The organism is Labrys sedimenti (genome assembly GCF_034424805.1).
GTDB classification, from domain to species: domain Bacteria; phylum Pseudomonadota; class Alphaproteobacteria; order Rhizobiales; family Labraceae; genus Labrys; species Labrys sedimenti.
Map to the genome: position 1 here is coordinate 109,099 of NZ_JAXOUF010000011.1, position 45,536 is coordinate 154,634.

Sequence of the window (45,536 nt, forward strand, 5' to 3'; positions counted from 1 at the left end):
CTGCTGGAGCTTGTCCTCGGGCAGGCGGCGCAGATCGGCCGGCAGATGGATAGTGTCGAGCAGCGGGGTTGCGGAGGTGTTTGCCAAATTGTTCACCCGGGGAGACTAGAGCAAAGCACGCATAAGTGGAAACATCATTTTGCTCTAACTCTTTGTTCCGACGCGCCTTTGTGATGACGGCCGTTCTGGTGGAGCGCTGGGCGCCTTCGAGGCTGTCGAATATCAGGCTTCAGGGAGAGGCTCGAGCCCGGCGGGCTTGCCCTCGGCATCGAGCCGGATCTTGTCGACCTTGGCCTCCGCGACCTTCAAAAGCTTGTCGCAATGAGCCTTGAGCTGCTCGCCACGCGCGAACAGCGTGATCGATTCCTCCAGCGGCACATTGCCGCCTTCGAGGCTGCGCACGATTTGCTCGAGCTCGGCAAGCGCCTTCTCGAAGCTGAGCGTTGCGATGTCGGACGGCTTGTCGGCCATTATCAACCTGTCAGATCTCGAGAGCAAAACGCGTCTAGATGGAAACGCTTGTTTGCTCTAACTCTTTGGTTCGACGCGTCTTTGCGATTCTGGGCGACTCCGCCAAATCGCAAAACGCTCTCGATTTCCCCCTCTATAGCGCCGAACCTTGCCGCATTGAAAGAAAAAGCCATGCAAGCCGCATGACCCAACCGTGCATAAGGCGCGGGAAAGCGACAGGTTGCGGCTCAGGCGCGCTTCCGGCAAAAGCGGCCCATGGATTTGCAGACCTTCCTCGCGCTCTCCGCCGGTTCCCTGTCCGCCGTGGCCATCGCCCAGGTGTTCGTCACCCGGACCTACCGCTTTCCAGGCATCGCGATCTATCTTATGGGGCACGCGGTCGTGATCGCCGTCGCAGTCGCCGGATACAGGTTTCTGCCTGACTATTACGGTTTCCTGGCGGCTCTCGCCTTGCTGGCGATCATTGCGCCGGGACCCTTGCTGAACCGGGCCAATCGCGAATTGCTGGCCGGCCGCAACGAACGCGCCGCCCTGCTCGCCCGCCTGGCCAGCCTTGTCCAGCCCACCAGCCAAATCCGCTTCACGGCCAATCTGTTCAAGGCTCTTTCCGAATCGACGCGCGAGGAACGGATCGGGGCCCTCGAAGCGCTGCGCCAGACCGGCAAGCCGGATCAGGAAGTGATCCTCGACCTGCAATTGCTGCGGCAGCGCCAGAACTGGCAGGGCATCGTCGAATACCTTGCCCGAAACCCCGTGCCGGCAGGCGCAGATGCGGTCGCCTTCCCGATTCGGGCCCTCGGGGAGACCGGCCAGCTGGAAGCCATGGTGGCGACAGCCATGCGTTATCGCGGCCTGCTGGGCGCCGGGCAATTGTCGACCCTGATGCTCCTCGCCTTCTGCGGACGCGTCCAGGCCACGGATTCGATGCTGGCCTCGTTCCATGCCATGCCGGTCTCCGTGAAGGCCTTCTGGCAGGCGACCGCCCTCCAGGCGGCGGCACGGGGCGAACTCGCCGAGCCCCTGCTGCGCGGCTTCGCCTCCGCCTCGCTGACACCCGCCCAGCATGAGGCGTTGATCGCTCGCCTGGACAAGCCGGCGAGCCAGGCCGAAGGCCAACTCTCGCCGCAGGCGACCGCCTTCCTCGACGATTTGGAGATGCATATCCGGCGCAACGCCCCCTTGCGCCGAACGGGCTGGCGCGCCGCCCCGGTGACCTATCTGCTGATCTTGGCCAATTGTGCCTTCTTCGGCGTCGAGCTGTGGCATGGCGACACCACCGATGCCGAAAACCTGTTCCGGCTCGGAGGGTTATGGCCCGACGCGGTGGTCCGGGATCATGAATGGTGGCGCCTGCTCAGCGCCATGTTCCTGCATGCCGGCCCCGAACATCTGATCAGCAACATGATCGGGCTCTTCCTGCTCGGCCGCATGGTCGAGGCGACGGTCGGAAGCCTGCGCATGGGCCTCGTCTATCTGATCGGCGGCCTGGTCTCCATGGCCGGGGTGCTCGCCCTCACCGAAGCCGGCCTGACCCAGCCCGATGTCCTGGTCGGGGCTTCCGGCGCCATCTTCGCCCTGATCGGGGCCATCGCCCTGCGTCGCCTCTCCGACTTCCTGGCGACGCGCCATATCGCCGACCGGCACAATCTCAGCCTGATCGTCATCGTGCTGCTGATCCAGGCGGCGATCGACCTTTCACTGCCTCAGATCAGTTTCACCGCGCACGGCATCGGCTTCATCGCCGGCATTGCCCTGGCCTGGATCTTTGGCACGGCGCACGCCAGCAGGCGGTAGAATGGAGCGCGGACATCCTGTCCACTCCTGGAACTGCTGCGCCTGGATGAGAGAAAGAGCGGATTGGAAGTCCGCGCTCCCAGTCTCACGCCGTCCAGAAGCGTGCGGCCTCGCCACGCGAATGTTCGTCCAGCGAGCCCTCCCACATCACCCTCGCGCCGCGCACGATGGTGCCGACCGGCCAGCCGGTGACCTCGACGCCGTCATAGGGCGTCCAGCCGCATTTGGAGGCGATCCACTCGTTGCGGATGGTTTCCTTGCGCTTGAGGTCGACGATGGTGAGGTCGGCGTCATAGCCCACCGCGATGCGGCCCTTGCCGGCCATGCCGAAGATCCGGCACGGGCCATGGCTGGTCAGGTCGACGAAACGCTCCAGCGACAGCCGGCCCTGGTTCACGTGGTCGAGCATCACCGGCACCAGCGTCTGCACGCCGGTCATGCCGGAGGGCGAATCGGGATAGGACTTGGCCTTTTCCTCCAGCGTATGGGGCGCATGGTCCGAGCCGAGCACGTCGACGATGCCTTGGCGGATGCCCTGCCAGATGCCGTCGCGATGGCCGGCGTCGCGCACCGGCGGGTTCATCTGCACCAGCGTGCCCAGCTTCTCATAGGCCTCCGGGCCGGCCAAAGTGAGATGGTGGGGCGTGGCCTCGCAGGTCACCAGGCGCTTATGCGCGCCGAGGAAAGGAATCTCGTCCGCCGTCGAGATATGCAGGACATGGATGGGCGCGCCGGTCTCCTCGGCGATGGCGACGAGCCGCCGCGTGCAGTTGAGCGCGGCCTCGACATCGCGCCAGACCGGATGGGAGGAGGCATCCCCCTCGACGCGCAGGTCACGCCTCTCGCGCAGGCGATATTCGTCCTCCGAATGGAAGGCGGCGCGCCGGCGCGTACGCTTGAGGATCTCGCGCACGCCCTCGTCGTCCTCGACCAGGAGCGAACCGGTGGAAGAGCCCATGAACACCTTGATGCCGGCTGCGCCCGGCAGGCGCTCCAGTTCCGCAACGTCAGGGGCATTCTCACGGGTGCCGCCAACCCAGAAGGCGAAGTCGCAATGCATGCGATGCGTGCCGCGGCGGACCTTGTCGGCCAAAGCCTCCGGCGAGGTGGTGAGCGGATCGGTGTTCGGCATTTCGAACACGGCGGTGACGCCGCCCATCACCGCCGCCCGCGAACCTGATTCGAGGTCTTCCTTGTGCGTCGGCCCCGGCTCACGGAAATGCACCTGGCTGTCGATCACGCCCGGCAGGATGGTGAGTCCCGTGCAATCGATCACCTCGCCGGCGCTGGCCTGCGACAGATCGCCCAGCGCCGCTATGCGCCCGTCCTTCACCCCGACGTCGCCGCCATGCCGGCCGTCCTGGTTGACGATTTCGCCATTGCGGAAGATGCGGTCGAAGGTCTGGTGCATGGCGCTCTCCTCGATGACGAAGCTGAAACCCTGCGCTTTTCTCCCAGAGAGCGCCAGCTTTCAACCGCCAATCCGTCGCCTCTTCACGCCGCGCACAGGGATTGCCATATAGGAGAGGCTGAAACGGGACTGCCTTGCCATGATCTATCTGCCCGACCGCGCCGTGCTACGCCTCAGCGGAGAGGATGCGCGATCCTGGTTCGCCAATCTCGTCACCTGCGACATCGCCCATCTCGAGCCCGGCCAGGGACGATGGGGAGCCTTGCTCACGCCGCAGGGCAAGATCTTGTTCGATTTCCTGGCGACGATCGGCCAGGACGGGCTCTATCTCGATACGGATGCCGCGCTGGCGGCGGACTTTGCCAAGCGGCTCGGTTTCTATCGGCTGCGCGCCAAGGTCTCGGTCGAGATCCTGTCACCGGCCTGGAGCGTCTACGCCGCCTTGCCTCCCGAAAGTGTCGATATCGAAGGCGCACTCGCCTTCCCGGATCCCAGGCGCCTCGAACTCGGGCTCCGTATCCTCGCGCCTGTCGCCGCCATGGCGGGCGATACGGCCTCTGCCTATCACCACCGCCGCATCGAGCTCGGCATTCCTGAAGGCGGCAAGGATTTTCGTTTCGGCGATGCCTTTCCCCATGAAGTGCTGATGGACATGCTCGCCGGGGTCGACTTCAAGAAGGGCTGCTTCGTTGGCCAGGAAGTCGTCAGCCGCATGCAGCATCGCGGTACCGCGCGCACCCGCATCGTACCGGTAACGGCCAGCGCCCCGCTGCCGGCCGCCGGCACCGAAATCCGCATCGGCGACCGGCCTGCAGGCACGCTCGGCTCCTCAACCGGCATCAGAGGGCTGGCTCTGCTTCGGCTCGACCGGGTGGAAGAGGGGCTGGCTGCCGGTGAAGCCCTGGCGGCCGAGGGCCTTGCCCTGGCGCTCGACAAGCCATCCTGGTGGATCGGGCCGAGCGAGGCGCACAAGGCGACGGCCTGAGCCTGGCACCCGCCTCAACCGGGATTGCAACCCCGCACGAATTGCAGGGTCGTCTCGGCAACGCGCCGGCCAAGATGCCGTGCGGTGGCGAGGTCCGCTTCGGGCGGTGCCACCTCCGGCCCCTCATCGGTGTTGGACTGGGCGGCAGCGCCGAGGAAGAAGCCGAACCGATTGAGGTCGCTTTCCCTGCCCGTCGAGGAGCAGTTGCCCGGCGGCAGGGCCAGATTGACCCAATGCATGCCGTGCTGGGCGGCAAACAGGGCCATCTGCATCAGGGTTGCGAGCTTGTCGCCCGACCGTGAGCCCGAATTGGTGAAACCCGCCGCGATCTTGTTCTTCCAGCCGAGGCCTTTCGACATCACCGCATTCGAACTGGCTTCCTGAAAGGCCTTGAACACGGCGGATGGCCCGCCGACATAGGTGGGCGCCCCGAAGATGATCGCCTCGACCAATGCCAGCCTGTGCCAATGCTCCGGCGCTTCCTGCGCCGTCAGCAGCAGCGTGGTGACGTCGGGCAGCTGTGTCGCCCCCTGTTCGACGGCGAGCGCCTGGCGGGCGGTATGGCCGTAGCCGCTGTGATAGACGATGGCAATGGTGGCTTTTGTCACTGGCGGGTCCCTTTCGATGCAGGCCGGATCTGGTTCGCGGCGGTGCGGTCGATCACGAGGTGACCGAGTTTTTCCGGATTGCGACAGACATAGACCGCAGCAATCCGATCTCCCCGGACATCCAAGGCCGTGGTCTGGAGTTCGCATCCCCGTTCGAGCGTGACGAACCCCGGCAAGCCATTGACACTGGCATAGCGCAGGAGTTGCGACATCTGGGCGGAGAACAGCCTTGCCAAGGCAGCCATCAGCTTCAATGCGGCTTCGATGCCCATGATCGGGTGCGGAGGAGCGGCAACCTTGCCGCCTCCATCCGCCTGGATCATCACATCCCGAGCGAGCAGGGCTCGAAGCCCGTCGATGTCGCCGGTGCGCGAGGCGGTGAAGAAAGCGGCAGCAATTTCCTGCCCCCTGGTACCCTGCGGAGGAAGCCGAGGCCTTTCCGCCCGGATACGAAGGCGGGCTCGCCGCGCCATCTGCCGGCAGGCCGCGGCATCCCGGCCGATCGTCAGCGCAATCTCGTCAAAGGCGACCCCAAAGACGTCATGCAGCAGGAATGCGGCTCGCTCGGATGGGGACAAGCGTTCCAGCACCAGCAGAAGCGGCAAGATGATGTCCTCAGAGGGCTCCTCCTGGAGCAGGGGCTCCGGCAGCCAGGAGCCGACATAGGCCTCCCGCCGTGCCCGCGCCGATTTCAGCTCGTCCAGGCACAGGCGGGTCACCACCTGCCTGAGATACGCTTCAGGCTCCCGGACGAGGCTGCGATCAGCCTGCAGCCAGCGAATGAACGCGTCCTGGAGGACATCCTCGGCATCCGCGATCGAACCGAGCATCTTGTAGGCCAGGCCCTTGAGACGAGGCCGGAATGCGTTGAACAGGTCGGTGTCCTGAATGGGCAGGTCGAGCACACCATCCTCTCCCGTTTGATCATCCTGCCCTCAAGACGAGATGGCGACCCAGGAATGTGACTCCCGCCCAAACTAAATCTCGGCCGGCACCGTATTCCCACGCCGCCAGGCGGTCTTCCCCAACCCCCTGCTCTGCCCGTCTTGCTCCCATGGTGATTCCGGGCAATGCTGAGAAAGTAGTTTCATACCCGCCCGAGCGCGGGACTCTTCGTGAGTATGCCGGGCGTCGTGGTTGCAATGGCATGCTGCCGCCCTCAAGCGCGAGGATGCCTCCGTGAACCAGCCCCACGCCTTCGACCCCACCGTCCTCAGCCATGTCCGCACGGTGATCAGCATCATCGTCGGTCTCAGCATGGGGCGACTGCTCACCGGCCTTGCCCGCTTCGTCCAGCATCCGCGCCAGCACAAGATCTATAGCGTCCACCTGGCGTGGACCTTCTTCATGCTGCTGCACGTCATCTCGTTCTGGTGGTGGGAATTCCATCTGGTCAATGTGCAGTGGACCTTCCCGCTCTATGGCTTCGTCGCCTTCTATGCGAGCGTGTTCTTCTTCATGTGCACGATGCTCTTTCCGGACACCATGTATGAATACAAGGGTTTCGAGGACTATTTCATGTCGCGCCGGAAATGGTTCTTCGGCATCCTGATCGGCACCTTCTTTCTCGACATCATCGACACCCTCATCAAGGGCGGCGACTATGTCCAATCGCTCGGCCCGGAATATTGGGTGCGCATCGCCTTCTTCGTCGTCACCAGTGCGGCTGCGATCATCGTCTCGAACCAGCGCTTCCAGCTCGCCTTCGCCATCATCGCGCTGGTCGCCGAGATCGGCTGGGCCCTCGGCCTCTACGACACGCTGACCTGAGCCGGCGCGGCGATCAGCTGCTCGGCAAGGATCTCATAGGAACGCTTGGTCTTCTCATGGTCGAAGATCATGTTGGTGGCGATGATCTCGTCGGCGCCGGTGCGCTCGACGAATGCCTCGATGCCCGCCTTGACGGTCGCCGGCGAGCCCACCACCGAGGCATGGTTCATATGCTGCAGCGTCGCCCGGCCGATGGCATCGAGGGTCTCCTCGTAATTCTCGACCGGCGGCTGGATCAGGCCCGGCCGCCCGGTGCGCAGGCTGACGAAGGCCTGCAGCCGCGAACTCTGGAGGAAGTGAGCCTCCTCGTCGGTGTCGGCGGCGACCACGTTCATGCCCAGCATGACATAAGGCTTGTCGAGATATTCGGAGGGCTCGAAGCGGCCGCGATAGATGGCGATCGCCCCTTCGAGATCGGCCGCCGCAAAATGCGAAGCGAACGCGAAAGGCAGGCCGAGCATGGCGGCGAGTTGCGCTCCGAACAGGCTGGAGCCGAGGATCCAGACCGGCACCTCAAGCCCCGCCCCCGGAACGGCCTGCACACGCTGGTCAGTGCTTGCCGGCTTGAAATAGTTCATCAGTTCGATGACGTCCCGCGGAAAGGCATCGATCTCGGCGTTGAGATTGCGGCGTAGCGCCTGCGCGGTGATCTGGTCGGTGCCCGGAGCCCTGCCCACCCCGAGATCGATGCGCCCGGGATGCAGGGCCGCCAGCGTGCCGAAGGCCTCGGCCACCATCAACGGCGCATGGTTGGGCAGCATGATGCCGCCGGCTCCCAGGCGGATTGTGGATGTGCCGGAGGCGACATGGGCAAGCGCCACTGCCGTGGCGGCGCTGGCAATGCCCGGCATGTTGTGATGCTCGGCCAGCCACAGCCTGTTATAGCCGAGCCGCTCGACATGGCGCGCGAGGTCCCGCGAATTGTGGAGAGCCTGTCCGGCATTGCTGCCAACAGCGATGGGCGAAAGGTCGAGGACTGAAATCGGGATCATGAAAAGGGCACGACAAAATTCGATGACGATCGAACTAATATAGGGGCCTTTGCCGCCCTGGCAAGGAAGGGCTCGGAGAGCCCTCTCTCCTTGTGGGAGAAGGCATTTCACCCCCGGCTCGATCACGAAATGTTCTTCCCTCTTCCCGAGTCGGCTTTCGCCATGGCAAGAAGGCGGCATGGAACGCACAGTCATTCTGCACGACGACGGCAAGTACCGTTGTCCCTGGCCGGGGCTGGACCCCTTCTACATCGCCTATCACGACGAGGAATGGGGGGTGCCGGAATATGACGGCCGCGCCCTCTATGAAAAGCTCATCCTCGACGGCTTCCAGGCGGGACTGTCCTGGATCACCATCCTGCGCAAGCGCGAGCATTTCCGCAAGGTATTCGACGATTTCGAACCGGCCAAGATCGCGCTTTACGGGCCGGACAAGGTCGAGGCCCTGATGGCCGATCCCGGTATCGTGCGCAACCGCGCCAAGGTGGAAGGCACCATCATCGGTGCCCGGCTCTGGCTGGAAATCGAGGAACACCAGGGCTTCTCCCGCTATCTATGGGATTTCCTCGACGGGCGCCCCCTGCAGAACACGCCGCGCGCCCATGGCGACGTCCCCGCGGAGACGGCGCTGTCGCAGAAGATCTCCAAGGACCTGAAGGCGCGGGGTTTCAAATTCGTCGGACCGACCATCGTCTACGCCTTCATGCAGGCGGTCGGCATGGTCAACGATCACCTCGTCGACTGCTTCCGCCATGCCGAATGCGCCGAGCTCGGCAAGGCGGGACATCCGGGGTGACCATGGCACGCATGAAGAAAGCCGCTCCTCACCGGGCCTGGCAACGCATGCTGTCGGGGCGACGGCTCGATTTACTCGACCCCTCCCCGCTCGACATAGAGATCGAGGATATCGCCCATGGCCTGGCCCGGGTCGCGCGCTGGAACGGCCAGACCCGCGGCGACGCCATCTTCTCGGTGGCCCAGCACAGCGTACTCGTGCTCGACGTGCTCGATGCGATGGAGCCTGCCCAGCCCGATACCGTGCGATTGATGGTGCTGCTGCACGATGCCCCCGAATATGTCATCGGCGACATGATCTCACCCTTCAAGGCGGTAATCGGCGAAAGCTATAAAAGCGTGGAGGCCCGCCTGCTCGGTGCCATCCATCTGCGCTTCGGCCTGCCGGCCGTTCCTCCGCCGGCGATCAAGGCGTTGACCAAGAAGGCCGACACCGTGGCAGCCTTCCTCGAAGCGACGCAGCTTGCCGGCTTCGGCATCGAGGAATCCTGCCGTATCTTCGGCGATCCACACCCCCTGCCCCGGCCGATGGACCAGGCACGGCTGGTGCCCCTGCCAGCAGCCGAGGCCCAGCAGGCCTTTCTCGACCGTTTCGCCCAGCTCTTCCGGTAACCGCCATGCAAATCAATGTCTGTTCGCTCTCCCGCCTCGAAGCCACCGTCGCCACCACGGGCGCCCGCCAGATCCTGACCCTGATCAATGCCGGCACCAAGGTGATCCGGCCTGATACGGTCGAGGAAGACCGCCACCTTTTCCTGAGCATGAATGATATCGTCGAGCTCGCGGAAGAAGGGCAGATCCTGCCTGGCGAGGACCATCTTTCCCAGCTACTCGCCTTTGCCCGGGCCTGGGACCAAGCGACGCCGCTGGTGGTGCATTGCTATGCCGGGGTCAGCCGTTCGACGGCAGCGGCCTTCACGGTCGCCTGCGCCCTCAACCCGACGCTCGACGAGCATGCGCTGGCGCAGACCATCCGCCGGCTGTCGCCGACGGCTACCCCCAACCGCCGCATCGTGGCCCTGGCGGATGTGCGGCTCGGCCGCAATGGCCGCATGCTGGCCGCCATCGACGCCATCGGCCGCGGCGAAGATTGCTTCGAAGGCGTGCCTTTCGCTTTGCAGTTGTAGGGCGTATCGACAGGAAAGCGCCGCTCGGCAGCCCGCCAAAAAAGAGGCCCGGCGTCGAGCCAGGCCAAAGGAAGGTCAAACATCGCAATGCCGTCGAGGAACGGACAGCTCGATAGCGGCGACCATGGCGCAGGCCGATGACGGCCCGATGACACGGAATGTGCGGCCTCCGCGACGGAGTGCCTCTGCCTTCAGGTTTCGCGCGGCCGGCTTGCCGGGGCCGCATAAGGCGAGCCGCCCACATCGGCATAGAGCTCGCGATTGCGCCGCCAATCAGGGTGGTAGTTGCGCAGCATGAAGATGCGGAAGCGTTCGGCGGCCGAAGCTCGCGCTTGGGGCGTGGCATACCCCGCATCCTCGGCGGCCAGCGCTTCCAAAGCGCCGAGATCATCGGCGGCGATGCGCAGGCGCAGCAGCGAGAACTCACCGCTGACATCGCTTTCATGGCCGAACGCCCAATCCACGCCAGCGCCCTGCAGCCGCCGGACGGCCGTAACGAAGGCGGGATCGGCCATCCAGGCCGCGCGCCTTGCCTCATGCGCGGCCTCAAACCGGGCGACCTCTCCGGACGGCGGGTTGCCCTGCGTCCGGTCGAGCCAGATGTCGTCGACCAGCCTGCCATGGTTTTGTGGCTGTCGGTCGAGCCGGTTCGCGGCAAAGTTCAACAGGACGATTTCCGGCCTGAGACGCTGCAGGACGCTGTCGGGACAGGGCTCGATTTCAGCCATTCACTGCTATTGCCGCGGTTCCTGTCCGGACCCGATTTTGGGTCCGAACAACAGGCGCTGATAGACGAGGCCGATGCCGATCAGGGCAACGCCGAGCCCCATGAAGGACAAGGCGCGCCAGATCCCCTCCAGCTCCGACATGTCGAACAGGAAGGCCTTGGCGACAGCCAGCATGATCACGATGGCCGAGCCCAGGCGGATGGCCCGCGCCTTTGCCCAGATACCGAGGGCAAGCAGCGCCAGGCCGTAAATCAGCCAGGCGATGGTATAGCCCCAGTTCTCGGCAGAGGAGATCGAGGCGAAATCGGGCACACCGTCGGCAAAGATCTTGCGCACTTCCAGCGTGACATAGACGAAGCCGAGCGCGAAGGCACAGATCCCGCTTAGCAGGGCGAAGGGGGCGTTCTCCATGCCCAGATTCTTCGGTTCGTTCTTGCCGGCGCCGCGGCCATACCAGTGCCAGAACAGCGCCGCTGTCCCCGCCAGCAGGGCCGGCAGGGCGTAGCCCGGCAGCAACGCGTTGAACAGGGCACCGCCGCCGATCATCTCGCCGCTGACCGCGGGATTGGCGGTGATCAGCGGCCCCGAGACTGTCAGGCAGAGCGCGATGATGACGCTGATCGGCGCCGCTGCCCGGTAGACCGCGCTGGTTGTCGCCCCGGAGCGATAGATCAACGCCATCGAGGCGGCAAAGGCGAGCGCCGTGTAGAGCCCGGCCTCGGCGAGGGACATGCCGGGATGAGCGGCTTCCTCGGCGCCGCGCAGGCCGAGGCGGATGGCAAAGACCACCGCCACGCAGGCCAGCAGAATGGCGCCGAGATCGAGGATCGCGGCGGGAATATCGATCTTGCGCCGGCGCAGGAGAATGCCGCCATAATAGAACGCCGCCGCCGGCACGGCATAGCGCAACACGATATCCTGCCAATCCGGGAAGCGTTCGAGGCTGGCACCGGCCAAGGTCCAGGCTCCTCCCATGCGCGCCAGCACCAGCAGGACGAATCCGGCAGCGCACCAGCGCAGGGCCGGCAGCGGCCGCAGGGTCGAGACCCAGGCCGCGCCGAGTGCCGACAGGCCGAAAGCCAGTGTGAGCGGGGAATCGGCAATCAGGAAGGTGAGCGTCAGCGCCACTGCCGAAGCGCTCGCGACGGCATGGAGGGAGGAACCCGCCCCCGGTGTCCCATCCTGCACCGCCTGCCTCTCCAGCCGCAGGAAACGCTCGGTCGTCGCGGCAAAAAGCACCGCCAGCCCGGCTGCCACCGCCCCGAAGGGCAGGCTGGCGCGCAGGCTCTCGATGCGCAGATAGGCGATGGCCAGCGCGAAGATCGGGGTTCCCGTCCCCGCCAGCGCCAGCGCCAATGCCGGCCATTGCGGCCTGGGATGGCGCATCAGGCTGATCGTGGTGGCCAGCAGCAGCACGGCAGCCGGAATGATCGCGATCTCAAGATAGGCCTGGAGCGCATCCGGCATCAGGAAGGGCAGATAGAGATGCCCCGGCACCACCACCAGCGGCTCGGCAGCGATCTGCCCACCGATCGGCCAGATCCACAGGCAGGCCAGGCCCGCCAGGCCGGCGATCCCCGCCGCCGGGGCGAGTGCATCGAAGGCGAGCGCGGCCGCCAGCGCCAGCGCCATCACGATCAGCAGCGTGGCAAGCGAGGCATGCCCGAACACATCGGCGCCGGCGAAGGAGACGGCCAGGACCGCAAGGCCCCCGACCGCACCAAGGCCGATGGGGTCGAAGCGTTGATAGGTCTTGCCGTGATGAGGCTCATAGATCAGCACCGCGCCGACCAAGGCCGACAAGGCAAGGATGTAGAACACCATGGCGCCGGTGTCCTCGCCCATGATGCTGCCCAGGACGAAGCCATAGCAGAAGGCACCGATACCAGCGGCGATGGCGAGCCAGCGCCAGAGCCGAATGCGCGCCAGCATGAAGGCGGCCGCCGTCACCACCACGACATAGAGGGCAAGAGCCCAGGGATTGGGCTGGTTCGAGGAAACCAGCAGCGGAGCGCCATAGGCGCCGACAAGGCCAAGCCCTGCAAGCCAGGGGCCATGCAGCGCTGCCGCATACATGGTGGCGATGCCGACCAGGCCGAGCAGCACGAAAGCCTGGGCCGGGCTGAGGAAATCATAGAGTGCATAGGCGGCATAGACGGTGGCGAAGAGGGCCACCGTGCCCGCGGCCGTGACCACGCCGGGAATATAGGCCGCCTGCGCCGTCGTAGGCGCCACGGGCCGGCGCCTCAGATATTCGCCGCCGGCGATGAGCGCCAGCGAGAAGACGAGGCCGGCCAGGATGCGCGCGCCAGGACCGAGGAGTTCCTCCTCGATGGCATATCGCACGAGGAAGGCACCGCCGAGTGCCAGCGCCAATCCGCCGACCCAGACGGCCCAGCGCGTTCCGAGCTTCTCCTCCAGGCTGACTTTGGGCTTGTCGGGTGCCTGTCGGCGCGCGGTCTGCGCGGAAACTGCCGGCACCGGCTCCGGCCTGGCTGGCGCCGGCTCGACGGCCGGTGACTTCTCGACAGGCACGGCAGCGGGAACCGGCGCAACCGCTTCCCGCACGGGTTCCGCGGCCTTTTTCTCTTCCGCCACCGCCGACGTAACCGCCCTGGCGGCGTCAACCGTCATCGAGCGCTGGCCCGCCAGCTGGCGAACCCTTTCCTCCAGCTCCTGCACCCTGCGCCTGAGGCCGAGTGTCATCACAAAGGCGACGATCGCCAGCACCGGAAAGGCGAGCACCAGCAGGCCGATGAGGAGGAAGGCGCTTTCTTCGGACATGCTCACCCGTGGCAGGTCATTACAGCGCGGGCTCCGCGCGGAGTCAGGTTATGATCGCCGACGATCGGCCCGGCAATCGAAGCTGCTTTGATTGTGGACAAGGTCTTTGCCGTCACGACAAGCGTAGCGCGCCAATGCAGCAGCAACAATTGCCGCACCGGTAAGCTTCCGTTTGCTTCACGACGCTCGCATCGACGATGCGATAATCATGCCGTCCACAAACGCAACTTCGATGCCAGCCATACGCGGGAATCCGGATCTTGGGTATCCCGCCGGATACAGGAGCTGTGGATGTCCTCTCCGGGAGACTTGCCAGTCACGCCCACCATTTGACGCGATAGAAGATGTGCTTGCCGATTTTGTCCTTCTCGCGCATGTCGCGCACCCAGCGCGGACGGACATAATTGGCGTGATAATGCGTGGCGTTGCCGACTTCGGGGATCCAGTCCTTGGCGTTCATCACCCGCTCGGCGAGGACCAGGGCCTGTTCCCAGGGCTCCTTCTCGGTCACCTTGTCAGCGACGAGATCGCAGGCGAAGGAAAACTGGCAACCGCCATAGCGCTTGTTGCTGGCGCCCTGATAGACCACGTCGCAGACATTCTTGGGATAGAAGGGGGAGCGCAGGCGGTTGATGATGACCTGGGCGACGGCCACCTGCCCTTCCCGGCTCTCGCCGCGCGCCTCGAAATAGATCGCCGTCGCCAGGCATGTCTGTGCCTTGGTGAACGCGGCCGGCGGCAAGTCGAGCGGGCGGGCCTTGCCATCGTCCAGCCCGGGCAGGCCGGCGATGCGCGATTTCTTCTGTGCATCGGTCAAGCCCTCGTCACTGCCGATTTCGGGCATGGTCTGGGCATCGTCCGGCGTCATCACCGGCTGCACGTTCGCCAGAGCCACTACCGGCTGCAGAGCACCCGGCTCGGCCATGGCGAGTTCGACCGGCAGCGCCTCGTCGGCACGGGTGGTGCTGCTGGTCAGGCTGGCAAGGTCGGGGCGGCTGGCCGCCGGCGACATGCCGCCAGCCGGGGCCAGCGAATGATCGAGAGGCACGGCTCCGTCATGTCCGCCGAGCTCGGCGTCGGCAATCGAGAGCCGCTCGGCAAGCTTGGTGACGACGATGGCGCTGAGCCGGGACGGCTGGAATTGCTGCAGGCCTTCGGCGGTCTCGGGCGGCTGGAGCTTGCGCGACAGGCGCCCCATCGGCCTGGCACCGACCTTGGGCATCAGCACATGCGGATCGCCCAATGCCATATAGGCAACATTCTCTCCGGCACCCCGGTCTGGCCGGCGATCACCCTTGGCGGTCCGGATCACCTCGGGCCAGATCGTCATGCCTTTCTTGGTGGCATCCCGGATCGGCGCGCTGGGCGGACCGACATCGTCGGGAAGAGGCATGAAATCGCTTCGGCTCGGCGTCAGCGTCAGGCTGGCGGGCATGGCCCGCAGCGTGAAGCCGTCTCCGAAGGCCGTCTGCGGCGCCGAACCGATATCGGCAAGGCTGAGCTGCGGCATCGCGAACAGCCCGGCCCGCATCACCGAAGCGCGACGTGCACCCAGCACACCCACACCGCCCTGCAGGGCGCCATGCATGCTGGCGGCAACGGCCGGGCTCGCCTGCACGGCGGTCGAGCGGCGATACATCATCGTGCTGGTGGCGCCAGCGCAGAGCAGAAGGGCGATGATGACGGGCCGGCGCAGCAGCATGGACGAGGCTCACAGGTTCAACCAACACGGCCTATGCAGGTTCTCCATGATCGCGCCCGTGGCGTGATCATGGAGAACCTGCAAGATTTCAAACATCTGCAGACAATCTCGATACTGCCCATTCGTGGGCAGTATCGAGATTGTCTGCCTGGCCGATGAGTTCATTGATGATGCATTAACCTTGATGGGGAGTTAACAGAGCGCGCCAGCCTGTTCCAACCATGGAAGGATTGCTCTATCCTCGCGCCATGATGTCCTCGCCAATGCCCCCCGAACAGATCGTCGCGCTGCTGCAATGGTATGCCGACATGGGCGTGGACATTGCGATCGGCGACGAGCCCGTCGACCGTTTCGCCGAAAGCGCCCTGCCGCCTGCCTCCCCCGCGCGCGCCCTTCCCGAACCGGAACCGGCACGTCGGACGCCCACCGCCACGGCTCAGCCCCGCATGGCCTCCCCCGCCCCTTCCATGTTGACCACCTCGCCGGACGCGGTGGAACTGGCGGCCCGCGAACAGGCACGCAGTGCCCGCACGCTGGACGAATTGCGGGACCTGCTCGAGCGCTTCGACGGCTGCGCCCTCAAGGCCACGGCGAACCGTCTCGTCTTTGCCGATGGCGCGCCCGACGCCGAGGTGATGTTCGTGGGCGAAGCGCCGGGACGCGACGAGGACATCCAAGGCAAGCCCTTCGTCGGCCGCTCCGGCCAGTTGCTCGACCGCATGCTCACCGCCATCGGGCTCGACCGCACCAAGGCCTATATCGCCAATGTCGTGCCCTGGCGCCCGCCCGGCAATCGCGATCCGACCCCGCAGGAGACCACGATCTGCCGTCCCTTCATCGAAAGGCAGATCGAACTGGTCGCGCCCAAGGTCCTGGTCTGCCTCGGCGCCCGCAGCGCCCAGGCGCTGCTCGGCGTTACCGACGGTATCCTGAAACTGCGCGGCCGCTGGCTGGACTACGATCTGGGCGGCAAGCGTATCCGGGCGATCGCCACGCTGCATCCGGCCTATCTGTTGCGCCAGCCGATGCAAAAACGCCTGGCCTGGCGTGATTTCCGCGCCATCCGCGCGGCACTCGAGCAAGACGCCCCCTGAATGCACACGAGGACGCAGCCCCTCTCCCTTGAAGATGGGGAGAGGGCAATCATGACGCATTTTGGTAAAACTGTATTTCCCTACGTAAGCACCGGCTAGAGCCCCTGTAACGGGCTTTGCGAAGACATATTTATTGGGTATGGCTTGAGCAGTTGAAATCACCATGCCGGCCCTCACAGCGATGGACGGCCGGCATTCGGGGAGCAGGAGACAGGGCGATGAAACTCGACGATATGCGCGCTTCCGACAATGTCGACGATCGTCGCGGTGAAGGCGGTGGTTTCGGCGGCGGTGGCGGCGGCGGCGGTGGTTTCCCGGGCGGACGAGGCGGCATCGGCCTGGGCGGCCTGGTGATCGTGGCCGCGCTCTATTTCCTCGTTGGCCCCGAAGCGGCCTTCAATGCCCTGCAGGGCCTCAGTGGCGGCGGTGAGCCGCAGATCCAGGAACAACAGCAGCCGCGTCCCTCCAGCCAGACAGGTGGAGCCACCGACGCTTCGGGCACCTTCGTGCGCAAGATCCTGGGTTCGACCGAGGATACCTGGACCAAGCTGTTTCAGGAACAGGTCAAAGGCAGAAGCTACCAGCCGACCGAGCTGGTGTTGTTCAGCGGCGTGACACGATCGGCCTGCGGCACGGCCCAATCGGCGATGGGTCCCTTCTATTGCCCGAACGACAAGAAGGTCTATCTCGACACCGCCTTCTTCGACGAGATGCGCAACCGCTTTAATGCCTGCCCGGCGGGCCAGGGTGCCTGCGCTTTCGCGCAGGCCTATGTGATCGCGCATGAAGTCGGCCACCACGTGCAGGACGAACTCGGCCTGCTGCGCGAAGGTGGCGCCGGTGCCGGCGGCGCCTCGGTGCGCCAGGAACTGCAGGCCGATTGCCTGGCCGGCGTTTGGGCCAACCGCACCCAGCAGGATTTCAAGTTCATCGAGCAGGGCGACATCGAAGGCGCGCTGCAGACGGCGCAGGCCATCGGCGACGACATGCTGCAGAAGAAGATGCAGGGCTATGTCGTGCCTGACAGCTTCACCCATGGCACGGCGGCCCAGCGCCAGCGCTGGTTCGTCACCGGCCTGAAGAGCGGCCAGATCCGCTCCTGCGACACCTCCGGCAATATCTGAGGGAATTGGGGCGCGGTTCGGCTGGACAAGCCTTTGACGGATCGCGACGTTCGGATAGGACATCACGACCCCTCAGCCGGCGCTTCGCGCCACCTTCTCCCGCAGGGGGAGAAGGGATCGGGTTAGCTCAGCGCCTTTCAAAATGGCCCCTTCTCCCCTTGCGGGGGTCGCCAACTCACTTGAGTTGGCTAGAGGTCCCGGCAGGGGGATGAGGGGTCGCAGCCCCCCTTCAGGCCGGCAGGCCGCCGAGTTCGGCCAGCCTGACCGGACGCCCCGATTTCATGCTGGCAACAGCCGCCGCCCCGCACAGCATCGACATCGCGCCTGCCAGTGCGCCGGCACGCTGGCCGAGCGGATCGGTCATGCCGGGGCGCAGCAGCATGTCGCGCAGGCGGTCGTCACCGCCGAAATGCCCGCCGCCGGCATGCGGCACGCTGATACGCTCGACATCGCCGAAATTGCGCATCAGCAGAATCTCGTCATGGTCGGGTGTCTCGAAGGCCTGTCGCTCATATTGGCGGACCTCGATGCGTCCCTTGGTCCCGTTGAAGGCCAGGTGGTAGCCCTCGATCGGCATGAAGGTATTGAGGGAATAGGACACGATCACCTCGTTCTCGAAGCGCAGCATCGCCGTCATGGTGTCGGCGATGTCGATGTCCTCACGATAAACGCAGCCGTCTCGCACATAGCCGTCCTCGCTCGACGGGTCCTCATAGAGCATGGTCAGCCAGGGATCCTTGCTCATGTCGAAATAGAAATCGCAATCCTGGGCATGGCTGCAGGTCTGGCAGCGTTCGCCGCGGAACGGCCCGTTGCGGCCGTAATTGCGCTGGGTACCGAAGGCCGAGACCTCGCGCGGCACCGAGTCCAGATACCAGTTGAGCAGGTCGAAATGATGGGTGGCCTTGTGCACGAACAGGCTGCCCGAATGGGCCTCCTTGGCGTGCCAGCGCCGGAAATAGTCGGCACCATGCTGGGTGTCGAGATACCAATGGAAGTCGACCGAGGTCACGGTACCCACCGCCTCCTCGCGCAGCAATTGCTTGATGCGGGCGGCCGTCGGCGCGAAGCGGTAGTTGAAGGTCACATCGACGGGCCGGCCGGTGCGCGCCTCGGCTTCGAGGATGCGGCGGCACTTTTCCGGCGTGGTGGTCATCGGCTTCTCGGTAATCACCCGGCAACCCGCCTCCAGTGCCTTGACGATGATCTCGTCATGGGTGTCGTCACGGCTGCAGACGATCACGATTTCCGGCTTCACGCTCGCAAGCATCTCGTCGACATCGGTATAGACGGGCGCGTTGGTGCCGATCGCGGTGCGCGCCGCCGTGGCCCGCATCTCGTTGATGTCGCAGATCGCCACGAACTCGGCCCGGTCCCGCCAGCCTTGCAGCAATTCCTTGCCCCACATGCCCGCGCCGCGATGGCCGGTGCCGACCAGGGCCACCCGATGCCGCTCGGCGCCCTCCTCATGTCTCGTCGCTTGCATCGTCATAGCGTTTCCTCATGCGGTTTTGGCTGTTGACGGCGCCCGGGAACGGGATCTTTCTCCAGGACGCTCAGACGAAATAATCGGGATACTGCACCCTCAGCCTGTCGATGTCGGGAACCACGGCGCTCAGATGCGCCTTCATGGCCTTGCTGGCCACCTCGACATCGCGGCGGGCGATGGCATCGCGGATGAAGCTGTGCTCGGCGATGACCTGATGCATGCGCCCCGCCACCGGCAGGGTCAGCCTCCGTGCCCGGTCCATCTGGACCTTGATCTGGCGCAGCAGGCGCGGAATGCTGGGATAGCCGGCGATCTGGGCAATGACCTGGTGAAAGGCTTCGTCCGCCTCGTGGAAGGCATCCTTGTCGCCAAGATCGGCCAGAAGGCGCTGGCGCGCCAGGATGGCATCGATGCTGGCGATGTCGGCAACCGTGGCGATCTCGATCAGGCGCCGCACCGCCGTATCCTCCAGGGACTGGCGGATCACCACCGCCTCGGGAATGGCAGCCACCGGCACGCGCGACACGAAGGTTCCCGATTGCGGGAAGATGTCGACCAGGCCATCCTCGGCCAGGCGGATCAGGGCCTCGCGCACCGGCGTCTTGCTCACGCCGAAGCGCTGGGTCAGTGCCTTTTCCTGCAAGGGCGTGCCGGGCACCAGGCGCATGCCGAGGATCGCCTCGCGCAGATCGTCATAGATCAGGGTTGCGGTGGTGACGCGCGGCCGTGTCGGACGAACGCCGGACTGCGCCGCCTTGCCTCGCGCCGTCAGGATTTCCAGCGAATGGCTCGTATCCTGGCTCTCCATGGCCCTGGCCCGATGTGCCTTGCGGCATCACGATGATCAGATTTTGACACACTAGTATCTTAGTGTTAAAGCCAACGTCAAGAGGAGACGCCAACCAGAACAGGGCCGAGCCCCGCATGGCACTTCATCCAGACAGGCTTTTGCCGATCGAACCGGACGCCAGGGCCATCGCGCGCCGCCTCTACGGGCAGGTGGCAGGCCTGCCGATCCTCTCCCCGCACGGCCATACCGATCCACGCTGGTATGCCGAGGACGCGCCGTTCCCCGACCCCGCCACACTGTTCGTCAAGCCGGATCACTACATCACCCGCATGCTCTACTCGCAGGGCGTGCGGCTGGAGGCACTCGGCATTCCCAGCCGGGACGGGACGGATGTCGAAACCGACGGCCGCAAGATCTGGCGGCTTTTCGCCGAACACTGGTATCTCTTCCGGGGGACGCCGAGCCGCCTGTGGTTCGAGCATTCGCTGGAAAGCGGCTTCGGCATCACCGAGCGTCTGGCGCCGGCCAATGCCGACCGTCTTTACGACGACATCGCCGCCGCCCTCGAAAGGCCTGAATTCCGCCCCCGCGCGCTCTATGACCGCTTCAACATCGAGGCGATTTCCACAACCGACGCCGCCACCGATGCCTTGAAAGCCCATCAGGCCATCCGCACGTCAGGCTGGAAGGGACGCGTCCTGCCGGCCTATCGCCCCGATGCGATCGTCGATGCCGACAGGGCCGATTTCCAAGTCGAGGTTCGCCGCCTCCTCGACATGACCGGGCAACCGACGAGCTGGGACGGTTATCTGACGGCGCATCGCGAGCGGCGCGCCTTCTTCAAGTCCCTGGGGGCGACCTCGACCGATCATGGCCACCCCAGCCCCCGCACGGCCAATCTCGACAGGGCCGATGCTGCAGCGCTGTTCGCCCGCCTGCTTGCCGGCCCCGCCACGCCGGCGGATGCCGAGCTGTTCCGGGCCCAGATGCTGACCGAAATGGCACGGATGAGCCTCATGGACGGGCTCACCATGCAGATCCATCCAGGCTCCCATCGCAACCACAATCCGGCGCTGTTCACCCGTTTCGGCCCGGATGTCGGCGCCGATATTCCCAGACCAACCGGCTATGTCGAGGCGCTGAAGCCGCTCCTGGACGCCGTCGGCAACGAGCCCGACCTAACCCTCGTGCTCTTCACCCTGGACGAGACGGCCTTCAGCCGCGAACTCGCCCCCCTCGCGGGCCATTATCCGGCGCTCAGGCTCGGGCCGCCCTGGTGGTTCCTCGACAGCCCGGAAGGCATGCGCCGTTTCCGCGAACTGGCGACGGAGACGGCGGGCTTCTACAACACGGTCGGCTTCAACGACGATACCCGGGCCTATCTTTCCATCCCGGCACGGCACGACATGGCCCGTCGCGTCGACTGCGCCTGCCTTGCCCGCCTGGTGGCCGACCATCGTCTCGAGGAGGAGGAGGCCGCCGAGATCGCCGTCGACCTCGCCTACAATCTCGCCAAGCGGGCCTACAAGCTCTGACATCGCCTACCGCCGCGGTGTGCAGTGTCACGTAACGTCATATCGATATCGAAACGCACGAGTATAAAGACAAGAACGCGCAAGAACCGGCCTTTCGACCAGCCAAACGGGCCGGAAAAGGGGGAAGCCATGAGTGCCCATCTCGTCAGTCGTCGTGCCCTGCTCGGAGCAGGCTGCGGGTTTGCCGCCTCCGCCATACTGGGCAACCCGGCCCGGGCGCAGGACAAGCAGCTCAGGGTATTCTGGTGGGGTTCGCAGGAGCGGGCCGACCGCACCAACAAGGCCGTGGACGCCTTCCGGGCCGCGAATGCCGGTATCGACACCAAGACCGAATTCACCGGATGGAGCGACTATTGGCCCCGTCTCGCCACGCGGGTCGCCGGACGCAATGCGCCCGACCTGGTGCAGATGGATTACCGCTATATGTTCGAATATGCCCGCCGCGGCGCGATCGTGCCGCTCGATCAATATCTGGGCAATCTTCTGGACATCGCCGATTTCGGCAAGACCAATCTGGGATCCTGCAGCGTCGACGGCAAGCTTTACGGCATCAATCTCGGCGTCAATTCCTCCGCCATGGCCCTTGACGGGGCCGCCTGGCAGCAGACGGGCGTGGAGCCACCGAAATTCGGGACGAGCTGGGAGGAATTCGCGAGCAAATGCGAGGCCTTCGGCAAAGCCAACAAGCGCAAGAAATTCTATGCCTCCGTCGACGCCAGCGGCCTCGAACCGGCCTTCGAGCTCTGGCTGCGGCAGCGCGGCAAGGCGCTCTACGACGACAAGGGGGCACTGGCCTTCGATGCCAAGGACGCGGCCGACTGGTTCAAGTTGTGGGGGACCCTGCGCGAGTCCGGCGGCTGCGTCACCGCCGACATCCAGGCTCTCGACAAGCTGACGCTGGAGACCTCGCCGCTGGCCCTCGGCTATGCCGCTGCCAGCTTCCTGCATTCCAACCAGTTCATCGGAGCCCAACAGCTCAGCAAGGCCAAGCTGTCGATTACGGCCTATCCCGTCCTGACCGGCGGCAAGCCCGGCCACTATCTCAAGCCTTCGCAGATGTGGTCGGTCTCCTCGGACGCCAAAGCGCCGGAGCTTACCGTCAAGCTTGCCAACTTCACCGTGCATGATCCCGCCGGCGTCAAGATCCTCGGCGTGGAACGCGGCGTGCCCGCCTCGCCCGCCATGCGCGACCTCGCGGCCGCCTCGCTCGACGACGTCAGCAAGCAGATGGTCGATTACGTCGGCAAGCTCGATCCCTATGTCGGGGCCCTGCCCCCCTCCCCGCCCAAGGGAGCCGGCGAGATCTCCTTCGTGCTGCAGCGCATCAGCCAGGAAGTCGCCTTCGGGTCGACGCCGGAGCAGGGAGGCGAACAGTTCCTCACAGAAGCCGAGTCGATCCTCAAACGGGGCTGAGCGCCATGGCCTCGACGACACTGGTCCGCCCCAGCGAGGTCACCGAAAGCCGCCTGCGGCAGGCCTTGCACCGCAATCTCGCCGGCTATCTGTTCCTCGCCCCCTGGCTGCTCGGTTTCCTCGGCCTCACCTTGGGGCCGGCCCTGGCCTCACTCTATCTGTCCTTCACCGATTACGATCTCCTGCAGAGCCCGCACTTCGTCGGCACCGCCAATTATGTGCGCATCGCCACCGCCGATCCGAAATTCGCGGCGGCGATGAAGGTCACCTTCACCTACGTCCTCCTGTCGGTGCCGCTCAAGCTGATCTTCGCCTTGGCCCTGGCCATGGCCTTCAATCGCGGCATTCGCGGATTGCCGTTCTATCGCGCCATCTTCTACCTACCCTCGCTGCTCGGCGCCTCCGTGGCGATCGCGGTGCTCTGGCGCCAGCTCTTCGCCGCCGACGGCCTCGTCAATTCGCTGCTTGCGCTCGTCGGCATCGATGGGCCGAGCTGGATCTCCAATCCACGCTATTCGCTCTACACGCTGGTGGCGCTCTCGGTCTGGCAGTTCGGCTCGCCCATGATCATCTTCCTAGCGGGCCTGCGCCAGATTCCGCAGGACATGTACGAGGCCGCAAGCCTGGACGGCGCCTCCAAGGCCCGGCAGTTCTTCAAGATCACCTTGCCGCTGCTCACCCCGGTGGTGTTCTTCAATTTCGTCATCCAGACCATCGAGGCCTTCAAGGCCTTCACGCCCGCCTTCATCATCTCCGAAGGCAATGGCGGCCCGATCAACTCGACCCTGTTCTACACGCTCTATCTCTACCAGGAAGCCTTCGGCTTCTTTCGCATGGGCTATGCCTCGGCGCTGGCCTGGATCCTGGTGCTGATCATCGCCTTCTTCACCGCCTTCTCCTTCCTCACCGCGCGCTACTGGGTGCATTACGATGACTGATGCCGCCGCCCTGCACGCACCGGAACGATCGGTCCTGCGCTCCGCCCTGATTCACGCCGCCCTGATCGCCGCCTCCTTCGTGATGCTCTATCCCCTGCTCTGGATGCTTGCGGGCTCGGTGCGGCCGGCCGACGACATCTTCGGCGGCCAGACCTCGCTGATCCCCTCCCAGGTCTCGATCCGGGCCTATGAAACCGGCTGGTTCGGGCTGCAGGTGAGCTTCGGCACCTTCTTCCTCAACTCGCTAGCCATTTCCGTGCTGGCGACCACCGGCAATGTCATGGCGGCCTCTCTGACGGCCTATGCCTTTGCGCGGCTCCAGTTCTTCGGCAAAAGCTTCTGGTTCGCGCTGATGCTGGGCACGCTGATGCTGCCCTATCACGTCACCCTCATTCCCCAATATGTGCTGTTCCTGAACATCGGCTGGGTCAACACCTGGCTGCCGCTGGTGGTGCCGAAATTCCTCGCAGTCGATGCCTTCTTCATCTTCCTGATGGTGCAGTTCTTCCGCGGTCTGCCGCGCGAACTCGACGAGGCCGCGATGATGGATGGCTGCAGCGCCTGGCGCATCTATTGGAAGATCGTGCTGCCGCTTTCCGTCCCGGTGCTCGCCACCGCCGCGATCTTCTCCTTCATCTGGACCTGGGAGGATTTCTTCGGGCCGCTGATCTATCTGGGCGACATCCACACCTACACCGTCCAGCTCGGCCTGAGGTCTCTGGTGGATGCCAGCGGCACCTCCGATTGGGGAGCCCTGTTCGCCATGTCCGTGCTCTCCCTGATCCCGATCTTCCTGGTCTTCCTGTTCTTCCAGCGCCTTCTGATCGAAGGCATCGCCACCACGGGCATGAAACGCTGACGGCACACTTTTTGCGGATAATTGATATGAGACCTCTGAAATTCGCCGTCATCGGCATCAATCACGACCATATCCATGGCCAGATCCGTGCGCTCCGGCAGGCCGGCGCCGTCTGCAGCGGCTTTCACGCGGCCGAGGAGGATCTCGCGACCGCCTTCGCCGCGGCCTACCCGGAAATCCCGCATGTCGCCGAGGCGGCGCGGCTCTATGAGGATCCCGCGATCGACGTCATCGTCAGCGCCGCCATTCCGGGCGATCGGGCCGACATCGCCATCACGGCCATGCGCCACGGCAAGGACGTGCTGCTCGACAAGCCGGGCATGACCAGCCTCGACCAGCTCGAAAGCGTGCGCCTGGTCCAGGCCGAGACCAAGCGTATCCTCTCCATCCTCTATTCGGAGCATTTCGAGGTTCCCGCCACCGTAAAGGCCGGCGAACTGGTGGCTTCCGGCGCCATCGGCGATGTCGTGACCATAGCCGGGCTCGGCCCGCATCGCCTGCGCAAGCCGCAGCGGCCGGGCTGGTTCTTCGAGCGCGAACGCTATGGCGGCATCCTCGTCGATATCGGCGCCCACCAGTTCGAGCAGTTCCTGTTCTTCACCGACGCGGAGGATGCCGACATTCTCTCGGCCTCCGTCGGCAATCGCGCCAATGCCGACAAGCCCGGCCTGCAGGATGTCGGCGATGTCCACCTGCGCACGCCCGGGGGCGTCACCGGCTATATCCGCGTCGACTGGTTCACGCCGGACGGCCTGCCGGTGTGGGGCGATGGGAGGCTCTTCATCACCGGCACGCGGGGCACGATCGAGCTGCGCAAATATGTCGACGTTGCCGGCCGCCCCGGTGGAGACCATCTCTTCCTCACCGACCACAGCGGCATGCAGCATATCGATTGTTCTTCGGTCGAGCTTCCCTTCGGGCGGCAGTTCATCGCCGATGTCTTCGAGCGGACCGAAACGGCCATGCCGCAGGCCCGTTGCTTCAAGGCGATGGAACTCGCACTCAAAGCCCAGCAGCGCGCCGAGGAGGCCGCGTGATGGACGAGATCAAATCCGTCGCCGTGGTCGGGCTGAACATCGGCCGCTCGCATATCGCCGAAGCCTATGCCCCGCGCGCCGAACGCTGGCGCCTCGCCGCCGTGTGCGACCGCAACCAAGAACGCCTCGATGCGGTGGCCGACGAATTCTCGGCCGAGAGCCGCACCCTTCATTTCGACGAACTGCTTGCCCGCGACGACATAGACGTGATCGACATCGCCACGCCGCCCGCAACCCATTTCGATCTGGTCAGCCGGGCCCTGGCGGCGGGCAAGCACGTCGTCTGTGAAAAGCCGCTGGTGGGGTCGCTGCACGAGGCCGACCTCCTGGCCAATGCCCAGGCCCAGAGCGGGCAGATGCTGATGCCGATCTTCCAGTATCGCTTCGGCGAGGGCGTGCAGAAAGCCAGGCGCATCATCGAGTCGGGTCTGGCCGGCAAGCCCTATCTCGGCACGGTCGAAACCCATTGGAAGCGCACGCCGGACTATTATGCCGTCTACTGGCGCGGCAAATGGGAGACCGAGCTCGGCGGCGTGCTGATGACCCACGCCATCCACCAGCACGACATGATGACCTATCTGATGGGGCCGGTACGGCGGTTGTTCGCGCGGGCGACGACCCGCGTCAACGCCATCGAGGTGGAAGACTGCGTCTCTTCCTCCTGGGAAATGGCCAATGGCGCGCTGGTGGCCGCCAGCGCCACACTGGGCTCGCAGAACGAGATCAGCCGGCTGCGCCTGTGCTTCGAGAACGTCACCTTCGAGAGCGGCGGCGAGGCCTATTCGCCGGGCGACGAGCCCTGGACGATCCTGCCGGCCAATGAGGACGTAGCCGCTGCCATCAGGCATCTCGTCGCCGACCTACCCCCGGTCGGCCGCCGCTTCCTCGGGCAGATGGATGCCTTCCACGAGGCCCTGCACAGCCGCGGGCCAGTGCCGGTCACGGTCGATGACGCACGCCGGGCGCTGGAACTGGCAACCGCCTTCTACCACTCGGCGCAGACCGGCAGCGACGTCAACCTGCCGATCGGGTCGGATCATCCGAAATATCGCGGTTGGCGGCCGTAAGGAGGACGACATGGCGACCAGCATCAGGCTCGACAAGGTGGTGAAGCGCTACGGATCGCTGGACGTCATTCATGGCGTGGATCTCGTCATCGAACCGGGCGAGTTCACGGTGTTCGTCGGTCCGTCTGGCTGCGGCAAGTCCACCCTTCTGCGCATGATCGCCGGGCTCGAGCCGATTTCGGCCGGCGACCTCACCATCGACGGCGAGCGCATGAACAACGTCCCCGCTTCGCGCCGCGGCATCGCCATGGTGTTCCAGTCCTATGCCCTCTATCCCCACATGACGGTGTACAAGAACCTGGCCTTCGGGTTGGAAACCGCCGGCTACAAGCGTGCCGAAATCGAGAAACGGGTGCGTCATGCCGCCAGCATCCTCAAGATCGAGGATTATCTGCAGCGCCGCCCCAAGGCCCTGTCCGGCGGTCAGCGCCAGCGCGTCGCCATCGGGCGGGCGATCGTGCGCGAACCGCGCATCTTCCTGTTCGACGAACCGCTTTCCAATCTCGATGCTGAATTGCGCGTGCAGATGCGCGTGGAGATCGCCAAGCTGCACCAGGACCTCGGCAACACCATGATCTATGTCACCCATGACCAGGTCGAGGCGATGACCATGGCCGACAAGATCGTGGTGCTGCGCGACGGCGTGGTGATGCAGGTCGGCGCGCCGCTCGACCTCTACAACGCTCCGGCCAACCAGTTCGTGGCCGGCTTCATCGGCTCGCCCAAGATGAATTTTCTCACCGGGCGCCTCTCCGGGACCGGCGACGCCGTCGAGGTCGCCGGCCAAACCGTACGCCTTGGCACGCCACTGCCGGGTGCCAATGCGGCGACCCCGGTCACCTTCGGCGTCCGCCCCGAGCATATCCTGGTTGGCGGCGAGGCCGGCGAGGCGCTCGGGGAGGTCAAGGTCCATCTGGTCGAGCATCTCGGCGGAGAAACCGTGCTCTACGCAACCACGACAGGCGGGGAGAACCTGACCATTTCGGCTCCCGGCCAGTTGCGGGTCCGCCATGGCGAAGCCGTGCCGCTACGCGCCGACCCCGCGCTGTGCCATGTCTTCGACGGGAAAGGTGCTTCGCTGCGGCGATAATTCCTCTGGGATCGCAGGCTTCCAGCCTGCTCTTGGAAACGCGAACCGCTCAAGAGCAGGCTGGAAGCCTGCGATCCCAGATTTCAGCTCCCCGCCCCGACCCCGCCCGTAAAAGCGCGTGCCCGCAAGGCGTGGGTTCCCAGGCGCTCGCCCGCCAGCAGCGCCTTGCGCGGTGCCAGCACGGCCTGCCTCCGCCTGCGCCCGCGCGACAGCTTGAGCACGATCTCGCGGAGCCTTGCCCGCCAGCCGTAATCGTCGACCGCGCCCCGAAACAACATCGCAACCGGCCGGTCACTGGCTCTTTGCAATCGCTGCATCATCGCGCCGGCTTCGCGGAACCAATCGCTTTCCAGCCGGACGCCTGGCGCCATCATCAGCACCCAGTCGCTGCGGGCAGCCTCGAGGCCGGCCCTGGCATCGCCCTCGACGATGACGCAACCGACCGCATCGGCCACCAGCCGCGTACCCTGCGACGGCCCGGCTTCCGCCACCACCACCTCGCGCACGAAACCGTCAGCCGCCGCCGGAACGAGGGCAGCCAGCGTTTCCGCCAGCGCGACTTCCTGGCCGTTTGCGGCAATGACGACACTGATCATGGCAGGTCTGGTCCGTCTGGAACGGTCACTTTTCTCAAGCGTCCGCATATCACGCGCCACCGCGCGGCGTGAGGGGCGCGAATGCGCGATCCTGCTCAAATGATTGGCATTTTCGTTTCCCTTGCCCAAATGTTCTCTTTTTGTTCTAATGAGAACAGAGAAATTTGATTCGCGGAGGCGGCCATGGGCGTGCCGATAAGCAAGGTCTCTCTTACCGATGCGGTGCCGGTGGGCACGACCGTGGTCGACATCGAGCGGCGACGGGGGCGCGGCGCCGGCTCCAATGCCAGCGGGCGCTTCGAGGGGCTCTCGCGCTTCATCGAGGATGACGGCTGGAACTCGATCGAGGAACTGCCGACCCTGCGCACCGAGATCCAGCAGGAGCAGGCTCGCAAGATCATCACCTTCAACGACTCGCCGGACATCTCCTTCGACCGCTCGATCAACCCCTATCGCGGTTGCGAGCATGGCTGCGTCTATTGCTTCGCCAGGCCGACCCATGCGCATATGGGCCTTTCGCCAGGGCTCGACTTCGAGACCAAACTGTTCGCCAAGCCGAATGCCGCTGCCCTGCTGGAAAAGGAATTGTCGGCGAAGAACTACCAGCCGCGCACCATCGCGATGGGCACCAACACCGATCCCTACCAGCCGATCGAGCGCCAGCGCGGCATCACCCGTTCCATTCTGGAGGTCCTTGATAGAACCAGCCATCCGGTCGGTATCGTCACCAAATCGGGCCTGATCACGCGCGACATCGACATTCTCGCACGCCTGGCCCGCCGCGGTCTCGTCAAAGTCGCCTTGTCGGTGACCACCCTCGACGCCAAGCTTTCGCGCTCGCTCGAACCGCGCGCGGCGACGCCGTCCCTGCGCCTGAAGGCCATGCGCCAGCTGGCCGATGCCGGCATTCCCGTGACGGTGATGGTGGCGCCGATCATCCCCAAGATCAACGATGCCGAAATCGAGCGCATCCTCGATGCGGCCCATGCGGCGGGCGCACGCGAGGCAGGTTACGTCATGCTGCGCCTGCCGCTGGAGATTTCCGGCCTGATGCGCGATTGGCTCAACGAGCATCGCCCCGATGCCATGAACCATGTCTTCTCGCTGATGCGCTCGAGCCGCGACGGCAAGGACTATGATTCACGCTGGGGCCTGCGCATGTCGGGAACCGGGCCCTATGCCTGGATGATCGGCCGGCGCTTCGAACTGGCCGCTGCGCGGCTCGGCATCAATGCAAGGCGGCTGAAGCTGCGCACCGACCTATTCACCCGCCCGGTGCGGATGGGCGAACAATTGGCGCTGTTCTGAGCGGGCGGATATTCCCTCCCTCAGTCAAATTGCCCAAGAAACGGTCCTCGTCCACTCCGCCATCTCAAGAACTGCCGGCAATCAACCCTTGCTACCGCTGAACCAGGACGAGCGTTGAGGCTTGGCCGGCGCCGAGGAAGGCTCGCTCACGGACGGGCCGGGCAATTCGCTCACCGGTGTGAGCGTCGCCGAGGCCCAGAAGGAATTGCCAGCCAAGGCGTGCTCGGCAAGCTTGCGATAGGTCGCCAGGCGACGATCGATCCGCTCGCCAATGTCATAGGCGGCAAGTTCCTGAGGCGTCGGGTCACGCCCGACCTCCTTCTTGAACGCCGCCAGCCAGTCACGCTTGTTCTGCATAGAAAGGGAGAAAGCGAGGAGGCCGACGACATCCTCCTCGTCATGCACCAGACGATCGAACACATTGTCGGAGTGCAGGCCGGCCTTGGCCGGAGCCGGGTTTGGGGCGGATGCCACTTCGCTCTTGGATTGATGGTCCTGAGAAGGCGCAACTGCCTCGATATCGGTCACGTTCTTTTGCATTCCACCCTGCCCTGCAACAAACGCTATCTGCCCAAACGCTAGCTACCGTTGTCGGCAACATGCCGTGAAATATTGCGACTCAACTTGACACGGCAGGGGCACAAAGCAAGTCACGATTTGTATCGGTACAGTTTCGGGCCATCTTCCACGCTGGACCTGTCGGCAGGAATCTTCTAACGCCAGTTCATGACAAAACTTCTTCTCGCTGGCGTCGACGAGGCTGGCCGGGGACCGCTGGCGGGCCCGGTTTCGGCAGCCGCCGTCATCCTTGATCCTGACAGAGTGCCCGTCGGCCTGGCCGATTCCAAGGTCATCACGGCGGCACGACGCGAAGAGCTCTATCAGGAGATCATGGCGTCGGCGCTTTCGGTGTCGGTTGCCTTTTCGAGCCCTGCCCTGATCGACCGGCTCAACATCCGCGGCGCCACGCTCGACGCCATGCGGCGGGCCGTCAGGGGCCTGTCCCTGCGCCCTTCGTCGGTGGAGATCGACGGCAAGGACGTGCCGCACGGCCTGCAGCTTCCGGCCCGCGCCATCATCGACGGCGATGCGCTGGTGCCGGCCATTTCCGCTGCCTCGATCATCGCCAAGGTCACCCGCGACCGCCTGATGATCAAGTTGGCGGTCACCTATCCGCTCTATGGCTTCGAGCGCCATATGGGCTACGGCACAGCCGAACATACCGCCGCCATCGACACGCATGGCCCCTGCCCGCACCACCGCCTGACATTCGGCAGGCTCAAGGCTTATCGGGTTTGATGAGGAGGGACAGCGCGTCCCCCTCATCCGGCTGCCGCCACCTTCTCCCGCACGGGGAGAAGGGATTTCATCGGGCTGGCTTTTGCCACATCCGGCCGCTTCAACATCGCGCGGCCTATCCCACAAAGGCTCCTTCTCCCCTTGCGGGTGCCGTCAACTCCCTTGAGTTGACGAGAGGTCCCGGCAGGGGGATGAGGGGTGAACACCTCCTACGGCGCGATCACGCCCTTGCGGAAGATGAAGCAGCCATAGAAGCGGCGCTCGCCGGTGGCGATGACGCAATAGGCCTTCTTGGCGTGTTCATAGAATTCCATGCGCTCGATCGAGGTCATCGGCCAGGACTTGCCTTCCGCCTTGTCGATGGCCGCCTGCACCTCCTGCTGCACCGGCGGGATCTCATCGGGTGAACCGACGATCTCCATGCGGCGGGCCGAGTCGTCGACGAAGGTGTCGAGCGGCACGACCGAAAGCACGGCCTCGACCGCCCGCGCGGCCGTTACGCCGTCGATACGCAGGAGATCGCCCAGCACCGTTTCGCGGGCAACCGAATCGGCCGGGAAATTGGTGTCGCAGATCACCAGCGTATCGCCATGGCCCATGGCCCGGAGGGCGTAGAGCACATCGGCATTCAGCAACGGATCGATGTTCTTGAGCATGATACTTTCCTATTTTGCGATCTGCGCAGGCTTGGTCTGCATGAGTTTGGCCTGCAGGATGACGACGACCAGCAGGAAGGCGCCGCGCACTACCGACTGCCAATAGGCCGAGAGCGAGATCCAGCCCATGCCGTTCTCGAAATTGAGAATGGTGTAGATCAGGCCGAGCAGCAAGGCGCCGGCCAGTGTGCCGCCAATGGAGCCCTTGCCGCCCGTCAGCAGCGTGCCGCCCACCACCACCGAGGCGATGGCGATCAGCTCCCAGCCAATGCCTTCGATCGGCTGCCCTGCACCGAATTGCGAGGCCAGGATCACGCCCGCCATGCCGGCCGTCACGCCGGAGATCACATAGACCGCGAAGATGGTGCGGTTGACCGGCAAGCCCATCAGCCGGGAGGCTTCCGCGCCGCCGCCGACCGCCAGCACATGGCGCCCGAAGGAGGTGGAGTTCAGGGTAATGGCGCCCACGATATACGCCACCAGGGCGATCCAGGCCGGCGTCGGGAAGCTCAGGATGAAGCCGAGAATGTTCGCGGCGGTGCCGGCATTTTCGGCATCCACCCATTCAGGTCGCATGAAGCTGAGAAGATCGCCCTGCCCGAGCGCGGTGAAGGCCGTGTCATAGGAAGCCGAGACCGACTGGTTGTTGGCCAGCAGCAGGGCCGTGCCTTGCGCCGCCAGCATGGTGGCGAGCGTGGCGATGAAAGGCAGGATCTTCAAACGGGTGATGATCAGCGCATTGATGATGCCGACGGCCGCTCCCGCCGCGAGCCCGCCGGCGGCGCCGGCGATGAGGCCATAGGAACTGAGATAGGCGGACACCACACTCGCCAGCGCGGCGGTGGTGCCGACCGACAAATCGATGCCGCCGGTCATGATCACGAAACACATGCCGAGGGCCACCAGCATGAACATCGAGTTGTAACGCAGCACGGTCTGGATGTTGTAGGTGCCGAGGAAACCGTCATAGCGCCAGGCACCGAAGGCCGCGAGCAGCACGAGGGCGAGCAGGACGCCGATCACCGGCGTGAACTGGAATTTCTTCATCACGCCGTTCCCTGCCGCTGGAGCCAGACGGCGAGCACGATCAGCACCGCCTTGGCAATAAGGGCCGCCGCATCCGGCACGCCGTTGGCAAGCAAGGTGTAGCGCACCAGCTGGATGATCAGGGCTCCGAACAAGGTGCCGACGATGGTGGCCCGGCCGCCCGAAAGCAGCGTGCCACCCACGGCCACCGCAGCGATGGCATCGAGTTCCTTGCCCATGCCGATCAGATTGGCATCGGCCGCCGAGTTCATGGCGATCTCGATGAGACCCGCAATGCCGGCGCACAACCCGCAGATGAAATAGACCAGCACCTTGACGCGTGCCGCCGGCACGCCGGCGAGCCGAGCAGCCGACTCATTGCCGCCGACTGCAAGGACCTGGCGGCCGAAGACGGTACCCTTGAGCACATAGGCGGCCGCGATCACCAAGACCGCCATGATCCAGACCTGGAACGGCAATCCCAGCACCTTGCCGAGCGCGATCGCCTGAAATTCGGGGACCTTGAAGACCTGCAGGTCGCCATTGGTGGAGACCTGAGCGAGACCCCTGCCCGCGATGAACAGGATCAGCGTCGCGATGATCGGCTGGATGTTGTAGCGCGTGATCAGCCAGCCGTTGAACAGGCCGAACAGACCGGCCACCAGCACCGGGATGACGATGCCGAAGGCGATCGCGACATAGAGGTTGGGAAAATCCACAAGCTTGCCGGTGAAGATCATCGGCGACAACGCACCGGCGATCGCCATCAAGGAACCGACCGACAGGTCGATGCCGCCGGTTGCGATCACCAGCGTCATGCCGATGCCGACAATCACGATGGTGCAGACCTGCGTGAGGTTGAGCAGCAGGGTCTGGGTGGTGGCGAAATTGGGTGTGACGACGAAATTGAAGCCGATCAGAAGCAGCAGCGCGATGAAGACACCGTAGCGCTGCAGGAACGCAGGAACGTCACGCATGGCCGGGTTTTCCGTGGGCTGGCGTTCCGGTCTCGTCGGCGACAGGGCTGGCGCCGTGGGCCATCGCGGCCATGATGCTGTCCTCGCTGATATCAGGCGGCCGCAGCTCCGCCACGCTCAAGCCGTCGCGCAGCACGAAGACGCGGGTCGCAGCCTCGATGATTTCCTCCAGTTCGGACGAAATCACCAGCACGCCGAGTCCCTCGGCGGAAAAGCGCCGGATCAGGTTGAGAATTTCCGCCTTGGCACCGACATCGATGCCACGCGTGGGTTCATCCAGGATGAGAAGTTTGGGATTCATGCACAGCCAGCGGGCGAGCAGGACCTTTTGCTGGTTGCCACCGGACAATTCGCGGATCTTCTGATCCGGGCTCGAGCATTTGATGCCGATTTCCTTGATGAAGCGCTCGACGATCCGCCTCTGCTCCGCGAGGTCGAAGCGGCCGGAACGCGAGAGGGCCGGCATCAGTGCAAGAGTGAGATTGTCGGCAACCGACATGTCGGGGATGATGCCTTCGACCTTACGGTCCTCGGAGCAGAACCCCATGCCGGCCTTGATCGCCTCGGCAGGTGAACGGAAATCCGTCCTGGCGCCACCAAAGGCGATCTCTCCCTTGGCCCGGCGATCGGCGGCAAAGATGGCGCGGGCGGTTTCGGTTCGGCCCGAACCGAGCAGGCCGGCAAGCCCGACGATCTCGCCCTTGTCGATCGAAAGCGTGGCGTCGCTGACCCGGCGACCGACTGCGAGCGAACGCACGCCGAGCAGTTCCTCCCGGCGTGACGGCGCTTCGTCACGCTCGGCGGCAGTGGGGCCTGCCATCACCTCGGCCAGGGCCTTGCCGAGCATGGCGGTGACCAAAGTGAGCTTGGGCATCTCCTGCATGGTCGAGACGGCGACCGTACGCCCGTCCCGCATGATGGTCACGCGGTCGCAGACCGCATAGAGCTCGTCGAGCTTGTGGGTGACGAACAGCACCGAGACCCCATCGCTCTTCAATTGCCGGATGGTGCGCAGCAGCACCGCCACCTCGGCCTCATCGAGGGAGGAGGTCGGCTCGTCCATGATCACCAGGCGGGCCTTGAAGGAGACCGCGCGGGCGATCGCCACCATCTGCTGGATGGCGGTGGGGAATCCTCCCAGGGGCTGGGTGACGTCGATATTCACGTCGAAACGGGCCAGGAGTTCCCGTGCACCGGCATTCATCGCCTTCCAGTCGATGAACAGACCGGCACGCTTGGGCTCGCGCCCGAGATAGATGTTCTCGGCGACCGAGCGATAGCCGATCAGATTGAGTTCCTGGAAGATGGTGCTCACCCCCAGGCGCTGGGCCTGCTGCGGAGAGCTCGCCTGCCAGGGCGCTCCCCCAAAGGTGATGGTGCCGCCATCATGCGAATGGGCACCGTTGAGGATCTTGATCATGGTCGACTTGCCGGCCCCGTTCTGGCCGACCAGGGCCATAACCTCGGCGGGGGCGATGTCGAGGGTCGCACCATGCAGGACTTTGACACCGCCAAAACTCTTGGTGATGCCGTCCATGGAAAGAAGCGGGGACGATGCTGCCATGCAGTCTCTGGCTCATAATGGCGGTAAAACCCGCCTCTATCCGGTGAACGATCGCCTGATAGGCTCGACCTTTGTCACGCCGGGGCTTGACCCCGGCATCCAGGCTCTCCGTTGGACCGGGAGAGCTGGACTGCCGGCGTCAAGCCCAGCAATGACAAAAGTCAGCGTTCTATGACTGCCGGATCAATAGGATTCCGGCAGATAGGCGGCGATGTTGTCCTTGTTGAACAACCGGTCCGTGTTGACGAGACGCGGCGCCACGGTTTCGCCGGCCGCATATTTGACGATGGCGTCGAAAGCGGCCGGACCGAATTTCGGATTGCATTCGATCAGGACGAGGATCTTGCCATCCGAAACAGCCTGGGCCGCATCACGCGTGCCGTCGATCGAAGCAAGGATCAGATCCTTGCCCGGCACCTTGCCGGCAGCCTCCATGGCAGCGATGGCACCCATGGTCATCTCGTCATTGTGCGAATAGAGGGCGGTGGCATCGGGATGGGCCTGGTAGAGCGTCTCGAAGACCTGCCGCCCTTTGTCGCGAGCGAAGTCGCCCGACTGGGAGGCGATGATCTTTATATCGGGGTAGGCCTTGATCGCCTTCTCGAAGCCCGTCTTGCGGTCATTGGCCGGAGAAGAGCCGACCGTACCCTGCAATTCGATGATCTTGGCCTTGCCATTGACCGCCTTGGCCAGATATTCGCCGGCCATCTCGCCTTCCTTGATGAAGTCCGAGCCGATGAAGGCGACATAGTCCTTGCCGCCCTTGGCGAGATTCACATCGACGCCGCGATCGATCAGGAAGAGCGGGATACCCGCCTTCTTGGCTTCCATCACCGCCGGCACCAGCGGCTTTTCCTCGCGCGGCGACAGCAGAATGACATCGACCTTCTGGGCGATCATCGAGCGTACGTCGGCGACCTGCTTGGCGGCCGAGCCGGCGGCGTCGGTATAGACGAGCTGCCAGCCCCGCTTCTGGGCCTCGTCCTTCATGCTGGCGGTCTGGGCCAGGCGCCAGGGATTGTTGCTCTCCGTTTGCGCAAAGCCGACCTTGTAGGTGTCCTTCTTCTTCAGCTTGGGCAGGTCGGCATAGGCCGGCACCAGCCCGAGGCCGGTGAACGCAGCACTGCCGGCCGCGATCTGCAGCAAGGAACGACGCGTGATCATTTCTCTCTCCCGTTTGGGCCCTTGTTACGACGGGCCCGGACCGATGGCAGCACAATTTGGGTGCCAAGGTCGGTGGCTAGAATGGTCGGACAATTTGAACCGCGTCAAGTCATCAATTTGAGCAGAATGCCGACAGTCACAGCAAGCTCGGCCACGGCACAGGCGTCCCGTTCCGGCACGAAATTTTTATCGCGGCGGCAACGCGGAATTTACCAAACCGGCCCAGGATCCAGCGTGTTGTCAGTAAGCGTTGCGTATGAGTACCCCATGAGTATCTCGCGTACCGGAGCCGCCCAAGCGCTTCGGATGAGCCCTGGGTTGAAGCGTGTAGAATCGCGTTCGTCGATCGTGACGGGCGCGGTTCTACCGCTCGATACCATCATCGAAGGCGATTGTATTGCCGCGTTGCAGCGCCTGCCTGCCGCCAGCGTGGATCTCGTCTTTGCCGATCCGCCCTATAACCTTCAGCTGGGCGGCGATCTTCAGCGGCCCGACAATTCCATGGTCGATGCCGTCGATGACGACTGGGACAAGTTCGCCTCCCTGCGCGAGTATGACGATTTCACCAGGGCCTGGCTCGCCGCCGTCAAGCGCGTGATGAAGCCGGACGCCACGCTGTGGGTGATCGGCTCCTACCACAACATCTTCCGGGTCGGCGCCAGCCTGCAGGATCTCGACTTCTGGATCCTCAACGATATCGTCTGGCGCAAATCCAATCCGATGCCGAATTTCCGCGGCAAGCGCTTCACCAATGCGCATGAGACCCTGATCTGGGCCTCGCGCGACCAGCGCTCGCGCTACACCTTCAACTACGAGGCGCTGAAGGCCGGCAACGAGGATGTGCAGATGCGGTCCGACTGGCTGATCCCGCTGTGCACCGGCTCCGAACGGCTCAAGGACGACGACGGTCGCAAGGCCCATCCGACCCAGAAGCCCGAAGCCCTGCTGGCGCGTATCCTGCTCGCTGCTTCCAAACCCGGCGACGTCGTGCTCGATCCCTTCTTCGGCTCGGGCACCACCGGCGCCGTCGCCAAGAAGCTCGGCCGCCATTTCGTCGGCATCGAACGCGACCAGGCCTATATCGCCCACGCCCGCGAGCGTATCGCCAACGCTGTTCTCGTTGACGATGCCGCCATGCTGGCACCGGCCGAGAAGCGTTCGGAGCCGCGCATTCCCTTCGCCAACGTGATCGAACGCCAGCTCCTGCAGCCCGGCGCGATCCTCAGCAGCGCCAATGGCCGCCACCAAGCCCGCGTGCGGGTCGATGGTTCGATCATGCTGGGCGACATCGTCGGCTCGATCCACAAGATCGGCGCCCTCGCCCAGGGCCTGCCCGCCTGCAATGGCTGGACCTACTGGCACTATGACGATGGCGGCAAGCCGGTGCTGATCGACGAATTGCGCGCCATCCTACGCAAGGAACTGGCGGCAGCGGGGTAGGAGATCAGCTCCTCGTCCGCAAGATGAGGCGCGATCAGCCTTCTCCACGAAGTGGGGAAGGTGGCCCGGCGAAGCCGGGTCGGATGGGGTGCGGCGAGCCACGCGACGCCCTATGGAAAACTGGCATGACGGTGGTGCAATCTCGCCGTGTTTAGCGGACTGCCCGCCACACCCCATCCGTCATTGCTTCGCAATGCCACCTTCCCCACTTCGTGGAGAAGGCTGATCGCGCCATTTCCAGTTGGTGTGGAGTTGAGAAACCTCACGCACTGATTGCCGGGCGCCTGCCCTTCCAGGGCATGGCCTGTTCGAGCTGGGTCGACACCGCCAGCACGGCTGCCTCGTCACCATAGCGCCCGACAAGCTGCACGCCGATCGGGATATCGTCCGGCGTCGAGCCGAGCGGCAGCGAGATCGCCGGCAGGCCCGACAGGTTGAACGGGAAGGCAAACCCCGCATCCGTCCATTTGGCGTTGTACCGGTCGAGATCGGTCATCGACATGTCGTAATAGCCCATCGGGCGCGGCAATTGCGTCAGGGTCGGCGTGATGAAGATGTCGTAGGGCGCAAGGTCCTCCGCGATGGCGCGGCTGAGTTCGCGCAATTTCCAGACATCGCGGGCATGCTCGACGCCGCTGATCGAACGACCACGCTCGATCACTGCCCAGGTCACGGGCTCGACATCGTCCCGGGTGACCGGACGCCCGATCACGCCGGCCAGGCCATCGAACATCGCAGCCGTCTCGACCGGAGACATATGGGTATAGGTCTTCCAGGCATCATTGCCGTCGAGAGCCATGTCGTGTTCCTCGACGATATGGCCGAGGCCTTCCAGCGTCTTCACCGTCGCCAGCACGGCCGCCTTCACCTGGGGATCGATCGGCGTGCCGTTGGCCGGCTTGACGGTGTAGCCGATACGCAGCCGAGCCGGCGCGCGCTTCGACAGTTCCAGCCAGGTTTCCGCCGGCCTCGGCGGCGTATAGGGATCGCCGGGCAAGGCGCCGGCGACCGCATCGAGATAGGCGGCCGTATCGCGCACACTGCGTGAATGGCAGAGAAAATAGGCGCCGCCATACCAGAAGTCTCCGGCCGGAGCGAGGGTGACCCGGCCGCGCGAGGGCTTCAGGCCGACGATGCCGCAGCAGGAGGCGGGTACGCGGATGGAGCCGGCGCCGTCGCTCGCCTCGCCGATCGGCACCATGCGCGAGGCGACGGCCGCCGCCGTGCCGCCACTGGAGCCGCCCGCTGTGATGCCCGCTTTCCAGGGATTGATGGTGGCGCCGTAGAGCCTGGGCTCGGTCGAGATCGACCAGCCATTCTCGGGCGCGTTGGACTTGCCAAGCAGCACCAGGCCTGCGGCCCGGATGCGGCTTACCGAAACCGAATCACTGTCGGCCACGAGATCCTTCAGGTAGCGCGACGAATTGGTGAGCGGGGCACCCTTCCAGGAGCTGGCGAGCTCCTTGGCAAGGAAGGGCACGCCGGCGAAGGGAGCCTTGCGATCGACCTTGGCCGCAGCCTCCCGGCCCATGTCATAGAGCCGGTGGACGACGGCGTTGAGCTTGGGATTGACCTGCTCGATCACCGTGATGGCGGTCTCGACCACCTCGAGCGGCGAGACCTCGCCCTTCTGCACCAGCCCGGCCAGGCCGAGCGCGTCGGATTCGACATAGGTCTCCAGCAATGACGTCATGACGATCTTTCCTTGGTGATGAAATAGCTAGGTGTCGCGTGCTAATGGCACGCGCCGGGCCGATCAGCCGAGCTCGATCGCCCGCTGTTCCCGGATGCTTTGTTCGGCGGCCAGCACGATGCGCAGGCTGTTCACCGCCGCCGCCATGGCTTCGGTGAGATCGAGGTCCTCGCGGATCGCCTTGAGGAAATAGGCCTGCTCGCGGTCGCACAATTCCTGGTGCCCCGGCTCGTCCTCCATGCTGAAGATCTCGTCCGGCTTGGCGAAATTCTTGTCGGCGTCGACCTTGGCGTAGTGGATCTTGATGGCATCGGTCTTGGTATGGCGATCGATGTCGGCGGAATCGGAGAGCTCCTCGCCCTGTTTGGCACTCTCATTCTGGCCGGCGACGATGGAGACCGCCCCCTCCGGCCCGATGACATCCTTCACGAAATAGGCGATCTCGCTCATCATCGGGCCCCAGCCGGCCTCGTACCAGCCGACCGAGCCATCGTCGAAGGTGACGTGCAGGTGGCCGTAATTCTGCTGGGCCGCCTCCTGCCAGAGCTTGGCGCCGATGCCGTGCACGCGCAGCGGCCTGGCGCCGGTGAGCTGGCACATCACATCGACATAATGCACGCCGCAATCGACGATCGGGATCAGGGAATCGATCAGGTTCTTGTGCCAGTGCCAGGCCGGGCCGCTGCTCTGCTGGTTGAGGTTGAGGCGCATCACCAAAGGCTTGCCCAAGGTGCGGCCCATCTCGATGAATTTCACCCAGGACGGATGCACGCGCAGGATATAGCCGAGCACCAGCTTGCGATTTTTCGCAACTGCGGCGGCAACCACCTTCTCCGCATCCTCGATAGTGGTGGCGATCGGCTTTTCCATGAAGACATGGCAGCCGGCCTCGATCGCCCTCAGCGCGTAGTCGGCATGGGTGTTCGGCCACGAATTGATCGAGACGGCATCGGGCCTGGTTTCCGCGAGGGCCGCCTCGTAATCCTCGAACAGCGGGTAGCCTTCGAGTTCTGCCGGCACGGGCTTCGACTTGATCGACCGGCTCATGATGCCGACGATCTCGAAACCATCATTGCGATGATAGGCGCTGGCATGGGAGGCCCCCATATTGCCGAGCCCCACCACGAGAATCCTGACCTTATCGGACATGCGTCCTCCCGATACCTAGATGTCTTGCGCCGATGCGAACCGCGGGTCATCCCGGACGCGCTGCAGCACGAAGTGATGCCGCGCAGATCCGGGACAGCTATCAGAATGATGCGAACCCTGGATGCGGTCCCGCACGCATTGCATCACTTCGCGCTGCTATGCGTGCGGGATGACTGAACTCCCCTTAAAGGGCCCCGTCGAAGAGATGTGCCTTGATCTTCTCGACATCGACCTTGGCAAAGCCGTCTGACAGTTTGACGGCATCCGCGTCGGCCTTGACCTTGGCCTTGTCGAAATCATTGGCCGGCTTGATCAGGTCGTTGGTGAGCACGTCCTCCGCCTTCACCGGTGCGGTGATCTGGCCGATCTTGTGGATCTGGTCGAAGAAGGCCTGCCAGCTCGCCATGTCGTGCCAGCCCCAGCCGCCGCGCTTGTCCATGTCGCCGCGGAAGACGTTGACCTGCTGCAGGATCGAGGTGGTGCCGAGTTCCGGACCGAGATTGCTGGCCAGCGTCGGGAACTGCTCGAACACCGCCTCCACGGCCGCCCGCGGGTTCTGGTAACCGAATTCGAGGCCCATGGCCCAGCCGCGCAGATATTTCTCCAGGAAGGCCTTGCGATCGGGATCCTCGAGGTCGGCGCTGCGCACCACGAAGGTATTGGCCGGGAATTTCGAATGCTGGACGCCGAGCCAGTAGTCGAAGCTGAGTCCCTTGGCGATCCATTCCGCCCTGAGCCCTTCCCAGGACAGCGCCGCATCGCCCTGGCCACCGGCCAGTGCCGTGCCCCAGGTCGGCCAGCCGGCCTCGACATATTTCACCTTCTTGACGTCGACGCCTTGGGCGGCGAGCAGCGGATCGGTGATCGCCTGCCAGGCGGCCGAGCCGAGCAGGATGGTCTTGCCTTCCAGCGTCTTGAGATCCTTGGTGCCCTCGCCCTTGCGGAAGGCGAAGCTGAACGTGTCGCGTGCCCCCATGTGGAACACGGATTTCAGCTTCATGCCGTTCTGGATGGCGAAGGAGAACACGCCCGGGGATGGGAAACCCATGTCGGCCTGGCCGACATCGACGAATTTCACCGTCGCCGTGCCGTCGGAGGGGCCCGGCTGCATGTCAGTGGCGAGATCGCCGAAATAGCCGGCCTTCTTCGCCGCCCAATAGGGATAGTCGTCGAGCACTTCCAGCGTGCCGCGCGGCGAGATCCAGGTGAACTTCTCATAGGCGGCGGCCCGCGCCGGCGTCAGCAGGCCGGAGGCGCCGAGGGCCGTCGCGGTCACCAGGCCGCCGGCCCCCACCTGCAGGAAATAGCGCCGGCTCATTTCTGGCATCATCGATGCGGTCTCGTTCTTCGTCACGGGTTTCCTCCAGTTGGCCCCTGCCTGTTTCCGGCAGTTCGAATGGTGTGTGGTCTTTTCGTTCTAACGCTTTGCTATCGTTGCTTTCCTGCTCAGGTTTCCCAGCTCGCCCACTTCTTACCGATCAGGAAGAACAGCACATAGATCAGGATGCCGAGGATGGAGAGCACCAGTACCACCGCGAAGAATTGCGGCATCTGGATCATCGAGGAATAGGTCGTCAGCCGGTTGCCGAGCCCGAAGCCGCCACCGACCATTTCGGCTCCGACCGCCGTCAGCAGGCCGAAGATGGCGCCGATCATCAGGCCGACGAGGATCATCGGCAGGGCCATCGGCGCCCGGATCTTCCAGAAGATCTGCAGCGTCGAGGCGCCATAGGAGCGAGCCAAAGCGATCTTGGCATTGTCGACCCGCCGGAAGCCGGTGGCGGCGTTGATCATCACCATCGGGCCGGCGGCAAGCGCCACCGCGATGATCCTCGGCGTATAGCCGAAGCCGAAGCGCAGGATGAGCAGCGGCACCAAGGCCAGCATCGGCGTGGTGACCAGCAGCAGGATATAGGGCGCGATGATCTTCTCGGCGAAAGGAAACTGGGTGATCAAGGCAGCAAGGATCAGGCCGATGCAAGCGCCGATGGCAAAGCCGCCGCCCAGTTCCACCAGCGTGTAGCCGAGATGCGGCAGGATCAGCGGGAACTCGGTGAACAGCGCCGCGGCGATCGCGCTCGGCGGCGGCATGATGTAGAGCGGCACCTTGAACAGCCTGAGCGCCAACTCGGCGCCCCCGATCAGGATCACGGCAACGGCGATGATCGCGGCGACCTCGAAGCCGGATTTGATGCCGGGACCTGATGAAAAGGCCGACAGATTGGTGAGGCTGACATCCCGGCCGTCGCCGGAACTTGCCTTGGAGAAGGACTTGGCCTTCGGGAATTGGGGAACGGCGTCACTCACGGCGATGTCCTCAGCTGGCGGCTACGGCGCTTCGCAGCGGCGCCTGCATCTGGCTGGTGCGGCCGCCGACGATGTCCAGCTTGATGGCGTTCTGCAGGTCGAAGACCTCCTTGGTGGCCATGATTTCCAGGGAGCGCGGGCGCGCGAAGGGCACCTGATATTCCCTTGCCACCCGCCCGGGCCTGGCGCTCATCACGATCACCCGGTCCGAGAGGAAGATGGCCTCCTCGATGCTGTGGGTGATGAAGACGATGGTGGTCGGCCGATCCAGCCAGATCTCCTCGACCAAGCGGTTCATCTCTTCGCGGGTGAAGCTATCGAGGGCGCCGAAGGGCTCGTCCATCAGCAAAACCGAAGGCTTGAGCGCTAGAGCGCGCACGATGGAGGCCCGCTGCTGCATGCCGCCGGAAAGCTCGCGCGGGAACTTGCCTCCGAAGCCGGCAAGACCGACGCGTTGCAGGAGATGCTCGATCCAGGCCCGGTCGGGACGGGTGCCCTTGATCTCGAAGGGAAAGGCGATATTGGCGTCGAGGTTGCGCCAGGGCAGCAGGTTGGCCTCCTGGAAGACGAGGCCGATATCGGGATGCGGGCCGGTGATCGCTTTCCCGTCCAGCCTGATCTCGCCGCTGGAGAGGTGGTGAAGACCCGACATCGACCACAGCAAGGTGGTCTTGCCGCAGCCAGATGGCCCGACGATGGAGACGATCTGGTTGGCCTGAATGTCGATGTTGCAGCGGTCCAGCGCAACGAGATTGCCCGAAGCGGTGTGATAGACCTTGCTCGCCTCCCGCACGGCAAGCTTCGGGTGTGATGCCAGCCCCGTTTTCATTCCATCCCTCGGAGAATGCGCCGCGGCCCTCAAGGGCCATCTCATCGCGGCCGGCACTGTGTAACTATCCTACTTTGGTGTCAAGCAGAGGACAGGACCATTACAAGACCAGTTGACCGCAAACTCTTCTATCTATCGGAATTATCTTGAATTATTGCTTCATGAATGTTGTGTTACTTTCCTACATGGATGGCGCCATCCTGCACAGGGGCGCTCGTTGAAGTGGAGGGAGAACGCCTCATGAGCCAGGGCAGGACGAAGGCGCCCAGGCGCGGCGCGGCCGGCAGCGAGCCTGGCCCCATTTCCGAAAGGCCAGCCCACATCCCCGACATCATTTCCCTGGTTAAGGACGCCTATGGCGATTTGCGTCCGGCCGAGCGGCGTGTCGCCGACGTGGTCCTCGAGGATGTCGAGGCCGCCGTCGCCGCCTCCAATGGCGAACTCGCCAGGCGTGCCGGGGTGAGCGAACCGACCGTGACGCGATTCTGCCGTGCCATCGGGTGCGAGGGCGTCAGGGACTTCAAGCTGCGCCTGGCCCAGAGCCTGGTGGTCGGCGCGCTCTATCTCGGCAAATCGGGCGCTCATGCCGATAACGGCCTGCCGTTCTGGAACGCCGTGTTCGGCGAGGCCCATCGCGCGATCGAGGCGACCGAGCGCCAGCTCGATCCAGCAGAACTGCAGAAAGCGGCCGACCTGATCGCCGGCGCTCGCCAGATCGCCGTTTTCGGCCTCGGCGGCAGCGCTTCCGCCCTGGCGCAGGAGACGCAATATCGCCTCTTTCGCTATGGCATCGCGGTATCAGCCCATATCGATCCCTATGTGATGCGCATGACGGCCTCGACCCTGAAGCCGAAAGACGTGGTGATCGCGATCTCGGCAACCGGGCGCACGCGCGAGGTGGTGGAGGCGGTCGAGATCGCCCGCCAATACCGGGCCACCACCATCTGCGTCACCGCCCCCGACACCGACCTCACCCGCGCCTGCGACGTCAGGTTGACCGTGGCCGTGCCCGAATATGCCGACACGCTCAAGCCCACGGCCCTGCGCTTCGCCTTCCTGACCCTGATCGACCTGATGGCGACGGCCACCGGCTACAAGCTCGGCGGTTCGGCCCGCGAAACACTGCGCCGGGTCAAATACAATGTGCAGATCCGGCGAGCGGGTAGGGAGATGGAGCCGTTAGGGGATTAGCAAATATTTGCAGAGAGACACGTTGTATCTCGTTTCCTCACTATTGCTTTGCGCTGTGCCATTTCGGTTTTTGACCGTAAACAGGCTCCTAGCTCAGGATATTTCTTAGCGAAATTCTACAGCGCAATGATAATATTTATCCGCGCTCAAATGGATGCGGAGGAGTCGATGACAAATGTGACGGAGATCAATCATTCTCCGTTCGGCCATCTTCGTTATGGGAAGGAATACGGCGTCGAGTATTGGCGAGGCAGCATCACACTCTCATGCTTTGAGCAACCTTTCGCCCTCATCGTCCGAGCCGGGCGAGGAGGCCCGTCACAACAGCAAGCAGCGGCGCTGACTGCCGTGGTTAAGAGCGCGTCGATGATCCAACAGCAAGCGACCACGCCGATGGTGAAAGCTCATCGAGAGGCTGGAATATCCTTCGAAACCAGGAACACCGGGAACGGTGATGTGTGGTCAATTCTACAGCCGGAGGAGATCGAGGTGTCGGATGAGAGCTACTATCGGGACGGCCGCATTTTCGTAGCACTTATTTTTGGCTCGACGCAGGAACCGAGCTTTGCACCTGCCATCGAAACAGCTGATGGCATTTTTGTACGGGTACTTTCCGGAACCTAGGCCTCGTGGACAAAGGGCAGCCACAGCAATGCTGATGCGAGGCTGACGAAGCCGAGATATGACTCTCTGGTTTTGTCATATCGGGTGGCGATGCGACGCCAGTTCTTGAG

General features: G+C 64.3%; 43 protein-coding genes and 1 pseudogene (1 of these 44 running past the window's edge). 20 read left to right on the top strand and 24 right to left on the bottom strand.

All coding sequences use genetic code 11. The annotated features are described in order from the left end of the window. Nucleotides 1-87, bottom strand: partial view of a 1-deoxy-D-xylulose-5-phosphate synthase gene (gene dxs / locus U1R88_RS25310; RefSeq protein WP_322433741.1) — the 5' portion only. The gene continues 1,833 nt to the left of window position 1, outside the view; only the first 87 of its 1,920 coding nucleotides appear in the window; the start codon lies at nucleotides 85-87; its stop codon lies off the left edge, out of view. A gap of 135 nt (nucleotides 88-222) precedes the next feature. Further along, complete coding sequence (locus tag U1R88_RS25315; RefSeq protein WP_322433742.1) at nucleotides 223-471, bottom strand: exodeoxyribonuclease VII small subunit; 249 nt, start codon at nucleotides 469-471, stop codon at nucleotides 223-225. Nucleotides 472-726: 255 nt separating this feature from the next. Between U1R88_RS25315 and U1R88_RS25320 the strand changes: the two genes are divergently transcribed. Then, entirely contained in the window at nucleotides 727-2,265 is a 1,539-nt protein-coding gene (locus tag U1R88_RS25320) for a rhomboid family intramembrane serine protease (protein ID WP_322433743.1), read from the top strand. A gap of 85 nt (nucleotides 2,266-2,350) precedes the next feature. Here the strand turns inward: U1R88_RS25320 and U1R88_RS25325 are convergent, their stop codons facing one another. Further along, nucleotides 2,351-3,676 carry a dihydroorotase gene (locus U1R88_RS25325; RefSeq protein ID WP_322433744.1) on the bottom strand — a complete coding sequence of 442 codons (1,326 nt, stop codon included), beginning with the start codon at nucleotides 3,674-3,676 and terminating at the stop codon, nucleotides 2,351-2,353. Nucleotides 3,677-3,815: 139 nt separating this feature from the next. Between U1R88_RS25325 and ygfZ the strand changes: the two genes are divergently transcribed. Further along, nucleotides 3,816-4,661, top strand: coding sequence for a CAF17-like 4Fe-4S cluster assembly/insertion protein YgfZ (gene ygfZ / locus U1R88_RS25330; protein ID WP_322433745.1), 846 nt, complete (start codon nucleotides 3,816-3,818; stop codon nucleotides 4,659-4,661). Nucleotides 4,662-4,675: 14 nt separating this feature from the next. On the opposite strand, the gene U1R88_RS25335 is transcribed toward ygfZ, so the two are convergent. Continuing rightward, nucleotides 4,676-5,269, bottom strand: coding sequence for a flavodoxin family protein (locus U1R88_RS25335; RefSeq protein WP_068284673.1), 594 nt, complete (start codon nucleotides 5,267-5,269; stop codon nucleotides 4,676-4,678). Continuing rightward, on the bottom strand, nucleotides 5,266-6,174 hold the full coding sequence (gene sigJ, locus U1R88_RS25340) for an RNA polymerase sigma factor SigJ (RefSeq protein ID WP_322433746.1): 909 nt from the start codon (nucleotides 6,172-6,174) through the stop codon (nucleotides 5,266-5,268). Before sigJ ends, U1R88_RS25335 begins: the two co-directional genes overlap by 4 nt. Nucleotides 6,175-6,448: 274 nt before the next feature. On the opposite strand from sigJ, the gene U1R88_RS25345 reads away from it, so the two are divergent. Continuing rightward, the gene (locus U1R88_RS25345; protein ID WP_322433747.1) at nucleotides 6,449-7,039 is read left to right on the top strand and encodes a hypothetical protein; all 591 of its coding nucleotides are present in this window, start codon (nucleotides 6,449-6,451) and stop codon (nucleotides 7,037-7,039) included. On the opposite strand, the gene U1R88_RS25350 is transcribed toward U1R88_RS25345, so the two are convergent. After that, the gene (locus U1R88_RS25350) at nucleotides 7,021-8,031 is read right to left on the bottom strand and encodes an LLM class flavin-dependent oxidoreductase (RefSeq protein WP_322433748.1); all 1,011 of its coding nucleotides are present in this window, start codon (nucleotides 8,029-8,031) and stop codon (nucleotides 7,021-7,023) included. The genes U1R88_RS25345 and U1R88_RS25350 overlap by 19 nt on opposite strands. 178 nt (nucleotides 8,032-8,209) lie before the next feature. Between U1R88_RS25350 and U1R88_RS25355 the strand changes: the two genes are divergently transcribed. The 3 genes from U1R88_RS25355 to U1R88_RS25365 are packed head-to-tail and all read left to right on the top strand — an operon-like array spanning nucleotide 8,210 to nucleotide 9,953. After that, nucleotides 8,210-8,827, top strand: a complete 618-nt coding sequence (locus U1R88_RS25355; RefSeq protein ID WP_322433749.1) for a DNA-3-methyladenine glycosylase I — start codon at nucleotides 8,210-8,212, stop codon at nucleotides 8,825-8,827. Between the two features lie 2 nt (nucleotides 8,828-8,829). Next, nucleotides 8,830-9,438: an HD family hydrolase gene (locus U1R88_RS25360; protein WP_322433782.1), complete on the top strand. Its 609-nt coding sequence runs from the start codon at nucleotides 8,830-8,832 to the stop codon at nucleotides 9,436-9,438. Between the two features lie 5 nt (nucleotides 9,439-9,443). Further along, a complete protein-coding gene (locus tag U1R88_RS25365; RefSeq protein ID WP_322433750.1) occupies nucleotides 9,444-9,953 on the top strand; it encodes a tyrosine phosphatase family protein in 510 nt (169 codons plus the stop codon). A gap of 191 nt (nucleotides 9,954-10,144) precedes the next feature. Here the strand turns inward: U1R88_RS25365 and U1R88_RS25370 are convergent, their stop codons facing one another. The 3 genes from U1R88_RS25370 to U1R88_RS25380 all read right to left on the bottom strand — a co-directional run bounded on the left by U1R88_RS25370 (nucleotide 10,145) and on the right by U1R88_RS25380 (nucleotide 15,167). Next, nucleotides 10,145-10,681 carry a hypothetical protein gene (locus U1R88_RS25370; protein WP_322433751.1) on the bottom strand — a complete coding sequence of 179 codons (537 nt, stop codon included), beginning with the start codon at nucleotides 10,679-10,681 and terminating at the stop codon, nucleotides 10,145-10,147. A gap of 6 nt (nucleotides 10,682-10,687) precedes the next feature. Beyond that, complete coding sequence (locus U1R88_RS25375) at nucleotides 10,688-13,465, bottom strand: DUF2339 domain-containing protein (RefSeq protein ID WP_322433752.1); 2,778 nt, start codon at nucleotides 13,463-13,465, stop codon at nucleotides 10,688-10,690. Between the two features lie 316 nt (nucleotides 13,466-13,781). Further along, nucleotides 13,782-15,167 (bottom strand): cell wall hydrolase, encoded by a 1,386-nt coding sequence (locus tag U1R88_RS25380; protein ID WP_322433753.1) that lies wholly within the window; start codon nucleotides 15,165-15,167, stop codon nucleotides 13,782-13,784. 263 nt (nucleotides 15,168-15,430) lie between these two features. On the opposite strand from U1R88_RS25380, the gene U1R88_RS25385 reads away from it, so the two are divergent. Both U1R88_RS25385 and ypfJ read left to right on the top strand, forming a co-directional pair. After that, a complete protein-coding gene (locus U1R88_RS25385; protein WP_322433754.1) occupies nucleotides 15,431-16,261 on the top strand; it encodes a uracil-DNA glycosylase in 831 nt (276 codons plus the stop codon). A 218-nt stretch (nucleotides 16,262-16,479) separates the two neighbouring features. After that, nucleotides 16,480-17,385 carry a KPN_02809 family neutral zinc metallopeptidase gene (gene ypfJ, locus U1R88_RS25390; RefSeq protein ID WP_322433755.1) on the top strand — a complete coding sequence of 302 codons (906 nt, stop codon included), beginning with the start codon at nucleotides 16,480-16,482 and terminating at the stop codon, nucleotides 17,383-17,385. 229 nt (nucleotides 17,386-17,614) lie between these two features. Here ypfJ and U1R88_RS25395 read toward each other — a convergent pair whose 3' ends face one another. Both U1R88_RS25395 and U1R88_RS25400 read right to left on the bottom strand, forming a co-directional pair. Continuing rightward, nucleotides 17,615-18,877, bottom strand: coding sequence for a Gfo/Idh/MocA family protein (locus U1R88_RS25395; RefSeq protein WP_322433756.1), 1,263 nt, complete (start codon nucleotides 18,875-18,877; stop codon nucleotides 17,615-17,617). 64 nt (nucleotides 18,878-18,941) lie between these two features. Then, nucleotides 18,942-19,682, bottom strand: a complete 741-nt coding sequence (locus tag U1R88_RS25400; protein WP_322433757.1) for a GntR family transcriptional regulator — start codon at nucleotides 19,680-19,682, stop codon at nucleotides 18,942-18,944. 116 nt (nucleotides 19,683-19,798) lie between these two features. Here U1R88_RS25400 and uxaC point away from each other — a divergent pair, with 116 nt between their 5' ends. The 7 genes from uxaC to U1R88_RS25435 all read left to right on the top strand — a co-directional run bounded on the left by uxaC (nucleotide 19,799) and on the right by U1R88_RS25435 (nucleotide 27,603). After that, complete coding sequence (gene uxaC / locus U1R88_RS25405; RefSeq protein WP_322433758.1) at nucleotides 19,799-21,199, top strand: glucuronate isomerase; 1,401 nt, start codon at nucleotides 19,799-19,801, stop codon at nucleotides 21,197-21,199. Between the two features lie 129 nt (nucleotides 21,200-21,328). Beyond that, the gene (locus U1R88_RS25410) at nucleotides 21,329-22,612 is read left to right on the top strand and encodes an ABC transporter substrate-binding protein (protein ID WP_322433759.1); all 1,284 of its coding nucleotides are present in this window, start codon (nucleotides 21,329-21,331) and stop codon (nucleotides 22,610-22,612) included. Nucleotides 22,613-22,617: 5 nt separating this feature from the next. Then, on the top strand, nucleotides 22,618-23,550 hold the full coding sequence (locus U1R88_RS25415) for a carbohydrate ABC transporter permease (RefSeq protein WP_322433760.1): 933 nt from the start codon (nucleotides 22,618-22,620) through the stop codon (nucleotides 23,548-23,550). Beyond that, nucleotides 23,543-24,409, top strand: a complete 867-nt coding sequence (locus U1R88_RS25420; protein ID WP_322433761.1) for a carbohydrate ABC transporter permease — start codon at nucleotides 23,543-23,545, stop codon at nucleotides 24,407-24,409. The genes U1R88_RS25415 and U1R88_RS25420 overlap by 8 nt, the downstream gene beginning before the upstream one ends. 26 nt (nucleotides 24,410-24,435) lie before the next feature. Further along, nucleotides 24,436-25,446: a Gfo/Idh/MocA family protein gene (locus tag U1R88_RS25425; RefSeq protein ID WP_322433762.1), complete on the top strand. Its 1,011-nt coding sequence runs from the start codon at nucleotides 24,436-24,438 to the stop codon at nucleotides 25,444-25,446. Beyond that, complete coding sequence (locus U1R88_RS25430) at nucleotides 25,446-26,513, top strand: Gfo/Idh/MocA family protein (RefSeq protein WP_322433763.1); 1,068 nt, start codon at nucleotides 25,446-25,448, stop codon at nucleotides 26,511-26,513. Before U1R88_RS25425 ends, U1R88_RS25430 begins: the two co-directional genes overlap by 1 nt. 10 nt (nucleotides 26,514-26,523) lie before the next feature. Beyond that, entirely contained in the window at nucleotides 26,524-27,603 is a 1,080-nt protein-coding gene (locus U1R88_RS25435; RefSeq protein ID WP_322433764.1) for an ABC transporter ATP-binding protein, read from the top strand. Nucleotides 27,604-27,686: 83 nt separating this feature from the next. Here U1R88_RS25435 and U1R88_RS25440 read toward each other — a convergent pair whose 3' ends face one another. Beyond that, nucleotides 27,687-28,199, bottom strand: a complete 513-nt coding sequence (locus U1R88_RS25440) for a glycosyltransferase family protein (RefSeq protein ID WP_322433765.1) — start codon at nucleotides 28,197-28,199, stop codon at nucleotides 27,687-27,689. A gap of 183 nt (nucleotides 28,200-28,382) precedes the next feature. On the opposite strand from U1R88_RS25440, the gene U1R88_RS25445 reads away from it, so the two are divergent. Further along, the gene (locus U1R88_RS25445) at nucleotides 28,383-29,507 is read left to right on the top strand and encodes a PA0069 family radical SAM protein (protein ID WP_322433766.1); all 1,125 of its coding nucleotides are present in this window, start codon (nucleotides 28,383-28,385) and stop codon (nucleotides 29,505-29,507) included. Between the two features lie 81 nt (nucleotides 29,508-29,588). Here U1R88_RS25445 and U1R88_RS25450 read toward each other — a convergent pair whose 3' ends face one another. Next, nucleotides 29,589-30,047 (bottom strand): hypothetical protein, encoded by a 459-nt coding sequence (locus U1R88_RS25450; RefSeq protein ID WP_322433767.1) that lies wholly within the window; start codon nucleotides 30,045-30,047, stop codon nucleotides 29,589-29,591. A 186-nt stretch (nucleotides 30,048-30,233) separates the two neighbouring features. Between U1R88_RS25450 and rnhB the strand changes: the two genes are divergently transcribed. Next, nucleotides 30,234-30,806, top strand: coding sequence for a ribonuclease HII (gene rnhB, locus U1R88_RS25455; RefSeq protein ID WP_068284723.1), 573 nt, complete (start codon nucleotides 30,234-30,236; stop codon nucleotides 30,804-30,806). Nucleotides 30,807-31,015: 209 nt separating this feature from the next. On the opposite strand, the gene U1R88_RS25460 is transcribed toward rnhB, so the two are convergent. The 5 genes from U1R88_RS25460 to U1R88_RS25480 all read right to left on the bottom strand — a co-directional run bounded on the left by U1R88_RS25460 (nucleotide 31,016) and on the right by U1R88_RS25480 (nucleotide 36,193). Continuing rightward, entirely contained in the window at nucleotides 31,016-31,462 is a 447-nt protein-coding gene (locus U1R88_RS25460; protein WP_322433768.1) for an RbsD/FucU family protein, read from the bottom strand. A 9-nt stretch (nucleotides 31,463-31,471) separates the two neighbouring features. Continuing rightward, a complete protein-coding gene (locus U1R88_RS25465) occupies nucleotides 31,472-32,509 on the bottom strand; it encodes an ABC transporter permease (RefSeq protein ID WP_322433769.1) in 1,038 nt (345 codons plus the stop codon). Next, entirely contained in the window at nucleotides 32,509-33,465 is a 957-nt protein-coding gene (locus U1R88_RS25470; protein ID WP_322433770.1) for an ABC transporter permease, read from the bottom strand. Before U1R88_RS25470 ends, U1R88_RS25465 begins: the two co-directional genes overlap by 1 nt. Beyond that, the gene (locus tag U1R88_RS25475; RefSeq protein ID WP_322433771.1) at nucleotides 33,458-35,029 is read right to left on the bottom strand and encodes a sugar ABC transporter ATP-binding protein; all 1,572 of its coding nucleotides are present in this window, start codon (nucleotides 35,027-35,029) and stop codon (nucleotides 33,458-33,460) included. Before U1R88_RS25475 ends, U1R88_RS25470 begins: the two co-directional genes overlap by 8 nt. 183 nt (nucleotides 35,030-35,212) lie before the next feature. Further along, on the bottom strand, nucleotides 35,213-36,193 hold the full coding sequence (locus U1R88_RS25480; protein ID WP_068291912.1) for an ABC transporter substrate-binding protein: 981 nt from the start codon (nucleotides 36,191-36,193) through the stop codon (nucleotides 35,213-35,215). A 306-nt stretch (nucleotides 36,194-36,499) separates the two neighbouring features. Between U1R88_RS25480 and U1R88_RS25485 the strand changes: the two genes are divergently transcribed. After that, a complete protein-coding gene (locus tag U1R88_RS25485) occupies nucleotides 36,500-37,633 on the top strand; it encodes a site-specific DNA-methyltransferase (RefSeq protein WP_322433783.1) in 1,134 nt (377 codons plus the stop codon). A gap of 262 nt (nucleotides 37,634-37,895) precedes the next feature. Here U1R88_RS25485 and U1R88_RS25490 read toward each other — a convergent pair whose 3' ends face one another. The 5 genes from U1R88_RS25490 to U1R88_RS25510 all read right to left on the bottom strand — a co-directional run bounded on the left by U1R88_RS25490 (nucleotide 37,896) and on the right by U1R88_RS25510 (nucleotide 43,611). After that, nucleotides 37,896-39,326 carry an amidase gene (locus tag U1R88_RS25490; RefSeq protein ID WP_322433772.1) on the bottom strand — a complete coding sequence of 477 codons (1,431 nt, stop codon included), beginning with the start codon at nucleotides 39,324-39,326 and terminating at the stop codon, nucleotides 37,896-37,898. 63 nt (nucleotides 39,327-39,389) lie between these two features. Continuing rightward, the gene (locus U1R88_RS25495; protein WP_322433773.1) at nucleotides 39,390-40,475 is read right to left on the bottom strand and encodes a Gfo/Idh/MocA family protein; all 1,086 of its coding nucleotides are present in this window, start codon (nucleotides 40,473-40,475) and stop codon (nucleotides 39,390-39,392) included. A 184-nt stretch (nucleotides 40,476-40,659) separates the two neighbouring features. Then, nucleotides 40,660-41,805, bottom strand: coding sequence for an ABC transporter substrate-binding protein (locus tag U1R88_RS25500; protein WP_322433784.1), 1,146 nt, complete (start codon nucleotides 41,803-41,805; stop codon nucleotides 40,660-40,662). 116 nt (nucleotides 41,806-41,921) lie between these two features. Beyond that, complete coding sequence (locus U1R88_RS25505) at nucleotides 41,922-42,782, bottom strand: ABC transporter permease (RefSeq protein ID WP_322433774.1); 861 nt, start codon at nucleotides 42,780-42,782, stop codon at nucleotides 41,922-41,924. 10 nt (nucleotides 42,783-42,792) lie between these two features. Beyond that, the gene (locus U1R88_RS25510) at nucleotides 42,793-43,611 is read right to left on the bottom strand and encodes an ABC transporter ATP-binding protein (RefSeq protein ID WP_322433775.1); all 819 of its coding nucleotides are present in this window, start codon (nucleotides 43,609-43,611) and stop codon (nucleotides 42,793-42,795) included. Nucleotides 43,612-43,851: 240 nt separating this feature from the next. Here U1R88_RS25510 and U1R88_RS25515 point away from each other — a divergent pair, with 240 nt between their 5' ends. Then, on the top strand, nucleotides 43,852-44,802 hold the full coding sequence (locus tag U1R88_RS25515; protein WP_322433776.1) for a MurR/RpiR family transcriptional regulator: 951 nt from the start codon (nucleotides 43,852-43,854) through the stop codon (nucleotides 44,800-44,802). Between the two features lie 168 nt (nucleotides 44,803-44,970). Next, complete coding sequence (locus tag U1R88_RS25520) at nucleotides 44,971-45,426, top strand: hypothetical protein (RefSeq protein ID WP_322433777.1); 456 nt, start codon at nucleotides 44,971-44,973, stop codon at nucleotides 45,424-45,426. Here U1R88_RS25520 and U1R88_RS25525 read toward each other — a convergent pair. Further along, nucleotides 45,423-45,536 (bottom strand): annotated as a pseudogene (locus tag U1R88_RS25525) (IS5 family transposase); the annotation flags it as partial. The gene U1R88_RS25520 and the pseudogene U1R88_RS25525 sit on opposite strands and share 4 nt — an antisense overlap.

Bases quoted from the DNA above. Each gene is read 5' to 3' on its own strand.
- U1R88_RS25435 (WP_322433764.1), top strand. From the start codon at position 26,524: ATGGCGACCAGCATCAGGCTCGACAAGGTGGTGAAGCGCTACGGATCG.
- U1R88_RS25520 (WP_322433777.1), top strand. From the start codon at position 44,971: ATGACAAATGTGACGGAGATCAATCATTCTCCGTTCGGCCATCTTCGT.
- U1R88_RS25325 (WP_322433744.1), bottom strand. From the start codon at position 3,676: ATGCACCAGACCTTCGACCGCATCTTCCGCAATGGCGAAATCGTCAAC.
- U1R88_RS25420 (WP_322433761.1), top strand. From the start codon at position 23,543: ATGACTGATGCCGCCGCCCTGCACGCACCGGAACGATCGGTCCTGCGC.
- U1R88_RS25465 (WP_322433769.1), bottom strand. From the start codon at position 32,509: ATGAAGAAATTCCAGTTCACGCCGGTGATCGGCGTCCTGCTCGCCCTC.
- U1R88_RS25515 (WP_322433776.1), top strand. From the start codon at position 43,852: ATGAGCCAGGGCAGGACGAAGGCGCCCAGGCGCGGCGCGGCCGGCAGC.
- U1R88_RS25380 (WP_322433753.1), bottom strand. From the start codon at position 15,167: ATGCTGCTGCGCCGGCCCGTCATCATCGCCCTTCTGCTCTGCGCTGGC.
- rnhB (WP_068284723.1), top strand. From the start codon at position 30,234: ATGACAAAACTTCTTCTCGCTGGCGTCGACGAGGCTGGCCGGGGACCG.
- U1R88_RS25350 (WP_322433748.1), bottom strand. From the start codon at position 8,031: ATGATCCCGATTTCAGTCCTCGACCTTTCGCCCATCGCTGTTGGCAGC.
- U1R88_RS25470 (WP_322433770.1), bottom strand. From the start codon at position 33,465: ATGCGTGACGTTCCTGCGTTCCTGCAGCGCTACGGTGTCTTCATCGCG.
- U1R88_RS25485 (WP_322433783.1), top strand. From the start codon at position 36,500: ATGAGCCCTGGGTTGAAGCGTGTAGAATCGCGTTCGTCGATCGTGACG.
- U1R88_RS25430 (WP_322433763.1), top strand. From the start codon at position 25,446: ATGGACGAGATCAAATCCGTCGCCGTGGTCGGGCTGAACATCGGCCGC.
- U1R88_RS25360 (WP_322433782.1), top strand. From the start codon at position 8,830: ATGGCACGCATGAAGAAAGCCGCTCCTCACCGGGCCTGGCAACGCATG.
- U1R88_RS25500 (WP_322433784.1), bottom strand. From the start codon at position 41,805: ATGATGCCAGAAATGAGCCGGCGCTATTTCCTGCAGGTGGGGGCCGGC.
- U1R88_RS25355 (WP_322433749.1), top strand. From the start codon at position 8,210: ATGGAACGCACAGTCATTCTGCACGACGACGGCAAGTACCGTTGTCCC.
- U1R88_RS25445 (WP_322433766.1), top strand. From the start codon at position 28,383: ATGGGCGTGCCGATAAGCAAGGTCTCTCTTACCGATGCGGTGCCGGTG.
- U1R88_RS25475 (WP_322433771.1), bottom strand. From the start codon at position 35,029: ATGGCAGCATCGTCCCCGCTTCTTTCCATGGACGGCATCACCAAGAGT.
- U1R88_RS25510 (WP_322433775.1), bottom strand. From the start codon at position 43,611: ATGAAAACGGGGCTGGCATCACACCCGAAGCTTGCCGTGCGGGAGGCG.
- U1R88_RS25425 (WP_322433762.1), top strand. From the start codon at position 24,436: ATGAGACCTCTGAAATTCGCCGTCATCGGCATCAATCACGACCATATC.
- U1R88_RS25450 (WP_322433767.1), bottom strand. From the start codon at position 30,047: ATGCAAAAGAACGTGACCGATATCGAGGCAGTTGCGCCTTCTCAGGAC.
- U1R88_RS25320 (WP_322433743.1), top strand. From the start codon at position 727: ATGGATTTGCAGACCTTCCTCGCGCTCTCCGCCGGTTCCCTGTCCGCC.
- U1R88_RS25415 (WP_322433760.1), top strand. From the start codon at position 22,618: ATGGCCTCGACGACACTGGTCCGCCCCAGCGAGGTCACCGAAAGCCGC.
- U1R88_RS25460 (WP_322433768.1), bottom strand. From the start codon at position 31,462: ATGCTCAAGAACATCGATCCGTTGCTGAATGCCGATGTGCTCTACGCC.
- U1R88_RS25480 (WP_068291912.1), bottom strand. From the start codon at position 36,193: ATGATCACGCGTCGTTCCTTGCTGCAGATCGCGGCCGGCAGTGCTGCG.
- U1R88_RS25440 (WP_322433765.1), bottom strand. From the start codon at position 28,199: ATGATCAGTGTCGTCATTGCCGCAAACGGCCAGGAAGTCGCGCTGGCG.
- U1R88_RS25385 (WP_322433754.1), top strand. From the start codon at position 15,431: ATGCCCCCCGAACAGATCGTCGCGCTGCTGCAATGGTATGCCGACATG.
- U1R88_RS25375 (WP_322433752.1), bottom strand. From the start codon at position 13,465: ATGTCCGAAGAAAGCGCCTTCCTCCTCATCGGCCTGCTGGTGCTCGCC.
- U1R88_RS25315 (WP_322433742.1), bottom strand. From the start codon at position 471: ATGGCCGACAAGCCGTCCGACATCGCAACGCTCAGCTTCGAGAAGGCG.
- U1R88_RS25490 (WP_322433772.1), bottom strand. From the start codon at position 39,326: ATGACGTCATTGCTGGAGACCTATGTCGAATCCGACGCGCTCGGCCTG.
- ypfJ (WP_322433755.1), top strand. From the start codon at position 16,480: ATGAAACTCGACGATATGCGCGCTTCCGACAATGTCGACGATCGTCGC.
- U1R88_RS25400 (WP_322433757.1), bottom strand. From the start codon at position 19,682: ATGGAGAGCCAGGATACGAGCCATTCGCTGGAAATCCTGACGGCGCGA.
- uxaC (WP_322433758.1), top strand. From the start codon at position 19,799: ATGGCACTTCATCCAGACAGGCTTTTGCCGATCGAACCGGACGCCAGG.
- U1R88_RS25495 (WP_322433773.1), bottom strand. From the start codon at position 40,475: ATGTCCGATAAGGTCAGGATTCTCGTGGTGGGGCTCGGCAATATGGGG.
- U1R88_RS25395 (WP_322433756.1), bottom strand. From the start codon at position 18,877: ATGACGATGCAAGCGACGAGACATGAGGAGGGCGCCGAGCGGCATCGG.
- U1R88_RS25410 (WP_322433759.1), top strand. From the start codon at position 21,329: ATGAGTGCCCATCTCGTCAGTCGTCGTGCCCTGCTCGGAGCAGGCTGC.
- U1R88_RS25370 (WP_322433751.1), bottom strand. From the start codon at position 10,681: ATGGCTGAAATCGAGCCCTGTCCCGACAGCGTCCTGCAGCGTCTCAGG.
- U1R88_RS25365 (WP_322433750.1), top strand. From the start codon at position 9,444: ATGCAAATCAATGTCTGTTCGCTCTCCCGCCTCGAAGCCACCGTCGCC.
- ygfZ (WP_322433745.1), top strand. From the start codon at position 3,816: ATGATCTATCTGCCCGACCGCGCCGTGCTACGCCTCAGCGGAGAGGAT.